Origin of the sequence: Sphingomonas montana, assembly GCF_001956315.1 — a bacterium.
GTDB classification, from domain to species: domain Bacteria; phylum Pseudomonadota; class Alphaproteobacteria; order Sphingomonadales; family Sphingomonadaceae; genus Sphingomonas_R; species Sphingomonas_R montana.
Map to the genome: position 1 here is coordinate 1 of NZ_KV887136.1, position 43,268 is coordinate 43,268.

Annotated in this window: 42 protein-coding genes, 1 tRNA gene and 2 pseudogenes; 11 read left to right on the plus strand and 34 right to left on the minus strand. The window is 65.9% G+C overall.

The window, feature by feature from the left end:
* The 12 genes from BKY59_RS17170 to BKY59_RS00360 form a co-directional block, all read right to left on the minus strand.
* Positions 1-199 (minus strand): hypothetical protein (locus tag BKY59_RS17170; RefSeq protein ID WP_206361991.1); only part of this gene is annotated, 199 nt, incomplete at its 3' end.
* Between the two features lie 55 nt (positions 200-254).
* Entirely contained in the window at positions 255-677 is a 423-nt protein-coding gene (locus BKY59_RS00310) for a 23S rRNA (pseudouridine(1915)-N(3))-methyltransferase RlmH (protein WP_076068115.1), read from the minus strand.
* Positions 678-680: 3 nt separating this feature from the next.
* Positions 681-1,100 (minus strand): ribosome silencing factor, encoded by a 420-nt coding sequence (rsfS, locus tag BKY59_RS00315; RefSeq protein WP_076068116.1) that lies wholly within the window; start codon positions 1,098-1,100, stop codon positions 681-683.
* 8 nt (positions 1,101-1,108) lie between these two features.
* Positions 1,109-1,756, minus strand: a complete 648-nt coding sequence (locus tag BKY59_RS00320; protein ID WP_076068117.1) for a nicotinate-nucleotide adenylyltransferase — start codon at positions 1,754-1,756, stop codon at positions 1,109-1,111.
* 343 nt (positions 1,757-2,099) lie between these two features.
* Positions 2,100-2,261 (minus strand): hypothetical protein, encoded by a 162-nt coding sequence (locus BKY59_RS17535; protein WP_165374770.1) that lies wholly within the window; start codon positions 2,259-2,261, stop codon positions 2,100-2,102.
* 31 nt (positions 2,262-2,292) lie between these two features.
* Positions 2,293-3,552 carry a glutamate-5-semialdehyde dehydrogenase gene (locus BKY59_RS00330; protein ID WP_076068119.1) on the minus strand — a complete coding sequence of 420 codons (1,260 nt, stop codon included), beginning with the start codon at positions 3,550-3,552 and terminating at the stop codon, positions 2,293-2,295.
* A 268-nt stretch (positions 3,553-3,820) separates the two neighbouring features.
* Positions 3,821-5,770, minus strand: coding sequence for an ATP-dependent zinc metalloprotease FtsH (gene ftsH / locus BKY59_RS00335; RefSeq protein WP_076068120.1), 1,950 nt, complete (start codon positions 5,768-5,770; stop codon positions 3,821-3,823).
* Positions 5,771-5,835: 65 nt separating this feature from the next.
* Positions 5,836-6,804, minus strand: a complete 969-nt coding sequence (gene tilS / locus BKY59_RS00340) for a tRNA lysidine(34) synthetase TilS (protein ID WP_076068121.1) — start codon at positions 6,802-6,804, stop codon at positions 5,836-5,838.
* Between the two features lie 107 nt (positions 6,805-6,911).
* Positions 6,912-7,829, minus strand: a complete 918-nt coding sequence (locus BKY59_RS00345; RefSeq protein WP_076068122.1) for a tetratricopeptide repeat protein — start codon at positions 7,827-7,829, stop codon at positions 6,912-6,914.
* Between the two features lie 73 nt (positions 7,830-7,902).
* Positions 7,903-8,784 (minus strand): helix-turn-helix domain-containing protein, encoded by an 882-nt coding sequence (locus BKY59_RS00350; protein ID WP_076068123.1) that lies wholly within the window; start codon positions 8,782-8,784, stop codon positions 7,903-7,905.
* A 90-nt stretch (positions 8,785-8,874) separates the two neighbouring features.
* Positions 8,875-11,151 carry a phosphoenolpyruvate--protein phosphotransferase gene (ptsP, locus tag BKY59_RS00355; RefSeq protein WP_076068124.1) on the minus strand — a complete coding sequence of 759 codons (2,277 nt, stop codon included), beginning with the start codon at positions 11,149-11,151 and terminating at the stop codon, positions 8,875-8,877.
* A 198-nt stretch (positions 11,152-11,349) separates the two neighbouring features.
* Positions 11,350-11,841, minus strand: a complete 492-nt coding sequence (locus BKY59_RS00360) for an outer membrane protein assembly factor BamE (protein WP_076068125.1) — start codon at positions 11,839-11,841, stop codon at positions 11,350-11,352.
* 132 nt (positions 11,842-11,973) lie between these two features.
* Between BKY59_RS00360 and BKY59_RS00365 the strand changes: the two genes are divergently transcribed.
* Positions 11,974-12,513: a ubiquinol-cytochrome C chaperone family protein gene (locus BKY59_RS00365; protein WP_076068126.1), complete on the plus strand. Its 540-nt coding sequence runs from the start codon at positions 11,974-11,976 to the stop codon at positions 12,511-12,513.
* A complete protein-coding gene (locus BKY59_RS00370) occupies positions 12,510-13,043 on the plus strand; it encodes a YceD family protein (RefSeq protein ID WP_076068127.1) in 534 nt (177 codons plus the stop codon). The genes BKY59_RS00365 and BKY59_RS00370 overlap by 4 nt, the downstream gene beginning before the upstream one ends.
* A 339-nt stretch (positions 13,044-13,382) precedes the next feature.
* Here BKY59_RS00370 and BKY59_RS00375 read toward each other — a convergent pair whose 3' ends face one another.
* A complete protein-coding gene (locus BKY59_RS00375) occupies positions 13,383-14,399 on the minus strand; it encodes an NAD(P)H-dependent flavin oxidoreductase (protein ID WP_206361992.1) in 1,017 nt (338 codons plus the stop codon).
* 259 nt (positions 14,400-14,658) lie between these two features.
* On the minus strand, positions 14,659-15,897 hold the full coding sequence (locus BKY59_RS00380; protein ID WP_076068129.1) for an aspartate kinase: 1,239 nt from the start codon (positions 15,895-15,897) through the stop codon (positions 14,659-14,661).
* A 70-nt stretch (positions 15,898-15,967) separates the two neighbouring features.
* On the opposite strand from BKY59_RS00380, the gene ubiG reads away from it, so the two are divergent.
* On the plus strand, positions 15,968-16,711 hold the full coding sequence (gene ubiG, locus BKY59_RS00385) for a bifunctional 2-polyprenyl-6-hydroxyphenol methylase/3-demethylubiquinol 3-O-methyltransferase UbiG (RefSeq protein WP_076068130.1): 744 nt from the start codon (positions 15,968-15,970) through the stop codon (positions 16,709-16,711).
* Between the two features lie 130 nt (positions 16,712-16,841).
* Positions 16,842-18,389 carry an alkaline phosphatase D family protein gene (locus BKY59_RS00390; RefSeq protein ID WP_076068131.1) on the plus strand — a complete coding sequence of 516 codons (1,548 nt, stop codon included), beginning with the start codon at positions 16,842-16,844 and terminating at the stop codon, positions 18,387-18,389.
* A gap of 42 nt (positions 18,390-18,431) precedes the next feature.
* Here BKY59_RS00390 and BKY59_RS17955 read toward each other — a convergent pair.
* From BKY59_RS17955 to BKY59_RS00425, 8 genes and pseudogenes are all read right to left on the minus strand, one after another.
* A pseudogene (locus tag BKY59_RS17955) lies at positions 18,432-18,509 on the minus strand (glutathione S-transferase family protein); the annotation flags it as partial.
* 1 nt (position 18,510) lies between these two features.
* A pseudogene (locus BKY59_RS00395) lies at positions 18,511-19,121 on the minus strand (glutathione S-transferase family protein); the annotation flags it as partial.
* A gap of 289 nt (positions 19,122-19,410) precedes the next feature.
* Positions 19,411-23,937, minus strand: a complete 4,527-nt coding sequence (gltB, locus tag BKY59_RS00400; protein ID WP_076068133.1) for a glutamate synthase large subunit — start codon at positions 23,935-23,937, stop codon at positions 19,411-19,413.
* 47 nt (positions 23,938-23,984) lie between these two features.
* Positions 23,985-24,464: a hypothetical protein gene (locus tag BKY59_RS00405; protein WP_076068134.1), complete on the minus strand. Its 480-nt coding sequence runs from the start codon at positions 24,462-24,464 to the stop codon at positions 23,985-23,987.
* The gene (locus BKY59_RS00410) at positions 24,461-24,757 is read right to left on the minus strand and encodes a nucleotidyltransferase domain-containing protein (RefSeq protein WP_076068135.1); all 297 of its coding nucleotides are present in this window, start codon (positions 24,755-24,757) and stop codon (positions 24,461-24,463) included. Before BKY59_RS00410 ends, BKY59_RS00405 begins: the two co-directional genes overlap by 4 nt.
* Positions 24,754-26,208, minus strand: coding sequence for an NAD(P)-dependent oxidoreductase (locus BKY59_RS00415; RefSeq protein WP_076068136.1), 1,455 nt, complete (start codon positions 26,206-26,208; stop codon positions 24,754-24,756). The genes BKY59_RS00410 and BKY59_RS00415 overlap by 4 nt, the downstream gene beginning before the upstream one ends.
* 157 nt (positions 26,209-26,365) lie before the next feature.
* Complete coding sequence (locus tag BKY59_RS00420) at positions 26,366-27,169, minus strand: undecaprenyl-diphosphate phosphatase (protein ID WP_076068137.1); 804 nt, start codon at positions 27,167-27,169, stop codon at positions 26,366-26,368.
* Entirely contained in the window at positions 27,169-28,110 is a 942-nt protein-coding gene (locus tag BKY59_RS00425; RefSeq protein ID WP_076068150.1) for a complex I NDUFA9 subunit family protein, read from the minus strand. The genes BKY59_RS00420 and BKY59_RS00425 overlap by 1 nt, the downstream gene beginning before the upstream one ends.
* 133 nt (positions 28,111-28,243) lie before the next feature.
* Here BKY59_RS00425 and BKY59_RS00430 point away from each other — a divergent pair.
* Positions 28,244-28,330 (plus strand) — tRNA-Leu (locus tag BKY59_RS00430).
* Between the two features lie 301 nt (positions 28,331-28,631).
* Here BKY59_RS00430 and htpG read toward each other — a convergent pair.
* The 5 genes from htpG to BKY59_RS17540 all read right to left on the minus strand — a co-directional run bounded on the left by htpG (position 28,632) and on the right by BKY59_RS17540 (position 33,190).
* A complete protein-coding gene (htpG, locus tag BKY59_RS00435; protein ID WP_076068138.1) occupies positions 28,632-30,515 on the minus strand; it encodes a molecular chaperone HtpG in 1,884 nt (627 codons plus the stop codon).
* Between the two features lie 129 nt (positions 30,516-30,644).
* The gene (locus tag BKY59_RS00440) at positions 30,645-32,258 is read right to left on the minus strand and encodes a recombinase family protein (RefSeq protein WP_206361993.1); all 1,614 of its coding nucleotides are present in this window, start codon (positions 32,256-32,258) and stop codon (positions 30,645-30,647) included.
* Positions 32,251-32,643, minus strand: coding sequence for a DUF2924 domain-containing protein (locus tag BKY59_RS00445; protein WP_240499892.1), 393 nt, complete (start codon positions 32,641-32,643; stop codon positions 32,251-32,253). Before BKY59_RS00445 ends, BKY59_RS00440 begins: the two co-directional genes overlap by 8 nt.
* Entirely contained in the window at positions 32,643-32,816 is a 174-nt protein-coding gene (locus BKY59_RS17000) for a DUF3489 domain-containing protein (protein ID WP_083671787.1), read from the minus strand. Before BKY59_RS17000 ends, BKY59_RS00445 begins: the two co-directional genes overlap by 1 nt.
* A 230-nt stretch (positions 32,817-33,046) precedes the next feature.
* A complete protein-coding gene (locus tag BKY59_RS17540; RefSeq protein WP_165374771.1) occupies positions 33,047-33,190 on the minus strand; it encodes a hypothetical protein in 144 nt (47 codons plus the stop codon).
* A 285-nt stretch (positions 33,191-33,475) separates the two neighbouring features.
* On the opposite strand from BKY59_RS17540, the gene BKY59_RS00455 reads away from it, so the two are divergent.
* The gene (locus tag BKY59_RS00455) at positions 33,476-33,694 is read left to right on the plus strand and encodes a hypothetical protein (protein ID WP_076068152.1); all 219 of its coding nucleotides are present in this window, start codon (positions 33,476-33,478) and stop codon (positions 33,692-33,694) included.
* Between the two features lie 48 nt (positions 33,695-33,742).
* Here BKY59_RS00455 and BKY59_RS18310 read toward each other — a convergent pair whose 3' ends face one another.
* Together BKY59_RS18310 and BKY59_RS00465 are read right to left on the minus strand one after the other, a co-directional pair.
* Entirely contained in the window at positions 33,743-33,931 is a 189-nt protein-coding gene (locus tag BKY59_RS18310) for a DUF6771 family protein (RefSeq protein WP_076068140.1), read from the minus strand.
* 130 nt (positions 33,932-34,061) lie between these two features.
* A complete protein-coding gene (locus BKY59_RS00465; protein WP_076068141.1) occupies positions 34,062-34,412 on the minus strand; it encodes a MucR family transcriptional regulator in 351 nt (116 codons plus the stop codon).
* 538 nt (positions 34,413-34,950) lie between these two features.
* Between BKY59_RS00465 and BKY59_RS18315 the strand changes: the two genes are divergently transcribed.
* Both BKY59_RS18315 and BKY59_RS00470 read left to right on the plus strand, forming a co-directional pair.
* Positions 34,951-35,088 (plus strand): DUF6894 family protein, encoded by a 138-nt coding sequence (locus tag BKY59_RS18315; RefSeq protein ID WP_420822065.1) that lies wholly within the window; start codon positions 34,951-34,953, stop codon positions 35,086-35,088.
* Between the two features lie 743 nt (positions 35,089-35,831).
* Positions 35,832-36,245 carry a hypothetical protein gene (locus tag BKY59_RS00470; RefSeq protein WP_076068142.1) on the plus strand — a complete coding sequence of 138 codons (414 nt, stop codon included), beginning with the start codon at positions 35,832-35,834 and terminating at the stop codon, positions 36,243-36,245.
* Positions 36,246-36,988: 743 nt separating this feature from the next.
* Here BKY59_RS00470 and BKY59_RS00475 read toward each other — a convergent pair.
* Positions 36,989-37,825: a helix-turn-helix transcriptional regulator gene (locus tag BKY59_RS00475; protein WP_076068143.1), complete on the minus strand. Its 837-nt coding sequence runs from the start codon at positions 37,823-37,825 to the stop codon at positions 36,989-36,991.
* Positions 37,826-37,921: 96 nt separating this feature from the next.
* Between BKY59_RS00475 and BKY59_RS00480 the strand changes: the two genes are divergently transcribed.
* Positions 37,922-38,824 (plus strand): SDR family oxidoreductase, encoded by a 903-nt coding sequence (locus BKY59_RS00480; protein ID WP_076068144.1) that lies wholly within the window; start codon positions 37,922-37,924, stop codon positions 38,822-38,824.
* 243 nt (positions 38,825-39,067) lie between these two features.
* On the opposite strand, the gene arsH is transcribed toward BKY59_RS00480, so the two are convergent.
* From arsH to BKY59_RS00500, 4 genes are read right to left on the minus strand one after another with little or no spacing between them, the layout of a single operon-like run.
* Positions 39,068-39,820, minus strand: coding sequence for an arsenical resistance protein ArsH (gene arsH / locus BKY59_RS00485; protein ID WP_076068145.1), 753 nt, complete (start codon positions 39,818-39,820; stop codon positions 39,068-39,070).
* Positions 39,821-39,860: 40 nt separating this feature from the next.
* Complete coding sequence (locus BKY59_RS00490) at positions 39,861-41,147, minus strand: arsenic transporter (RefSeq protein WP_076068146.1); 1,287 nt, start codon at positions 41,145-41,147, stop codon at positions 39,861-39,863.
* Positions 41,147-41,575, minus strand: coding sequence for an arsenate reductase (glutaredoxin) (gene arsC, locus BKY59_RS00495; RefSeq protein ID WP_076068147.1), 429 nt, complete (start codon positions 41,573-41,575; stop codon positions 41,147-41,149). The genes BKY59_RS00490 and arsC overlap by 1 nt, the downstream gene beginning before the upstream one ends.
* An 11-nt stretch (positions 41,576-41,586) precedes the next feature.
* A complete protein-coding gene (locus BKY59_RS00500; protein ID WP_076068148.1) occupies positions 41,587-41,919 on the minus strand; it encodes an ArsR/SmtB family transcription factor in 333 nt (110 codons plus the stop codon).
* A gap of 465 nt (positions 41,920-42,384) precedes the next feature.
* Here BKY59_RS00500 and BKY59_RS00505 point away from each other — a divergent pair, with 465 nt between their 5' ends.
* Positions 42,385-43,071: an NAD(P)H-dependent oxidoreductase gene (locus BKY59_RS00505; protein WP_076068149.1), complete on the plus strand. Its 687-nt coding sequence runs from the start codon at positions 42,385-42,387 to the stop codon at positions 43,069-43,071.
* A gap of 88 nt (positions 43,072-43,159) precedes the next feature.
* Positions 43,160-43,268 (plus strand): phosphoketolase family protein (locus BKY59_RS17960; RefSeq protein WP_276205468.1); only part of this gene is annotated, 109 nt, incomplete at its 3' end.

Sequence of the window (43,268 nt, forward strand, 5' to 3'; positions counted from 1 at the left end):
CGGTCTCGGCGCGGGTGGCGGCCCGATCATAACGGGCGGCGCGGGCGGTGGCGGTGCGGGCGTCGGCCTGGGCCTGGACCAGCGCGCGGCGCTCCTCCGCCATGGTCTGCGCGGCGAGGGGGGTGGCGAGCGTCAGCAGCAGGGCCGCGATGCTGGCCACGGGGCGGATGCGTGGGTTCGGGGGGAGCGGTTGCGTCAAGGCCCCGGTCTGCGCCGGAGTATGGTTCGTGCGTAGGCGAGGGACCGTCCCATCATCAGCCTTCGCGGTGATAGGGGTGGTTGGCAAGGATCGACATGGCGCGGAACAGCTGTTCCGCCAGCATCGCGCGGGCGAGCAGATGCGGCCAGGTGGCACGGCCGAACGCGATCAATTGGTCCGCTTCGGCCCGCTGTGCATCGTCGAAGCCATCTGCCGCACCGATCAGGAAACGGCATTCGCGTGTGCCCGCGTCACGCCATCTGCCCAGCAGCTGGGCGAAGGCGAGCGAGCCGGTTTGCTCGCCCTTTTCATCCAGCATGACGAGCTTTGTGGCCGGCGCGCGAGGCGGCATGCGGCCGCCGCTATCGGGCAGTTCGGTAACCCGCGTCGGCCCGTTGATGCGGCCGAGATAGCGTTCGACCAGATCGGCCTCCGGCCCGCGCCCGATGCGGCCGCGCGCCACGATATGGAGAAGCAGCCGTCAGTCCTCGAACGGTTCGTGGACGGGGCCGGGCACCGTCGGCGCGTCGCCGAACGCCCACATCCGTTCCAGATTGTAAAAGGAGCGTACCTCCGGCCGGAACAGGTGGACGATGATGTCGCCTGCATCGAGCAGCACCCAGTCCGCGGTCGGCAGGCCTTCGGTACGGACCGGACGGCCGGTTTCGGCCTTGATGCGTTCGGCCAGCTTGGCGGCCATCGACGCGACCTGGCGCGTGGAGCGGCCCGAGGTCACGACCATATAGTCGGCGATCGTGGATTTTCCGCTGAGCGGGATCGAGACGGTCTCGATCGCCTGATCGTCCTCCAGCGAGGCGAGAATGATCCGGTGAAGCGCGTCGATCGATTCGTCCGGGGTGCGGACGGGAGCGGCGCTCTTCGGGGCGGGGGATGCGGGCAAGAAACCTCCTAGGCGTGGTGACGGGGGACGACCAGCGCGCGATGCGTCACGGCATCGCGGGCCTGGCGTCCGGCATGGGCGATATGCCAAAGCGGCGCGGCCGTGCGGACGGCGGTTGCGGAGCGGGGGTCAGGGCGAAAGCGCAACAGCACGAGCGCCGGGAAACTCCAGTCCGTCCACCGATCCGCATGGCCTGCGCGTCGGACGAAACGCCGCAGCCAGCCCATCGCCTGACCGGCCCGGGCAGGCGCGTCATACCCCGGACGGGCGATCACGGCAATGGGCAGGGTGCGGGCGAGCCCACGCCAGTTCCGCCACCGTGCGAACTGCGCGAGATTGTCCGCCCCCATCAACCAGATGAAGCGGTGATCCGGGTAACGCCGGACCAGCGCGCGCAGCGTATCGACGGTGTAGCGCGTGCCGAGATCGCGTTCGATGACGGTCGGGCGAATGCGGCTGCGCCGGGCCTGCGCCTGCGCCGACCGCAGCCGGGCGCCGAGCGGGGCCATGCCGGCCGCGGGTTTCAGCGGGTTGCCCGGCGAAACCAGCCACCAGACCTCGTCCAGCCCCAGTGCCGCCATGGCGAACAGGCTGATCGCGCGGTGCCCGCCATGTGCGGGGTTGAACGAGCCGCCGAGCAGGCCGATGCGTTTCACCGTGCCTGCCAGTTCTCGCGGTCATGGCAGACGCGAACAAACAATATGCCCTCAGACGTTGGACGGCAGATCAGGATGTAGGGAACGTCGTCGACGGCCCACTTTCGCGTGCCGCGCCCGTCAGAGCGCCTGTTCTTGGCAACCGGCCACGGGTCGTCGACGGCCCACTTTAGCGTGCCGCGCCCGTCGAGGGCCGCGCCAGCGTGGCTGGTAGCTGCCAGCAATCGCGCTGCCGACAGGACCACCTGCTCCACGCCCACCACGAAATCAGGCGCGATATTACCGTAATGATCTTCGACAAACGCAAGGTCGCGGAGCGCTAGTGGCGACCAGCATACAGACCTCATTCGGGTGCTGGACGCTGCTGGCGACGGTTAGCGAACCAGGCTTCGACCTCGTCCTGACTCAGCGTGCCTTCATTCTCTGCCGAATCGATCCCAGCCTGGATGAAGGCGGCCATCCTCGTTTCGTCGATGTCCGTGCCGATGTGCATCATCTTCCCCATGGCCGAGAACTATACCCCGACCGCGGCTGCTTCAAGCGCGGACCTGGCCGGAGCCGCGGCCGATCCATTTGTAGGTGGTGAGCCCTTCGAGCGCGACCGGGCCGCGGGCGTGGAGGCGGCCGGTGGCGATGCCGATTTCCGCCCCCAGGCCGAATTCGCCGCCGTCGGCGAACTGGGTAGAGGCGTTGTGCAGGACGATCGCGCTGTCGACGGTGGCGAGGAAGCGTTCGGCGACCGCTTCGTCGTCGGTCAGGATCGCGTCGGTGTGGCCCGAACCATGGGCGGCGATGTGGGCGATGGCGGCGTCCGGCCCGTCGACGATCGCGACCGCGGCAATCGCGTCGAGATATTCGGTGTCCCAGTCGTCCCCGGTGGCCGGCGCGATGCGCGCGTCGATCGCCTGCGCGCGACCGTCGCCGCGCAGCGTGCAGCCGGCGTCGATCAGGGCGGCGACCAGTGTTTCCGCGGCGGGAAAGCCGCTGTCGATCAGCAGCGTTTCCATCGCGCCGCAGACGCCGGTACGGCGCAGCTTGGCATTGACGACAATCGCTTCCGCCATTGCGGGTTCGGCAGCGGAATGGACGTAGATATGGTTATTGCCGTCGAGATGGGCGAGCACGGGAACGCGCGCATCGGCCTGCACGCGTGCGACGAGCGCCTTGCCGCCGCGCGGGATGAGCACGTCGATCAGCCCGGCCGCGGCCAGCATCGCGCCGACGGCGGCACGATCGGTGGTGTCGACCAGCTGGACCGCGTCGGCGGGGAGGTCCGCGGCGAGCAGCCCGGCGGCGAGCGCGGCGTGCAACGCAGCGTTGCTGGCGGTCGCCTCCGACCCGCCACGCAGGATGACGGCGTTGCCGGACATGAGGCAGAGCGCACCGGCATCGACCGTGACGTTGGGGCGGCTTTCGTAGACGATGCCGATCACCCCCAGCGGCACGCGGACCCGCGACAGGGCGATGCCGTTGGCGGGCGTGCGGGTGTCGATGCACTGCCCGACCGGATCGGGGAGCAGCGCCACGGTATCGAGCGCGTCCGCGATGGCGGCGAGGCGGGCGTCGTCCAGCCGGAGCCGATCGAGCAACGCAGGCGCGAGCCCGCCGCTGGTGGCGCGCGCCATATCGGTCGCGTTGGCGGCGAGAATGGCCACGGCTCGGGTGCGCAGTTCGTCCGCCGCGGCGCGGAGGGCCGCACCCTTTTGCGCGGTCGGGGCGGCGGCCATGATCCGCGCCGCGGCCCGCGCGCGGGCGCCCATGTCGGCAATCAGGGCGGTGGCATCGGTGTCCGTCATAGTCATGGGTGCGCGCTAGCAGGGCTGTGGCGGGTTGCGAAGGCGTCTCGACGGACCGTGCCGGATCGGGGGTGGCGCGGCAGTAAAAGAAGTGGTCGATACCTCGGGTGACGACCGGCGCGCTGGTGGTGGCGACACTGAACGCATCGCGAGGGGGCGCAGACCGTGCAGTGGATGCGGCGTGCGCAACCTGCAACCGGCGCTTTGCTTACATGAAAAAGCCCGGCGGTTTGATCCGCCGGGCTTTTTCATGTTCGGGACCGGAAGCTCAGGCCCCCTGCGGAGCCGCGCCACCAAAGCCGCCGGGGCGCTTGCTCTTCGGTATCGACGAGCCGCCCATACCGATCGGAAGGGCGCGGCGCTTGGACGGGTCGTCGCGTTCGATGACTTCGCCGGCCAGTACGCGCTTGATCTCGTCGCCGCTCAGCGTCTCATATTCGAGTAGCGCCGTGGCGAGACCGTGAAGCTGGTCGACATGGTCGGACAGCAACTGTTTGGCACGTTCATAGGCGCCTTCGACGATCGCCCGGATCTCGGTATCGATAAGCTTGGCTGTCTCGTTCGACATGCGGATCGGCTGGCTGGACGAGTAACCCAGGAATGTCTCACCCTGCGGTTCGGCATATTGCAGCGGCCCGAGCTTGTCTGACATGCCCCAGCGGGTAACCATGTCGCGAGCGAGGCCCGAGGCATATTCAATGTCGGACGAGGCACCGGACGATACCTTGTCGTAGCCGAAGATCACTTCCTCCGCGACGCGACCGCCCATGGCGACGGACAGATTCGCGTACATCTTGTCACGGTGATAGCTGTAGCTGTCGCGTTCCGGGAGGCGCATGACCATGCCAAGCGCACGACCGCGCGGGATGATCGTCGCCTTGTGGATCGGATCGGACGCCGCCTCGTGCAGCGCGACGACCGCGTGGCCCGCCTCGTGATAGGCGGTCATGCGCTTCTCTTCCTCGGTCATGACCATCGAGCGCCGCTCAGCACCCATCATGACCTTGTCCTTTGCGGCCTCGAACTCGCTCATCGCGACGAGCCGCTTGCCGATGCGGGCGGCGAACAGCGCGGCTTCGTTGACGAGATTGGCCAAGTCGGCACCCGAGAAGCCGGGCGTACCGCGCGCGATGGTGCGCGGATCCACGTCGGGAGCAAGCGGGACCTTCTTCATGTGGACCGCAAGGATCTTCTCGCGGCCGTCAATATCGGGGCGGGGCACGACGACCTGGCGATCGAAGCGGCCAGGACGCAGAAGCGCGGGATCCAGCACATCGGGGCGGTTGGTGGCCGCGATGATGATGATGCCTTCGTTGGCCTCGAACCCGTCCATCTCGACCAGCAACTGGTTAAGCGTCTGTTCGCGTTCGTCGTTGCCGTTGCCAAGACCGGCACCACGATGCCGACCGACCGCGTCGATCTCGTCGATGAAGACGATACAGGGCGCGTTCTTCTTGGCCTGTTCGAACATGTCGCGGACACGGCTGGCGCCTACGCCAACGAACATCTCGACAAAGTCCGAGCCGGAGATGGTGAAGAACGGGACCCCTGCCTCGCCCGCGATGGCGCGGGCAAGCAAGGTCTTGCCGGTGCCGGGCGAGCCGACGAGAAGCGCACCCTTCGGGATCTTGCCGCCCAGGCGGGCGAACTTGGTCGGATCCTTGAGGAAATCGACGATCTCTTCGAGCTCCTCGCGCGCCTCGTCGATGCCGGCAACGTCACTGAACGTGACCTTGCCCTGCTTCTCGGACAGCAGCTTTGCCTTGGACTTGCCGAAGCCCATCGCACCGGAGCCGGCGTTCTTCTGCATCTGGCGCATCACGAAGAAGGCGATGCCGAGAATGAGGAGGAACGGGAGCGACTGATAGATCAGCAGCATCCAGATGCTGGCCTGCTCCTCCGGCTTGGCACGGAAGACGACATTCTTGTTCTGAAGTCGTTCGACGAGCGTCGGATCGGTTGGCGCATAGGTACGGAACGCTGTGCCGTTGGTCGTCTGGCCGGTGATCTGCTCACCCGCGATCTCGACCGACCTTACGGTACCTTCATCGACGCGGCCGAGAAATTCCGAATAGGCGATATTCTCGCCGGCCGGCCCCCGCGATACGCCGTCGAACACCGATACGAACAGCACCAGCGCAAGCAATATACCTGCCCAGATGCCGATGCTCTTCATCCAGGGATTGCCCTGTGGCCGCGGTTCCTTGTCGTCGTTCATGCCCACTCCGATCCTGTCCGATCAAGATAGGCACAGCAGCGTTAATGGCAATGGAACAGCGGCGATCAAACCGTGTTGCGCGTCGGGCGGCGGGGGGGGGCGGGACGAAATGTCCAGCCGTTGGGCGTGGCGTGCGCAACGGTGACGCCCAGCATGGCGGTTTGGCCGGCATCGAGGCGGGCGATGAAGCGATCGAGCGCGTCACCGCGGGGCGGAGGGCCGGGTTCCAGACAACGCAGGACGAGTCGGCGGCGGAGTTCGTGTGGCAGGTCGGTCGGGTCGAGCCGGCGGTGGTCGGGCGCGAGGCGGCGGATGCGGACGGCGGCTTCGCGGTCGGCGGCCCAGGCGAGGGCGGTTTCGGCTGCGGTCAGGTGGACAGCGGTCGCGGCGAGGCGTGCGGGGTCCAGCCACGGGGTTACCGCGAGGAGCGCGCGGGCGTGGGTTCGGTCGTGGCGGGGGTCCTGGTTGGACGGATCCGCAACGGGGGTCAGGCCGGCTTCGCCGACGATGGCGATCAGGTCCGCCCTGGACGTGTCGAGGAGCGGGCGGACGAGCGTGACGGTGGAGCCGGGGAGGAGTGGGCGGGTGGCGCGAACGCCGGTGAGGCCGGTAAGGCCGGCGCCGCGGGCGAGCCGGAGGAGGAGCGTTTCGGCCTGATCGTCGCGGTGATGCGCGGTGAGAAGGTAGGGGATGGCGTTGGCATGGCAGTAGGCGTCGAGGAGGCGGTAGCGGTGGGCGCGAGCGGCGGCCTGCAGGCCTTGGCGTGAGTCCGAGTGCCAGGAGTCTTTCAGGGTGACGTGGGGGATGCCGTAGGCGGCGCAGATTTTCGCGACGTCGGCGGCTTCTTGCGCCGAGTCCGGGCGGAGGGCGTGGTCGACTGTTGCGGCTTGGATGTGGCCGGGGCGCGCGCGTTGGGCGAGGAGGAGGAGGGCGAGGCTGTCGGGGCCGCCCGAGACTGCGATCGTGAGCGGGGCGGTTAAGCCGGGAATCAGGGCGTTGAGGGCTTGGGTGAAGTGGTCAGGGGTGTTTGGCATCGGCGCGGACCCTTCGACCTTGTTCGCTTCACCTGGAAACGCCCCTATCCTCTACCCTCTCCCGGAAGGGGAGAGGGGGCTGGTTGTGCCTGTCAAAGACGCTGCGCTTAGTTTGCCGACGCCTTGCATTTGGCGTCGGTGCGGGCCTTTGCGACACGGTCCTTGAGGGCCTGGTTGATGGTGTCGCCATATTCGCGGGTGAGCGCGTCATAGGCTTCGCAGGCCTTGGGCAAATTGGGCTTGTCGAGCTTCGTCAGCGCCTGGCCAAGGAAATAGAGGCTGTCGGGCGCGCGTTCGCCGCGCGGGTTCTTGGTGTAGTTGGCGTGGAAGGCGACCGCGGCGGCGGCGGGCTTGCCATTGTCCAGATAGGTGCGGCCGAGCAGGTTCTGCGCGTAGCTGGCGCGGCGCGACTGCGGATATTTCGCGACATAGGCCTTCAACACCGGTTCGGCAGCGGCATAGTCCTTCTGTTCCCACAGACGGTAACCGGCCAGATAGGCCTCTTCGTCGGCGGCCGTGCCGGCGGCGGCCGATGCGGGCCGCGGTTCGGGGCGGGGCGGGCTGGCGTCGGGCGCATCGGCCTCGACCGCATTGGTGGTGGCGGGGCGGATGGCGCGCGACGGAGCCTCGGTCGCGGCGGGCACGCCGCGTTCGAGCGTTTCGAGCCGGGTGCCGGTGTCGGTCTTCAACCGGGCAAGCTGGTCCTCGACCTGTTTCAGGCGGAAACCATTTTGTTCGACCTGGCCCGTCATGCGCGCCAGCTCCTGTTCCAGCGACGCGACGCGCGCCGTCAGGTCCGTGATCGGGGCGGAGGCGTTGCCCGGCTGGGCCTGGGCGACGGGGCCGGTGATCTCGGGTTCGAAATAGCCCGGCTGGCCGCCAGCCCCGCCGGGAAAGACCTTGCGCTGGACCGCGCGCATTTCCTTTTCCAGCCGATCGACGCGGGCGGTGACCGGGGCGTTCGTCTGCGCCACGGCGGGCGCGGCGACGGTCGCCAGCAGGAACAGGATCAGCTTCGGACGCATAGGATGAGCTCCCCCGAGCGTGGTTGCACCGGTATCAACTGTCAGCCTTACCGGCCGGTAGCTGTCCGCAGGCTTAAGCGCCAGGGCCGCCGGACGGTGCGGCACCGCCTTGCGGCACCAGCGGCGTGATGACCTGCGGCACGAGTTCGCCTGGAGCGGCACCGGGTGCGGCATTGGTGACACCGGGGCGGCCGAGCAGGGCCGCGGCCTTCAACGACTGATCGACCAGCAGGCGATCGGGTTCGCCGACCGTTGGGACTGCGGTATTGCCGACGGTGATCGACAGCGCCTGGGGCCGGCTGGTCCGCAGGCGCGGATCGATGGCGGCCGTGGGGACCTGGAACGTCTGTCCGGCCGCCATTTCGCGTTCGAACAGCTTGGGGCCGTTCTTTTCGTAGATGCTGAGCCAGACGGGCGCGGTGGCGGTGAGCGTGACGGGGCCATCGGCCTGGACGGGGGCAGGCGCCGGCGCGGACTGGGCGACCCCGGTCACCGTACCGACCGGCGCGTCGGACGCAGTGGCGGCGATCGTGGTGTCGTCGCTGCGCCCCGAACGCATGAAGCCGTAACCGGCCGCGATCGCGACGGCGAGCAGTAGGGCGAGAAGTGCCAGCCATTTCGGCGGTACGCGGGCCGGATCGGCGGGTTCATAGGGTTCCGGTGTGATCCGGTGCGTGGCCGGCGCGGCGTTGAGATGGGCGCGATAGGCGGCGGCCGCCATCTCCGGATCGATCGCGACCAGCCGGGCATAGCTGCGCACGAAACCGAGCGTGTAGGGGATTGCCGGCAGTCCATCGGTTCCGTCGGCCTCGATCGTTTCGAGGTGGCGGAGCGGGATGCGCGTCGACGCGGCAATATCGTCGAGCGAAAGCCCGCTGGCCACGCGCGCGGCGGCCAGTTGTTCGCCGATGCGCCCCACCGGAGCGTCTGCCTTACCCGTGACGCTGTCTTCCATGCCGCCTCCAGAAAGCCCGTTACATAACCCACATGCCCCGGCGCCTTGTCGTCGCAGGGGCGGTACGAAGTCAAATCGTCGCGGCTCGATTCACCCGATGGCGACTTCGTTCCGTAGCGCCCAGTCGCGGATCGCGGCGCGCAGGTCGGCCGGCGGATGGGCCAGCCACTCGGCCATGCGCACCCGCAATGCGGCGGCGTCGAGCGTGCGGATCATGGCCTTGACCGGTCCGACCGCCGCCGGGGTGATCGACAGCCGTTCGATGCCCAACCCGATCAGCGCCATCGCCTCCAGCGTCCTGCCACCCATTTCGCCGCAGACTGCGATCGGCACGGCGGCCGCGCCGCATTCGCGCGCGACACGCGCCAGGAACCGCAGGATCGCCGGGCTGAGCCAGTCATAGCGTTCCGCCAGTTTCGGATTGGCGCGGTCGGCCGCGAACAGGAACTGGGTCAGGTCGTTGGTGCCGACCGACAGAAAATCGACCTGCGGCAACAGCAGGTCGAGCACCTCCGCCAGCGCCGGCACCTCCAGCATCGTACCGTAGCGGATGGTGGTGGGCAGCGGGCGGCCACGCGCCTGGACCCAGGCACGCTGCCCTTCGAACAGCGTGTGGGCGGCGGTGAATTCCCACGGTTCCGAGATCATCGGGAACATGACGTTGAGCGTGCGACCGGCGGCCGCCTCGATCAGGGCGCGGGCCTGCACCTTCATCAGGGCGCTGCGTTCCAGCGCCAGCCGGATCGCGCGCCAGCCCATGGCGGGGTTTTCCTCGTTTTCCGAGGCATGGGTCATGTAGGGCAGCGCCTTGTCCCCGCCGATATCGACCGTGCGAAAGATGACGGGCCGGTCGCCTGCGCGGTCGAGCACCTCCTTGTACAGCCGTTGCTGGCGGTCGCGCTGCGGCAGGGTCGCGGAGACGAGGAACTGGAATTCGGTGCGGAACAGGCCGATGCCGTCCGCCCCCGTCACGTCGAGCGCGGCGACATCGTCGGCCAGCCCGGCATTGACCATCAGCGCAATCCGCCGGCCGTCGGTGGTGACGGCGGGCAGGTCGCGCATCGCGGCGAATTCGGCGCGGCGCTTCTGCGTGATGAGCAGGCGACCCTCGAACGCCTCCTCCATCGCCGCGGTCGGGCGAACGATGACCTCGTCCTCCTCGGCATCGAGCAGCAGTTCGTCGCCTTCGGAAATGGTGGTGCGGATATCGGCGACGCGACCCAGCACGGGGACGCCCATGGCGCGCGCCACGATGATGACGTGCGCGGTAAGCGACCCTTCGTCCAGCACGACGCCCTTCAACCGGCGGCGGTCATATTCCAGCAGTTCGGCAGGGCCGAGGTTGCGCGCGATCAGGATCGAGTCGCGGCGAAGACCCACCTGCGCCGCGGTGCCGAGCTGGCCCGAGACGATGCGCAGCAGGCGGTTGGAAAGATCCTCCAGATCGTGCATCCGGTCCGCCAGCAACGGATCGCTGATCGACCGCATGCGCGTGCGGGTGCGCTGCTGCACGCGCTCGATCGCCGCCTCCGCGGTCAGCCCGCTGTCGATCGCCTCGTTGATCCGGCGGCTCCAGCCCTCGTCGTAGGCGAACATGCGGTAGGTATCGAGGACGTCCTGATGTTCGCCCGCCACGCCGAATTCGGCCTGGCTCATCATGCGGTCGATCTGTTCGCGCATCTGGCGGAACGCGGAATAGACGCGGTGGCGCTCGGCCTCGGTATCCTCCGCGATGCTGTGTTCGATGATGACGCGCGGCTGGTGGAACACGGCATGACCGCGGCCCATGCCGGACACGAGTTTCAGCCCGGTCAGGCGGACGGGGCCGACATCGCGCGCGCCGCGCCCGGCGGCGGCGGCGTCGTCGATCAGACCGGCACCGGCGATGAGTTCGGCCAGCACCATGGCGACGGTCTGCAACGCCTCGATCTCGACATCGTCGTAGCGGCGCGACGCCTCATGCTGGACGCAGAGCACGCCGACGGCACGTTCGCGCCGCACGATCGGGACGCCGGCGAAGCTGTGATACAGATCCTCGCCCGTTTCCGGCTTGTAGGCGAAGTCCGGATGACTGGTCGCCTCGTCCAGGTTGAGCGTTTCGACCTGGTCCGCGATCGTGCCGACGAGGCCTTCGCCCAGCGCCAGCCTGGTAACGTGGACCGCATCCTGGTTCAGCCCGCGGGTGGCGTAGAGTTCGAGCGCCCCGTCGCGCAGCAGGTAGATCGAGCAGACCTCGCTGGTCAGCGCTTCGCCGATGATGTTGACGACTTGGTTCAACTTTGCCTGCGCGTTGGTGCGCGCCGCCATGACGTCGTGCAGGCGCGTCAGGATTTCGCGGGCGGCAGAGGTGGCGGCGGTGGCTGTCATGGCGACCGTGCTATCAGAGAATAGGGCTGGGGCTAGCTTCGTTTTGTTCGGGCGGGGGTGATCTAAAGCCTAATCCGGCATCGTCATCCCGACAGAGGCAGTGGAAACCCCGTCCGGGCTGGCGAGCAGCCCCTGAACGCTGGCATGGCCGCGGCTTTTGCCGGGATCATGCCATATCGGCGTTCATATGCGCCGAGATCAGTTTCCCGTCGGGTTGTCGGCGGTCTGGCCGGCCTGGCCGCTGGCGCCGCCGACGCTGCCGATGTTGCCGAACAATTCGCTGAAGAAGCTGGTGTTGCGGCCGAGCGTCGGGGTCTTGTCGCCGCTGGGCGAGATCGAGGCGATCTGGTCCGTGCCGGTGCGGGTGGCGGACACGACGTTGCCGGCCGCATCGAACCGGACCGCGAGCAGCATCTGATCGGTGGGCTTCGGCTTGCCGAAGGCCAGCTGGCTGGTGTTGCGCGACAGATAGTACCAGATATTCTGGTCGAACTGGCCCACGAAGCTGGGCCGGCCGAGCGTCCGTTCGACCGACAGGCGATTGTCGACGCCCGGCTGGACCGTCGCGATCAGCGCGTTGTCGGGAACATAGCCCTTGTGGTCGCGGATCCGCGCGCAGCCGGCGGTCAGCATCAACGACGCGACCGCCACGGTGGCGACGGCCCGGAACCGGGGGGTGGATGCCGTCATAGTCGATACTCCCGGGGGTCAAGCGTCTGCGCCGGGGACAAGGCTTGCGATTGCATCCTCGGCGCAGGGCCTCAATATGGCCGGGAGCCCCCGGCCGCAAGCGACCGATCCCTTATCCTCAAGGTGCCGACAGTGTCCTTCCTGAAGACTCTTTTCAAGTCCCGTCGATTCGGTGCGGATGCCGACGCGTTGTATGCCGCGATCGTCGCGGCGGCGCGCCGCCCGGCCTGGTACCGCGAAGGGCGCGTGCCCGACACGATGGACGGGCGGTTCGACATGGTGGCCGCCGTCACCGCGATCGCGCTGATCCGGCTGGAACGCGACCCGGCGGAGGGCAATGCGGCGGCGACCCGGCTGACCGAGGCGTTCGTGGACGACATGGACGGGCAGTTGCGCGAGGCAGGCGTCGGCGACGTCGTGGTGGGCAAGCATATCGGCAAGATGGTGTCCGCGTTGGGCGGCCGGTTGACCGCGTATCGCGCCGCGCTGGCGGAGGATGGCGGGGAAGAAGGCGGAGCGGGCCCCTTCGCGGACGCGCTGCGCCGCAACCTGTACCGCGGCGAGGACCCCGGGGCGGATGCGGTGGCGTTCGTGGCGAGCGGCCTGCGACGGGTCGAGGCAGGCATGGCGGGGCTGTCAGTCACCGCCCTGCTTGAAGGACATATCGCATGAGCACGCCGGAATTCTCGCGCACCGTTCGGATCGATTCGATCGGCGAGACGGGGAAGGTCGTGACGATCGCGGCGACCGCGCCGGAATGTATCGCGCTGGCCGTACGGTTCGAACTGATCGCGATCCGCCGGCTGGAGGCGTCCGTCGAATGTCGCCGCAAGGGCGCGGACGTGACGGTAACGGGAACCCTGTCGGGCACGGCGGTGCAGGCGTGCGTCGCGACGGCAGTGCCGATTCCGGTGCGGATCGAACAGGCGTTCGCGCTGACGTTCGTGCCGGCGCTGGCGGTCGAGGGGGACGAGATGGAGCTGGATGCGGGCGACCTGGACGTGGTCGCCTATGACGGGGCTGCGGTCGACCTGGGCGAGGCGGTGGCCGAGACGTTCGCGCTGGCGCTCGACCCGTTTCCGCGCAGCGCGGACGCCGAGGCGGTGCTGCGCGCGGCCGGCGTGAAGGCGGAGGGCGAGGTGGAAGCGGAGCCGGGCGCGTTCGCGGGGCTGGCGGCACTGCGGGGTAAGCTGGGGGGATAGGCTATCGGTGACCGCTCTACCGTCATCCTGACGAAGGTCAGGATCCATTATCGTTACGGTTCCGGTCGGGTGCTCGGGCGGAGTGATAATGGATCCTGACTTTTGTCAGGATGACGGGGTTGGGGAGCGAGACATTGTAGGATTTGCGGTTCGGGGTGCTAATCCTGTTCCCGGTGAAATGCCGGTAGCGTCAGGCCGCGGCCCCTCTCCCCAGCCCTCTCCCCGGAGGGGAGAGGGAGTTTGGTCGTCTTGCTTGTTGTTGCGACCTGTTTCAGGACTTTGCGCTGCTGGCCCGCCGGTGCAGCGGTCTTCCTGCACAGTTACTGGCGGATGGGACGGTCAGCCGCGGTTTTCCAGGGCGGAGGCGGCTTCCGCGACCAGGGTGCCGAGGATATCGGCGGCGGGTTCTTCCTTCTTCACCATGCCGACCGACTGGCCGGCCATGACCGAGCCGTTCTCGACATCGCCGTCAACGACCGCGCGGCGGAGCGCGCCGGCCCAGTAATGTTCGATCTGGAGCTGCGCCTCGAGCATTTCGAGGCGCTTCTCGTCCAGGTGGCCGGCGACTTCGCGCTGCTTGGCGGTGAACAATTCGGTCGAGGCGTTCTTGAGCGCGCGGACCGGGATGACGGGGAGGCGGGCGTCGAGCTGGACGCTGGCCACCGCGTCGCGCGCCGAGGCGCGGATGAACGCCTTTTTGAAGTTCGGGTGGGCGATCGATTCGGTGGCGCAGACGAAGCGCGTGCCGAGCTGGACCCCGGCGGCACCCATTTCGAGATAGCCGGCGATCGCCTCGCCCCGGCCGATTCCGCCGGCGACGAAGACCGGGATCTGCGGCGCGATGTCGGGCAGGATCTCCTGCGCCAGCACGCTGGTGGTGACGGGGCCGATATGGCCGCCGGCCTCGCTGCCCTCGATCACCAGCGCGTCGATGCCGGAGCGGACGAGCTTCTTCGCCAGCGCGAGCGCGGGGGCGAAGCAGACGAGCTTCGCGCCGGAGCCCTTGATCCGGTCGATCGCGCCCGCAGGCGGCAGGCCGCCGGCCAGCACGACATGGCCGACATTGTGGCGCGCGCAGACATCGATCAGGTCGTTGATCGCCGGGTGCATGGTAATGAGGTTCACGCCGAACGGCTTGTCCGTCATGGCCTTCGTCGCGGCGATTTCCGCGTCGAGCAGTTCGGGCGTCATCGCGCCGCACGCGATGACGCCGAAGCCCCCGGCGTTGGAGATGGCGGAGACGAGGTTGCGTTCGCTGACCCACGACATGGCGCCGGCCATGATGGCGTAGCGCGTGCCGAGAAAATCGGTGCCGCGGTGCATGAGGGCGTCGAGGCGGGTGTGGGATGATGTCATGCGGTGGTTCTGGGCTTCTTACATTGGGCTTTCAAGGGATGGGTGGGGGCTACCGTGCAGACGGGGGCGCTTGAAGCTTGGTTGGAACGGCGAGTCTGCGCTCGCCGACCCACCCCCTACCCAGTTCACCCATCGATCAGGTCAATCATGCCCCCGGCATGATTGAGAAACTGCCGGGGGCAGTTTCGACCTGATCGATGGGTGAACTCTTGAAAGGGAGGGGGGAAGAAGGGCCGGGCACCCCCTGTAAGGGGCTGCGTTACGCCGCGTCTTCGGCGTCCAGGCCATAGGCGGTGTGGAGGACGCGAACGGCGAGTTCGGTATAGTCTTCGTGGATCAGGACGCTGACCTTGATCTCCGACGTGGTGATCGCGAGGATGTTGATGCCGCGGTCGGCGAGCGATTTGAACATCATCGCGGCGACGCCGGCATGGCTGCGCATGCCGACGCCGACGACCGAGATCTTGGTGACCGCGGTATCGTGGACCAGCTTGGTGAAGCCGATTGTTTCGCGCTGGCGTTCCAGCACGTCGATCGCGCGGGTCAGTTCGGCCATCGGCACGGTGAAGGTGACGTCGGTGGAGCCCGTGTCGTGCGCGACGTTCTGGACGATCATGTCGACGTTGATGCTGGCGTCGGCCAATGGCGAGAAGATCGTCGCGACCGCGCCCGGGCGGTCGGGGACGGCGATCAGCGTCACCTTCGCCTCGTTCTTGTCGTGCGCGATGCCGGTGATGTGCTGGCGTTCCACGTCGTCAATCTCCTCTTCCCCGACGATCATCGTGCCGGGGGTTTCGTTGGGGCCGGGTTCGTCGAAGGAGGACAGGACCTGGACGCGGACCCCTTCCTTCATCGCCAGGCCGACCGAGCGGGTCTGCAGGACCTTCGCGCCGACCGAGGCGAGTTCGAGCATCTCCTCGTACGTCACCTTCTTCAGCTTGCGCGCGCGCGGCACGATGCGCGGGTCGGTGGTGTAGACGCCGTCGACGTCGGTGTAGATGTCGCAGCGGTCGGCCTTGATCGCGGCGGCCACCGCGACCGCCGACGTGTCGGATCCGCCGCGGCCAAGCGTTGAGATGCGGTTGTCCTCGGTCAGGCCCTGGAAACCGGGGATTACCGCGACCTCGCCGTCCTTGAGCCAGGCGGTCTCGATCTCGCCGATCCGGGCCGACGCATGCGCGTCCGACGTGTGGATCGGCAGTTGCCAGCCGAGCCACGAGCGGGCCGGCACGCCGATCGCCTGGAGCGCGATGGCGAGCAGGCCGGAGGTCACCTGTTCACCGGACGCGACCACGACGTCATATTCGCGCGGGTCGTAGAGCGGCGAGGCCTCCCGACAGAAATTGACGAGCCGGTCGGTTTCGCCGGACATGGCGGAGACCACGACGGCGACCTGGTGGCCGGCGTCGACCTCATGCTTGATACGGCGGGCCACGTTGCGGATGCGTTCGATCCCGGCCATCGACGTTCCACCGAACTTCATCACGATACGTGCCATGGCTGCGGCGCAAATCCTTCGCTAAACCCGTCAGGAACGCGGGGCCGGGACCTGATAGGGAACGCAAGATATGAACGCAACCACGACGCTGCCCGCAACGATCGATCCGAAGGGGGCCGCGCATTTCGGCGCGATGGCGGCGGAATGGTGGGATCCGAACGGATCGTCGAAGATGCTGCACCGGCTGAACCCCGTGCGGCTGGGCTATGTCCGCGCGGCGATCGACCGGCATTGGGGCACCGATCCGACCGCGCTGCGCCCGCTGTCGGGCAGGCGGGCGCTGGACGTGGGGTGCGGCGCGGGGCTGCTGACCGAACCGCTGGCGCGGATGGGGGCGGAGGCGACCGGCATCGACGGGGCGGCCGAGACGATCGCGGCGGCGCGGGGCCATGCGGCCGGGCAAGGGTTGACGATCGATTACCGTGCCGGGGGCATCGAAGGGGTGGGCGCGGACGAGCGGTTCGACCTGGTGTGTTCGATGGAGGTGATCGAGCATGTGACGGACCAGCCGGCGTTCGTGCGCGGGCTGGCGGGGGCGCTTGCCGATGGTGGCGTCCTGCTGATGTCGACGCCGAACCGGACCGCGCTGTCGAAGCTGGCGCTGATCACGGTCGGCGAGGATATCGGCCGGCTGATCCCGAAGGGGACGCATGACTGGGACCGGTTCCTGACGCCGGACGAACTGACCGCGATGCTGGCGGCCGCGGGGATGCGGGTGACCGATGTCACGGGCCTGTCATTGTCCGCGACCAAGGGCTTCACGCTGAGCGACGACGTGCGGATGAACTATCTGCTGACGGCTGTCCGGGGGTAGCGTCTGCTCCCCCTCCCTTTCGAGGGAGGGGTTGGGGGGTGGGTGCTACCCCTTCGCAGGCGGCCGATGTGACGGCGTAGCACCCACCCCCGGCTCCTCCCTTGAAGGGGAGGGAGGAAAAAGGCTTGGCATGACCCTTGAAATTACCCGCCGCACGCTGATCGGCGGGCTGGGGGCGGCGGCACTGGCCGCGCCGGCGATCCTGCATGGGCAGATGCTGTTCAACGCATATCCGTTCCGGCTGGGCGTGGCGTCGGGTGATCCGACACCGGACGGGTTCGTGCTCTGGACGCGGCTGGCGCCCGATCCGCTGGCGGACGGCGGCGGTGTGCCGATGGCACCGATCGGGGTCGACTGGGCCGTGGCGAGCGACCCGGGATTCAAGGCCGTCGTGCAGAAGGGGACGGCGATCGCGCGCCCCGAACTGGCGCATTCGGTGCACGTCGAGGTGACGGGGCTGCTGCCCGACCGGCCTTATTGGTATCGGTTCATGGTCGGGCGCGACCGGACGCTGCTGGGGCGGACGCGGACGCTGCCGTTACCGGGCGCGAATGTGCGCGCGCTGAAATTCGCGGTCGCCGGGTGCCAGAATTACGAGGATGGGCTGTTCACCGCGTTCCGCCACATGGCGGCGGAGGACGTCGATTTCGTGTTCCATTATGGCGACTACATCTACGAGGATCGGTGGCGGCCGAAGGACCCCGGCCATGACGGGCGGCCGCGCCCGACCGTGCGCCCGCACATCGGCGACAAGCCGTTCAGCACCGACGATTACCGGCGGCGCTATGCCCAGTACAAGCTGGACGGCGACCTGCAGGCCGCGCATGCGGCAGCACCTTGGTGGACGACGTTCGACGACCATGAGGTGGAGGACAACTGGGTCGGGCTGGAAGACAAATATGATACGCCGGCGGCCGTGTTCCGGCTGCGCCGCGCAGCCGCGTTCCAGGCCTGGTACGAACATAGCCCGGTGCGGGCGGGGATGATCCCGGGGCCGACGGGGATCGCGATGCACCGGCGGGCCCGCTACGGGACGCTGCTCGACGCGCATTTCCTGGATACGCGGCAATATCGCACCAACCAGCCGTGCGACGACGATTTCAAGCCGGATTGCCCCGCGGTGACCGATCCGAAGGCGCAGGTGCTGGGAACGGAACAGGAGGCCTGGCTGGCCAGGTCGCTCGGCGGGAAGCGTGCGCGCTGGAACTGCCTGGCGCAGCAGGTGATGATGATGCGGCTGGACCGACGGACGGGCGATACGGTCGTGCCGATCCGCAACATGGACAGCTGGGCCGGGTACATGACCCCGCGCGAGCGGCTGCTGGAACGCTGTCGCGGGCTGGGCAACGTCGTGGTGCTGACCGGTGACGAGCATCAGAACTTCGCAGGGGAACTGGCGACCGCGAAGGGCGAGACGGTGGCCGTGGAGTTCGTCGGCACGTCGATCAGCGCGGGCGGCGACGGCGGCGACGTGCGGCGCGATGCGGCCGAGGTGCGGTCGCATAACCCCCAGCTGAAGTTCAGCAACGACCAGCGCGGTTACCTGATCTGTTCGGTGACGCCGGACCGGTGGGAGACGCGGTTCAGAGTGATGGACCGGGTGACGGTGGCGGGAGAGGTTTCGACGCGCGCGGTGGCGACCGTCGAGCATGGGGTGGCGGGGGTGGTGATGGGGTAGCTTCCAAGCCCCTCCCCTTCAGGGGGGGGGGCTTAGTCAGGCCTAGAAATCCACCTTGTCGTAGTGCGGCGGGGGGGTGACGATTTCCATGCGTTCGCTCAGCAGCGGGCGGAAGCTGGGNAGCGGGCGGAAGCTGGGGCGGCTTTTGAGGGCGGCGTACCATTCCTTGGTGCGGTCGTGGCCGCGCCAGTCGATGCCGCCCAGATAGTCGGCGACCGACAGATGCGCGGCGGCCGCCAGGTCGGCAAGGCTCAAAACGGGGCCGCCGATCCAGCGGCGATGATCGAGCAGCCAGTCGACATAGTCGAGATGGCTGTTGGCGACCTTCATCGCCTCGCGCAGCACCTTGGCATCGGGCGCGGCGCGGTGGACGATGCGTTTCAGCATCCGTTCGTGCATCAGCGGGGCGACGACCTCGTGATAGACCTTCTCGTCGAACCAGGCGACGAGGCGGCGGATCTCGGCGCGGTTGGCGGCCGGGCCGTTGAGCATCGGCGCCTTGTCGATCGTCTCCTCGAGATATTCGCAGATCGCGGTCGAATCGATCAGCGTGAGGCCGGCGACGGCGTCGGTCATGACGGGCGTCTGGCCGGCGGGGTTCATGTCGAGAAACTCGTCGCGCCGCGCCCAGGGCGATTCGCGGATGAGTTCGTAGCCGATTCCCTTCTCGCCGAGGAGGAGCCGGACCTTGCGTGAGAAGGGGCAGAGCGGGAATTGATGGAGTTGCCACATGATAGGCCGGTCATAGCGGGGCACGCGGGGGGCGCCAGTCGGTTCTTTTGCAGGTTCTGTCGTGCGGCAGTTGGTCGGGTTTCGTGTGGAGCGACGTTTGGTCGAGCCACGCCCCCCACCCAACCGGGGGGGGGAGGGTTGGGGTAGGGGGCGTGGCTTGGGGTGTTTGGGTCGCGGGGATGAGTTGGTGTTTTGCGAAACGCAGGGTTCGGATTGTGCTGCAGTTGGCCGCTGCCACTCCCCCTCTCCCAACCCTCCCCCCGGTGGAGGGAGGGCTTTTCTGGTGCGCTTACTCGGCCGCTTGCACTTCCGGGGTGTCGTCGAGGGGATGGTCGAGGCGGGTCAGCATTTCCTTGGGGCAGACCTGCCAGAAATGGCCGGCGTAGCGGTCCCAGTCGTCGAGGATGGTGTTGGCCCAGCGGCTGTCGGTGGCGACCGCATGTTCGGCGATCATGGCTTTCAGGCGGGCCTCCCAATGCGCGGACGCCAGGCGTTGCCAGACGATGCTTTCGGGGTTGGCGCGGGCGGGGAAGGCGCCGTCCTCGTCCAGCACGAAGGCCATGCCGCCGGTCATGCCCGCGCCGAAGTTCGCGCCCGTGTCGCCAAGGATCACCGCGGTGCCGCCGGTCATGTATTCGCAGCCATTGGCGCCGCAGCCTTCGACGACGACGTTCGCACCGGAGTTGCGGACCGCGAAACGCTCGCCCGCCTGGCCCGCGGCGAACAGCTTGCCGCTGGTTGCGCCGTACAGGACGGTGTTGCCGAGGATGGTGTTGCTGCGCGTGTCGAGCGGCGAGGAGACCATCGGGCGGACCGAGATGACGCCGCCGGACAGACCCTTGCCGACATAGTCGTTGGCGTCGCCGAACACCTCCAGCTTGATCCCCTTGCAGAGGAACGCGCCGAGCGACTGCCCAGCGGAGCCACGCAGGCGGATCGTGACGTGGCCGTCGGCAAGTGCGGACATGCCGTATTTCGCAGTGATCTCCGCCGACAGCCGTGTGCCGACCGCGCGATGCGTGTTGCGGACGGTGTAGGTCAGCTGCATCTTTTCGCGGCGTTCGAACACGGCGCGTGCGTCGAGGATCATCTGCGCATCGAGGCTGTCGGGCACGTCGTTGCGGAAGGTGGCGATGGAAAAGCGGCGCTTGCTGTCGTCCGCGTCGACCTTGGCCAGGATCGGGTTCAGGTCGAGATCGTCGAGATGCTCGTGCCCACGGCTGACCTGGCGGAGCAGTTCGGTGCGGCCGATGATGTCGTCGAGCGAGCGGACGCCGAGCTTGGCGAGGATCTCGCGCACCTCCTCCGCCATGAAGGTCATCAGGTTGATGACTTTTTCCGGCGTGCCGACGAACTTGCCGCGCAGCGCATCGTCCTGCGTGCAGACGCCGACCGGGCAGGTGTTGCTGTGGCACTGGCGGACCATGATGCAGCCCATCGCGACGAGCGAGAGCGTCCCGATGCCGAATTCCTCCGCGCCCAGGATCGCGGCGATGACGATGTCACGCCCTGTCTTGAGGCCGCCGTCGGTGCGCAGCTTCACGCGGTGGCGCAGGCCGTTGAGCGTCAGGACCTGATTGGTTTCAGACAGCCCCATCTCCCAGGGCGTGCCGGCATATTTGATCGAGGTCTGGGGCGATGCCGCGGTGCCGCCGACATGGCCGGAGACGAGGATGACGTCGGCATGCGCCTTTGCTACGCCCGCCGCGACGGTGCCGATGCCGGCGGAGGAGACGAGCTTCACGCAGACGCGGGCGCGCGGGTTGATCTGCTTCAGGTCGTAGATGAGCTGCGCCAGATCCTCGATCGAATAGATGTCGTGATGCGGCGGCGGCGAGATGAGCGTGACGCCGGGCGTGGAGTGCCGCAGGCGGGCGATCATCTCGGTCACCTTGAAGCCGGGCAGCTGGCCGCCCTCGCCGGGCTTGGCGCCCTGCGCGACCTTGATCTCCAGTTCCTCCGCGGCGCCGAGATATTCGGCGGTGACGCCGAACCGGCCCGAGGCGACCTGCTTGATCGCGCTGTTCGCGTTGTCGCCGTTTTCGTAGGGCGTGTAGCGCTTGCGGTCCTCGCCGCCCTCGCCCGACACGGCCTTTGCACCGATCCGGTTCATGGCGATGGCGAGCGTTTCGTGGGCCTCCGGCGACAGCGCGCCGAGCGACATGCCGGGGGTGAGGAAGCGCTTGCGGATCTCGGTGATCGCCTCGACGCTGTCGATCGCGATCGGCTCCTTGGCCCAGTTGAACTCCATGAGATCGCGGAGATAGATCGGCGGCAGGTCCTTCACCCCGCGCGCGAATTGCAGGTAGGTCGAGTAGCTGTCGGTGCCGACCGCGGTCTGGAGCAGGTGCATCAGCTGCGCGGAATAGGCATGCGCTTCGCCGCCCGCGCGCTGGCGGTAGAAGCCGCCGACGGGAAGTGCCACGACCGTGTCGTCCCACGCCAGTTCGTGGCGCATGATGGCGCTCAGTTGCAGCGAGGCATAGCCTTCGCCGGAGATCTTGGCGGGCATGCCGGGGAACAGGTCGTTCACCAGCGCGCGGCTTAGGCCCACCGCCTCGAAATTATAGCCGCCGCGGTAGCTGCTGATGACCGCGATGCCCATCTTCGACATGATCTTGAGCAGGCCCTCGTCGATCGCCTTGCGGTGACGCGCGAGGCACTGGTCAAGCGAGAGGTCGCCGAACAGGCCGCGCGCCTGGCGGTCGGCGATCGCCGCCTCCGCCAGATAGGCGTTCACGGTGGTGGCGCCGACGCCGATCAGCACCGCAAAATAATGGGTGTCGAGGCATTCGGCCGACCGCACGTTGATCGACGCGTAGGAGCGCAGCCCGCGGCGGACGAGGTGGGTGTGGACCGCGGCGGCGGCGAGCACCATGGCGATCGCGACCCGATCCGGCCCGACGCCCTCGTCGGTCAGGAACAGTTCGGTATGGCCCTCGCGCACCGCCTGTTCGGCGTCGCGGCGGATGCGGGCGATCGCCTGGCGCAATGCATCGGGGCCGTCATCCTGCCCGAAGGTGCAGTCGATCGTCGCGGACGAGGCGCCGAAATGGGCCTTCAGCGTCGCCCATTCGCGCGAGGTGAGGACGGGGGAGGGCAGGACGAGGACGTTCGACTGCTGCGCGTCGGTATCGAGGATGTTGGCCAGATTGCCGAAGCGGGTCTGGAGGCTCATCACATGGCGTTCGCGCAACGGATCGATCGGCGGGTTCGTGACCTGGCTGAAATTCTGGCGGAAGAACTGGCTGACCAGCCGCGGCTTGTCGGAAATGACGGCCAGCGGCGTGTCGTCGCCCATCGAGCCGATCGCTTCCTTCGCTTCCTCGACCTGGACGCTCAGGATCAGCTCCATGTCCTCCATCGACTGCCCGGCCGCAACCTGGCGGCGGAGCAGATCGGGGCGGGCATATCGTGGGCTGTCGTCCTCGGCCGGCGGCGTAAGATCGGTCAGCGTGCGGAAATCCGCGACCCAGTCGGCATAGGGGTGTTCGCTGGCGATCCGAGCCTTGATGTCGGCATCCATGAACAACGTGCCGGTGTCGAGATCGACCGCGATCATCTGGCCCGGGCCCATGCGGCCCTTGGCGGCGATGGTCGCCTCCGGCACCAGCACCATGCCGGTTTCGGACCCGACGATCAGCAGGTGATCGGCGGTCAGCGTGGTGCGCAGCGGCCGCAGCGCGTTGCGATCGACGCCGGCCACGGCCCAGCGGCCGTCGGTCATGGCGAGGGCGGCGGGACCGTCCCATGGTTCCATGACCGAGCCGAAATAGCGGTACATCGCGGCGACCTGCGGATCGAGCGCGGGATCGTTCTGCCACGCCTCGGGGACGAGCATCAGCTTTGCGGTGGGCGCGTCGCGGCCGGAGCGGCAGATCGCCTCGAACACCGCGTCGAGCGCCGCGGTATCGGACGCGCCGGCCGGGATCAGCGGCTTGATCTCCTCCGAATGCTCGCCGAACGCGAGCGACGCCATCTTGATCTCGTGGCTCTTCATCCAGTTCTTGTTGCCGCGGATCGTGTTGATTTCACCGTTGTGGGCGAGCGTGCGGAACGGTTGCGCCAGCCACCACTGGGGGAAGGTGTTGGTCGAGTAGCGCTGGTGGAAGATGGCGACGCGACTGACGAACCGTTCGTCCTGCAGGTCGGGGTAGAAGATCGACAGTTCCTCCGCGAGGAACAGCCCCTTGTAGACGATCGACCGGCACGACAATGAACAGATGTAGAAGCCCTGGATCTGCGCCTCGATCACCTTGCGCTCGATCCGGCGGCGGACGAGGTACAGCTTCTTCTCGAACTCGGCGGCGTCCTCGGCATCGGGCAGCGGGCCGGCGATCATGATCTGTTCGATTTCGGGGCGGGTCAGCAGCGCCTTTTCGCCGATGCAGGACACGTCGACGGGCACCTGGCGCCAGCCATAGATGCTGTAGCCGAAATCGATGATCTCGGATTCGACGATGGTGCGGCAGGCCTCCTGCGCGGCAAGATCGGTGCGCGGGAGGAAGATCATGCCGACCGCGAGCCGGTTGGGGAGCGTTTCGTGGCCCGAATATTCGATCGCGTCGTCGAAGAAGCGGACGGGCAGGTCGACATGGATTCCCGCGCCGTCGCCGGTCTTGCCGTCCGCGTCGACCGCGCCGCGGTGCCAGACCGCCTTCAGCGCCTCGATCGCGGCAGCCACGACGCGGCGCGAGGCGCGGCCGTCGATGGCGGCGACGAGGCCGACGCCGCATGCGTCGGATTCGAGTTCGGGGCGGTACATGCCGACTTCGGCGATGCGGGCGCGTTCGGCGGGGGAGGCGGTGTCGGTCATGGTGGCATTCCCGTCGCGGGATGAGGGGGGCAGGGTGGGATCAACGATCATGACGACAGCCCTTCGGTACGGACGAAGATCTCGATCTGCGCGAGCGTGGTGTTCAGCGTGTCGTGCGCGCGCCAGGCGGCGTTGATCTGTTCCGCCTGTTTGTCGGGGCGGAGCGGATATTCGTGCGCCAAGGCGTTGCGCGTGCGGATCGCCTCGGACCATAGGTCTGCATCGGTGATGCCGAACTTGTCCGCCCGGTTGGCAATGTCGCGCGCGGTGAGGCGTTCGACACGGCCGAGTTCCATAATCTGAGCGATCGTCTTGAGCGTGCGGTTCAGCGTGTCGGCATATTGCTCGAACCGCTTGAGGAAGGACAGGACATGGTCTTCGCGCTCCGCCGGGAGTGCGGCGATCGCGTCGGCGGACATCGGCATGAGTGGCGCGACCTGATCGCAGGAGCGCCGGAACCCGGCGTCGAGACGGCGGCAGGTTTCGACATAGTCAGCGAGCAGCCGCCGTTCCTGATCCTGCGTCACAGGACGATCCCGTCGCGCAGCGCGATCGCGACGATCGGCGTCGGTTCGCAACCGCGGACGGCATGGACGATGTCCACCCGCTGCTCGTCAATATGCTCGAAGAGTTTCGCGAGGAACCTTCCGTCAGCGCGCGCGGCAGTGCTGTCGTCGTCGACCTCGACCAGCAGGTCGATGTCGCCGCCGCGGAGATGGTCGTGCACGCGACTGCCGAAGAGGCGGACGACCACATCCTTGCCAAACGCGTCGACGGCGGCCGTCTTGATGGCGTTGACCTCGTGCGGCTTGAGCCTCATGCCGGCACCAGTTCCTTCGCCAGCGCGGCCTTTGCCTTGGCGCGGAGGTAGGCGTGCATCTTGTCGGCAACGTCACGGCCGTCGCGGATCGCCCAGACGACGAGCGAGGCGCCGCGGACGATGTCGCCGGCCGCGAAGACGCCGTCGATCGAGGTCTGCATCGACTTGTGATCGATCCGGACGGTGCCCCAGCGCGTGACCGACAGTTCGTTCGAGCCGAACAGCGTCGGTAGATCCTCCGCGTCGAAGCCGAGCGCCTTGATCACCAGGTCGGCATCGAGCCGGAAGCCGCCGGCGGGGTCGGGTTCGGGCGCGCGGCGGCCGGAGGCGTCGGCGGCGCCGAGCCGCATGCGCGTGGCGGCGACGCCGGTCACCTGCGCGTCCCCGTGGAATGCCTCGGGCCCGGAGAGCCAGACAAATTCGACGCCTTCCTCCTCGGCATTCTTCACCTCGCGCTGCGACCCCGGCATGTTGGCGCGGTCGCGGCGGTAGAGGCATTTCACCGACTTTGCGCCCTGGCGGACGGCGGTGCGGACGCAATCCATCGCGGTGTCGCCGCCGCCGATCACGACGACGTCCTTGCCCGCCGCGTTGAGCGCGCCATCGTCATAGGCCGGGACCGCGTCGCCGAAGCCCTTGCGGTTCGAGGCAGTGAGATAGTCGAGCGATTCGACAATGCCGGACGCGCCAACGCCGGGTGCCTTGATGGCGCGGGGGCGGTAGACGCCGGTCGCGATCAGGACGGCGTCGTGGCGGCCGCGCAGGTCGGCAAGCGTCGCGTCGCGCCCCACCGCGAAGTCGTGGTGGAACACGATGCCGGCGTCGCGCAGCCGCTCGACACGGCGCATGACGACGTCCTTCTCCAGCTTGAAGCCGGGAATGCCGTAGGTCAGCAGCCCGCCAGCGCGGTCGTGGCGGTCGTAGACATGGACCTCGTACCCGCGCGCGCGCATCAGTTCGGCAGTGGTGAGCCCGGCGGGGCCGGCACCGACGACGCCGATCGACTGGCCGCGGTCCGGCCCGACGTGGACCGGTTCGACCCAGCCCTCCGCCCAGGCGGTGTCGGTGATGTATTTTTCGACCGAGCCGATCGTGACCGCGCCGTGGCCGGAAAATTCGATGACGCAATTGCCCTCGCACAGCCGGTCCTGCGGACAGATGCGGCCGCAAATCTCCGGCATGGTGGAGGTGGCATTGCTGAGTTCATATGCCTCGCGCAGCCGACCCTCGGCGGTCAGGCGCAGCCAGTCGGGGATGTGATTGTGGAGCGGGCAGTGCGTCGAGCAATAGGGAACGCCGCATTGCGAGCAGCGCGACGATTGCCGTTCGGCATCGTCGCGGGCGTAGCGATCGGCGATCTCGGCGAAATCCTCCGCGCGGACGGCCGCCGGGCGCTTTGCGGGATAATGCTGGTCGAGCCGAACGAAGCTCAACATCGGATTGTCTGCCATCGTGCGCTCCTCTTCCGGCGCACGAATGTCGCAGCCGGCGGGCTATGTCACGACCAAAATACACGACAGGTCAGGAGTGCTGTCCCGTTTGGCTAGCTTGGCAGCCGTTTAGATTGCGACGGCTTGCAGACGCGTATGAGTTGCGGCCGTTTCGGTCCTAACGCAGGGATAGCCAGAGGATTGCCGCCGTCCCGACGATGATCCGATACCAGGCGAACGGCGCGAACCCATGGCGCGAAACGACGGCCAGAAAGCCGCGGATGACGATCAAGGCGACGACGAACGACACGACGAAGCCAACCGCAATCCCGGTCCAGTCCGTATCGCCGAGCGTCGCGCGGGTCTCCCACAGTTCCTTCGCGGTGGCGGCCAGCATGACCGGAATGGCGAGGAAGAAGCTGTATTCCGCGGCGGTCCGGCGATCGACCCCCAGGCTGAGCGCGCCCATGATGGTGGCACCGGAGCGCGACACGCCGGGGATCATCGACAGGCACTGGACGATGCCGACGCCCAGCGCGGTGCGGAGCGGCATGTCCTCGACCGAATGAACCGCGCCACGCATGACGCGCCGTTCGATCACAAGGATGGCGATGCCGCCCAAGACGAGTGCCACGGCGACGACCATCGGCGTCTGCATCAGCGCCTTGATCGATCCATAGGCGACCGCACCGATCAGCAGCGCGGGCAGGAAGCCGAGCACGACGTTGCGCGTGAAGCGGATCGATTGCGGATCGCGGCGCGCCAGCCCCGCGCCGACCGCGATGAACCGGCCGGCATACAGCACCACGACCGCCAGGATCGCGCCCAGCTGGATCACGATGTCGAACGTCGCCGACGACGCGGAGTTGAAGCCGAGCAGCTCGCCCGCCAGCAACAGATGGCCGGTCGAGGACACCGGGATGAATTCGGTCAGTCCTTCGACAATGCCAAGCAGGACGATGACGAGCAGCGAATGGTCCATCAGGCGTTGGTCCCGCCGACCGTGGCGAAGCGGCCGTGGCGGCGATAGCGGACGAGCCAGCCGGGCGCGACCGCGGCAAGCGGAACGGGATCGATACCGAACGCCGCGAACCCTTCGGCACCGGGCGCCACGACATTGTCGGATTGCAGCATGAGCCACTGGTCCCAGGTGATCGGCGCGCCGGGGATGAAGCGGCCGGCCTTCGCCATGAGCGCGCCGACCTGATCCGGGATCGCGACGATGGCGGGGGACCGGCCGATCGCGCCCGCGATCCAGCGATTGAGCCCTTCCATGCTGATCCGGTCCGGCCCGCCCAGTTCGAACGTGCGACCGCCATAGGTCAGCGGATCGAGCGCGGCGCGGGCGATGGCCCTGGCCGCATCGGCGACGAATGCCGGCTGGAACAGCGCCGGGGCGCGCAGGACGGGCAGGATCGGCAGCATTCGCGCCATCTGCGCGAACTTGTTCACGAACATGTCCTCCGGCCCGAACAGGATCGACGGGCGGACGATGGTGGCGTTGGGGAATGCGGCGCGGACGGCGGCCTCGCCTTCGCCCTTGCTGCGCGCATAGGCGCTGGCGGCGGCGGGATCGGCACCGATCGCCGAGACCTGCACCAGCGCGCCGGCACCGGCGGCCTGTGCGGCCTCCGCCAAGTTGCGCGCGCCGCCGACATGGACCGCATCGAACCGCCCGGCGAGCAGGCCGACGAGGTTGATGACCGCGGTCGACCCCTGGACCGCCCGCGCAACGCTGTCCGCGCGGGTGATGTCGACCGCGACGAACTGAGTCTGGCCAACGCCGCCCAGCGGTTTGAGGAACCACGCATTCTTCGGATCGCGCCCGGCGACGCGGACGCGTGCCCCGGCCTTCAGCAATTCCTGTACGACGTAGCGGCCCAGAAAGCCCCCGCCGCCGAAGATCGTCACCAACCCTGCCATCGATCGATTCCCGTCCGTCCGGATGATATGCTGCCGAGATTCCATCAAGAAAATCCGGTGCCGACCCATTGCCCGTGCAAGAAGCCGTTGACAAGGTTCATGCCGCCCCCCTAGAGGCTCCCTCCTACCCCGTGCCCAGATGGCGGAATTGGTAGACGCACCAGCTTCAGGTGCTGGCGATCGCAAGGTCGTGGAGGTTCGAGTCCTCTTCTGGGCACCAATATTTTTGTTATGCTGAATCATTGACTTAGCCTTCGGGCAACCCCGAAAATCTCCCCGCTTTTCCGGGGCTTTGGCGGCCTCCACATGTGCGTGTGGAGACGTGAGACCGACACGAACGCGGTTTCAGGCGCAGAAACGGTGCGCGGTCTGCAGTGGCCGAATTCCAAACTCCACATTGTCTAGGCGTCCGACAGCCGGCGCAGTCGACCGGATAGCTACTGAACGAAAACGGAGCGGCCATTCGGCCGCCCCGCTGGTTCGTCGTATTGGGGGTTAACGAACCGGATTGCCCTGGCGAGTCATGGCAGCGCGCGCGTGATGACTCGCGCGAGGCGCGCCGCGAAACCACGTGGATCTACCGGTTGCTCGCCGTCGGCAATCTGCGCTTCGTCGAACAACAACCGTGCAACATCCGCCCGGAAGTCCGCATCCGCGTCACCAAGGCCGGCAAGCCTTATGATCAGCTCGTGGCGAGGGTTGATCTCCAGTACAGGCTTGGCTGCCTCCGGCGCGCGTCCTGACGCCGCAAGCAGTCGTTCGAGTTCGCGGTCCATCCCGCTTTCCGACGCGACCAGGCAGACAGCGCTATCGGTCAGCCGGTCCGAAGTTCGAACGTCTGAAACTGCATCGTCGAGGGTGGCCTTGACGAAGCTAAGAAACGACGTGACCTGCTCGCTTGCTTCAGCGGTCGGCGCGGAGCTTCCCTCGGGCAGCGGGATCAGCCCGAGATCCGCTGCGCCCTGGGTCACCGATTTGAACGGCTTGCCCTTGTAATCGATGCCGGACGTCACCCAAAAACTGTCGACCTGGTCGGGAAGCAGCAGGACCTCGACACCCCGTGCGCGGAAGCCCTCAAGCTGAGGGGAGGTTGCGAGACGATCCAGATCGTTGCCGGTGGCATAGAAGATGGCCGTCTGGTTCTCCTTGATGGACGACTCATAGTCCGCAAGCGATCGCCAGCCGCCTTCTGAAGCGGTCGTCTTGAAGCGCGCGAGGTTGAGCAGTGTCGCGCGGCGCTCGTAATCTTCGTACAAACCTTCCTTCAGTACCGCGCCGAAGGTCTCCCAGATCTTGAGGTAGGCATCGCTGTCCGCCGTGGCGCGCTTCTCCAGTTCGGAGAGAATCTTTCCGGTAACGCCTTTCTTGATCGTCGCGAGGATCGGGCTTTCCTGGATCATCTCGCGCGACATGTTGAGCGGCAGGTCGGACGAGTCCACCAGCCCGCGTACGAAACGCATATAGCGCGGCAGCAACTCGGCTTCATCGGTGATGAAGACGCGATTGACGTAGAGCTTCATGCGGCCCGAACGATCGGGATCGAACAGGTCGAACGGTTTCGTCGAGGGCACGAAGGCGAGCACCGAATATTCGTGACGGCCCTCGGCGCGGTAATGCAGCGTCAGCGCCGGATCATCGAACTGACCCGAAACGCTGCGGTAAAAATCAGCATAGTCAGCTTCCGAGACCGCAGAACGGGACTTGGTCCACAGCGCAGCGCCATCGGCGATCTTAACCGGCTCGGCATCGGGCTTCTCGCGCAAGGAAATCGGAACCGGGACATGGCCGGACTGCGACTTGATCGTCTGCTCAATCCGGTATCGCTCGGCATACTCCTTGGCATCCTCCATCAGATGTAGGACGACGCGCGTGCCACGGGCAGGTGCTTCCTGCACATCGATGGGAGCGATCGTGTAGCTGCCGAGGCCATCGGACGACCAGATCGCCGCTTCTGCCTCACCTGCCTTGCGCGAGATCACGTCGACCTTCTCGGCAACCATGAACGCCGAATAAAAGCCGACACCGAACTGGCCGATCAGCTGCGTTCCCTCGCTGCCTCCGGCACTCGCGATCCGTTCCATGAAGCTCTTGGTGCCCGACCGTGCGATCGTGCCAAGCGCATCGGCGAGATCGGCAGTGTTCATGCCGATTCCATTGTCTTCGATCATGAGGCGGCTGTTATCTGAATCCAGCGTGACCGTGATCCGCGGTGCCGGATCTTCGCCAAGCAGTGCCGGGTTCGCGATGCCTTCGTAGCGAAGCTTCTCGCAGGCGTCGGCCGCGTTGGAGACCAGCTCGCGCAAAAACACATTCTTGTCGGAATAGACCGAGTGCACCATCAGGTGGAGCAGCTTGGCAACGTCGGCTTCGAATGCGTGGCTTACGGGTGCGGTGATCGTCGTCATGATGTGTTTGGGACTTCCCTGTTGATGCCGCAGCGGAGTTGGGACTGTCATCGCTGCCGGTCAAGATTGGCAAATGTGGTCGCGGGCGCGGGACAACATGACCTGCATCGATCCTGCCCGGGAATTGCGTTAGATCCCGAGCAAGGTCTTCTGCTGGGTCCAGCAGGCAGGCAGCTCCATCGCCAGCAGCCTGGCCGGGGTCAGCGTCGGAGGATGCCGACCTTCACTGATGGTACGGACGATCTCGGGCGCCAGCCAGGAGAGCCGGACCAGCCGGGACATACGTGTACTGCACTGGCCGCTAATGCTCGCCAGCATCTTGATAGATGTCTCGGGCGCTGCGGTGACAGCCGCGCGTGCGGCAGCAGCATCTGCCAGCAATGTGACGAGCGTCTCATCTCGGCGTGCGACAGTTCCATCCCCGTTGGTCATCACCAGCTTGACGTCCTTGCCATGCCGGATACGGACGGTTGGAACGGTAAGCTCGACCGGTTCGTCGCTGTCATTGTCTTCGATGCCGAGCGCTCCCAGCAGAGCGGGACGTGCGATGGTGATGCGGACGCGTTCGTCATCCAGCGTGACACGCTGGACTAGCGCGCCGACAAGGGTGTGACGTCCATAGTGCCCGGCGAGCTTGTCGGCTATATCAGCCGCGATCTCGATAACGCTCGCGATGGTCTGCGCAGGCAGCTGGGTCGGTAAGATGCGACGATGCTGGTGGGATGATGCAAGCAGTGCGCGCAACCGTTCGACAACGACCGCCTCAATGTCGCCAGCGGGCAAGCGCGCCTCGGCAGGGCCGTGCTCGATCAGTTCGGATGCGGGCGTGATGTAGTAGCGGTAGCGCTTGCCGGACTTACGCTTGACCTGGCCGGCCGCGAGTGTGTGCTGCACCTGGTCCCACAGTTCGGGTAAGATGATTGGCAGATGCGCCCCGTTCACTGCGACCCCCTTGTGGACGATCTCGCCAAGGTAGATCCGGTTGCCGAGCATGTTGAACAGCATGCCTCGCCCGAAGGGCACGCCACCGAGCGCTGGCCTGTTCGCTTGCTGACGGACCTTGGTGCGGTACCCGTCGCTGCGCAGCTCGTCGATAAGCGCCCTGCCGGAGCCGAGTGCCACGTAGCGTTCAAAAATGTGACGGACGGTGCGAGCGTCATCCTCGTCAACGACGAGCAACCGGTCCTCGACGCGGTAGCTGAGCGGTACAGGGCCCCCCATCCACATGCCCTTGGCCTTGGACTGCGCAATCTTGTCGCGGATCCGTTCGCCGGTGACCTCACGCTCGAACTGGGCAAAGGACAGCAGCACGTTCAAGGTCAGCCGCCCCATGCTGGTGGTTGTGTTGAACGCCTGCGTCACCGAGACGAATGAGGCACCGCGGGCATCCAGCACCTCAACGATCTTCGCGAAGTCGGACAGGGCTCGGGTCAGTCGGTCGACCTTGTACACGACAATGACGTCGACCTTGCCGGCTTCGACATCCGCCATCAGCCGCTTCAGTCCCGGCCGCTCGAGATTGCCGCCGGAGAAGCCGCCATCGTCATACGGGTCTCTAATCAGCACCCAACCCTCGTGGCGCTGGCTCAGCACATAGGCCTCGCACGCTTCACGTTGCGCATCGAGGCTGTTGAACGCCTGGTCGAGCCCTTCCTCGGTCGACTTGCGCGTATAGACCGCGCAGCGGATCGTGCGCGGTCCCGTTGCGATGCTACTGGTCGGGCGACGCGCAGCCTTAGCCACCGGCGTTCAGCCCGAAGAAGCGCGGCCCCGACCAAGCTGTGCCGGTGACGTGGCGGGCAATGGCGGACAGCGAGCGGTAGCGTTCTCCGTCGAGCAGGAAGCCGTCTTCCGTTGCCAGCACGTCGAGCGTGCGCCCGTTCCAGCTGCGCACGAGCTGAGTGCCGGGCTTGACCGTGCGGGCAGCGGCGGCAGGCCGGGTCAACGAGCGTGCGACCCGTGTCGGCAACTTGCCGTACGCCTTCTCCTGCAGACGGAAGGCGATGCCCAGTCGCAGCAGGTCCGGCGAGAGCCTGGGGGCAGGGACCTTGTAGGCGTGCATCCATTCGGCACGCAGATCGGCTGGCGACAATGTCGTCAGCCGGGCAAGCTTCTCCTCGATCCGCATCAGGCTGCCAAATGGTAGCGGGTGGCGCCGGTCTCGCCGCTGCGGATGATCGCATGACCCTTCTTGCGCAGGCCGGTCAGTGCCGCGCGGGTGGTATGCGGCAGCCAGCCGGTGACGTGGACCAGCTCGTCCAGGCTGGCACCGTCGTCACGTCGGAGTAGCTGCGCAACCATGTCGATCTTGCTGCCGGGCTGGGTAGCCGGGAGGGTGGTCTCAACTACGGCGGCTTCGGCGCTAGCCGGCACGTCCGTTACGACCGGAGTTTGGGGCGCGGTCTCCGTTTCATCGGCGGCGATCTTTGCCCGTCCCGCATTCGTGATGAGCAGCCCAAGGCAGGTTTTGCCATTCTGCCGCCAGCTGCAGTTCGGGTCCGTTACCGACGTCTCTTCGACCAGCGCGTGCTTCAGCAGCGGCGGGATGGCCTTGCGGATACGGCACCCTGGTCGCTGACCTGTTCTGGCGGGGGCAGGATGCTGCCGTCGCTACGCTGGGCGGCTGCCGCCAGCAGGATGAGCTGAAGGTCGGTAAGCTTGAAGGGACGGGCCATGAGATGTCTCTTTCGGTCTGCGACCGCGGCGGGATGCCGCTGCCACTGACCTGAGCCCCGTCGAGGCAAGGCTCGCGGGGCAGTCCCGGTGGGTGGCGCCCGCTGAGGCAGGTTCCGTCGAGCGGCCTGGCACCGACAGCAATGCTCGAACATCTCCCCAAGTCGAGTGGAATGTCGCTTCATACGAAGACTTTAGGCAGTTCTGCGGGTCGTGGCGGAATGCGCGAAAGCTGCGTCTGGACTATCGCAGCCGGTCTTGTCCTGGTGCGCGGGCAGGAGGATGCCGTGGACCGCGAACCGAATGAGACGAACGAGCTAATTGCGAAGCTCTTCTACCTGATGACCGCGCGGCTTGAGGATGCCGCCGGGGCAGCCGCAGAGGGGCAGGGCGCCCGGCTCGACATCAGCGCGCGGGCAGCAATGGCGGAACGTTTGCGTGAGACTGGGCAGGAGGTTGCCATCGTCGCCGAAGCGGTCAGTCAGCTTCTTGGACGTACCAGCTGAGCCTTGCGTAGACAGAACTAAATTATCGATCCGGCTTTTCGCCGATCGTCAGCTCATCGGCAGGACCATCTGCCGGACATCCGGCGCATCCGGTCGCGCCAATTCTTCGGCAAGATACTCGGCTAGCCGATCCGCGGCCCGTGCACGAAGTCTGGGGTCTGGCGCAGTCAAGCCGAGCCTTGTCCAGATGGGGGAGTCGCAAAGGATCTCAGCGAGGCGGCGGGTTTCGATGTCCATGTACAAAACAAGAACAAGCGAAACCCTACAGGTCAACCCTCAGAAACAATCGCGAACTGACGCCGAAGGGAACGACCCGCTGGAGCGCAGCATGCCACGCCCTCCGCCTTGCATTCGTAAAGGGCGCCGCTCAGTCCTGAGACATTGGCGAACTGGCCTTAGCGTCCCGCAACCGCTCGACCGCGGATTTCCGGCCCGGCTTTTTCACCGCAGGCTTTGCGGCCGCGACCGGCTCGGTCTTCTTGCGCCCCAAACCGGCCTCCAACGATATCGCCCGCCGTCGCTCGCTGTAACCCGGCGCAACAGACGGGTAATTCGCGGGCAAACCATACTGCTCCTTGTATTGGGTCAAGGTCAGGCCGTGCGTCGACAAATGGCGTTTCAACGACGAATAGCCTCTGCCGTCGATCATTGAAATTATGCGGTTTGGGTTCGCCAACGACTTTTTAATCGAAACCGCCGCCTCATAGGTTGGTTCCACAACCGGTTCAGATTTACCCAAATCAGCCTAAGCGGCATGGACTGACTGCACAAGGCCGGGGACATCACCCGTCGAAACATTACTGTTCCCTACGACGGAAATTACAATCTGCGTGGTCAGGCCCAGTAAGTTAGAATTGTCGTCGATCACGTAAATTCTCCGAGGTGTGCCGACCATCTAGCAGCTCGAACAGGACTCGTCATCCATCGCGTCGACAACGGGAAGGGAGCCGTTGCAGTGCAAGCCAGTACCGGCGCAGGCAGCGGGCTGAACGTCTGAAGCGGGCGTTGAAGCGTCGGCCGATCCGTAGCGTCCGCTCCGACGATCATGAATGTCGCATTGCGGCGGAAAGCGGGCGTAGGTGTTTGTCGCGTCCGCCAACCATATGAGTAGCCTCAATCAAAAAACCACTGGAAATGCGTCTGTGTTAAGATTCGGATGCGCTAGACCTTGTAACGTTTGCAGATTGCCGCCGCTGTACTGGCTCACGGTAATTGAGAGACCACAGTGTGCTCCCGTCAAAAGCAAGGGTGCGCGCATGCCCCAGTACCATTTTCATATTAACGGCGAGAATGATTCTGAAGGATACGAGTTTTCGAACATCCGCGTAGCGCAGCGCGAGGTACTAGCCTTGGCAGGAACAATCATCAGCGAGCATGACTCCGTCGAGTTCTAGAACTCTGCGAAATGGAAAATGAAAGTAACAAACTCGGATGGGGTGACATTGTTTGATCTATGCCTCGTTGGTGCCAAGGTTCCATCGAATGAATTAGCATCCGATCATGAGCCGGTTTAGTTGGGTAGAAGCTTAAAATGTGCCATGCGACCACATCGCCATCACCCATGCCGCGAGCACGGTGACGACAGAGGGTGAGCGTATGCCCCCCGCCCGCAGTGCCGAGTGCCTGCCATGTTTGAGACAGACCAGTACGACCTCGCCTATAACAAAATGCGCGAAGCTGCGGAGCGACAGGCTTCGGTTCTCGCAACCGATACTTCCGCGAAATTAGCACACAAGACGCTTGCGCATCTGTACGGCGACAGGGTGGTTAGCGCGCGACGGAAGATCAACGCTGATAGATGCAGCTGATGCGGGCGGGTGCGGGTTACCGGACCATCGATTCCTAGATCGATGGTGCCGAACACTGACGCTGGCGCGTTGATCCGGACTCTTTCGTAGAGTCGGAAAAATCTTTGGGCCAATTTCGTTTCGCGCGCTCTACCTTCGCAGGGTAGGCCCCATAATGTACCGATGGACAGTTCGTCCGGCTCATGTCACCAACCGCCCCCAGGCGATCCGGGTCAAGCCATCACGGCGACGACCACGCTCCTGAAACGGAGCAGCGGCATGACCCACCCCCGATCCCGCGGGCCACAGCGCCATCACGGGCTGCGTCAAGGTCGATCGGGGGCCGTGCTATGCTGACCAAGATCATTTCCTCGGGCCGCCTCATCCAGCGTCACCAGCTTTTTGAAGACATCGTCGTTGCCTTACAGGCCTGCAAGGTCATTGTATCAATGCGCGACGATGCGGACCTGCGCGGCACCGTGGTGAACATGACGGCCGCCCGCCTGTCCGCCATGGTGATCTTCGAGCAGGCGCACGGCACGGACCCTGCTTCAATCCACTGGCATGGTCCGCAGGAGCTCCCTCAGCCCTCCCAGGCCGCATGGGGCGCTCAGATCGACCGGGCGCACGGCCATAGGGCAACCTCGCTCACTCGGACCTATTCTGAGATGCTGCATCGCCTCGTCGACGGCTTCACAGCGTCCATGAACGGATCAACCTTCGCGGCCTGCACAGCCTACCAAATGCCCCCGACCGAATATTGAGCTGGCCAGTAGCGAACCTGATGCTGGTCGAGATCGAGGTGCGTCTGGGTGTCTGACATCAATCCGATATGAGCGAAATACAACTTTACGTTTTCATAATTACAAAATAATTTAACGTTTAAAATCGCATAGTAGTTATCAAACTCTGCTTTACACGCGTGAAGATTAGTCTAGAAATCACGAATTGCAGGTCAACTAAGGACGCCCGCAACTGAGGGCAGGTAAAGTGCTCCCGTCCGATGGCTGGGAGGGTGCTATGCCGGATTACCGTCTATACCGTTTAAATGAACAAGACCGGATCATGAGCGTCGAGTTTTTCGATGGTCCCGACGATGAAGCGGCGGTGGCAGAGGCGATTCGCATTGATCATGCCGCGATCATCGAAATATGGTGCGGGTCACGACGGGTTGCCCGAGTGGATCCCAACCCAAAGTAGCGCGTCTGGCGCGTCAGCCGTAGCACAAGCTTCCCTCTGATTACGTGCCTACCGTCCGCTGATGGCGCAAGCTGAGTGAAGGGGATTGTCCGCTAATGGGCGTTAGTGGACATTCGTGGGTCGAAGGTGCCGAATGTCTGGGTTTGGTGGTGAGCGGTCCGTCCGCTTTCGGGCGCTGCCGCAGGTAGGAAACCCGCTTAGCGCCTTGGAAACCGGCAAGTTGGCCTGGACCAACGTCCGCTTTTACATCCCGCTTAACCTTTCACGAACGGCCGACTTATGGGTCATCACGAAGACCTGGGGACCATTAGCCTTCGTGTCCATCCAGCAGCATGCGCAGCCGCTGAGCATCGTCTGGTGAGGCGGGGTTGTAGATAATCATTCCGAGTTCAGGGCGTCCTTCAATGGCGAACGATGAGAACTCCATCGCCAGCAGCCCCGCTTCCGGATGGTGGATGCGCTTCAACCCGTCGCTATGGGCAACCACGTCGTTGTCCTCCCACAGCGCCGCGAACTCGGAGCTGAGCCGGGATAGTTCGGTGACCAGCTTCGTGACTTCGACGCTGGTGCTGGAGCCCGCGCGCGCCACATCGGCGCGAAAGGCACCCACCACGAAACGGGCGATGCTGTCGAAGTCGGCGTTACGGGCACGGACATGGTCGCTGGCAAACATCAGCCGAAGGATGTTGCGCCCCTCTCGCGGCAGCTTGCCATAGTCGGTCAGCAGTACCGCCGCTGCTCGATTCCAGCCCACCACATCCCACATCGCTGTCTTGATGATCGCAGGGCTCAGAACCATTCCGTCGAGTACGCGCTGAAGCCGCGGCGTGATCCCCTCGACAGGCTGGTAGCGTGCCTCTGGCGGACGTCCGAGACCGAGCATGTAGATGTGCTCGCGTTCCGGTTCGGTGAGCATCAAACCTTTCGCGATGCGATCAAGGACGTCGGCCGATGGCGCACCGCCTCGGCCCTGCTCGAGCCAGGTGTACCAGGTCGGGCTGATGTTCGCGCGGTTCGCCACCTCCTCGCGACGCAAACCGGGTGTGCGGCGCCGTCCGCCGACAAACCCAAATGCCGCAGGGTCGAGCCGGGTGCGGCGATCCCGCAGATAGGTGCCGAGCGGATTGGTGACGTCGCCGGTCACGGACGATCCTATTAATGCTTATACCACGATAATATCACTACTTTAACACGGAAGCGGGTGGGCGAATATGGTCGCCATGCAACCAAGAGATCACCCATGCGCGTTTTTTTGACCGGTGCGACCGGCTTTATCGGCTCTCACGTCATCCCAGAGCTTCTCGGTCGCGGCCACCACGTGCTCGGGCTTACTCGCTCCGATGCTGGCGCTATGCAGCTCGAGGCGGTCGGTGTCGAAGTTCATCGTGGTGATCTGGAACAGCCTGAGACACTCGCCAGCGGCGTGGCTGCGGCAGACGCGGTCATCCATTGCGCGTTCGACCACAACTTCGAGGCCTTCCTCGCAAATACCGCGAAGGACGAACGCAACATCACGGCGATGGGCGATGCGCTGATGGGGACGGACAAGCCGATCCTGATCACCTCAGGGATTGGCATCGGCACGCCGCGCAACGGCGGTCCTGCGACTGAGGACATACTCAACCCGCTCCACGCCAATCCGCGCATCGTCACCGAGCTCGCCGCCGCAGCGCTGATCGCCCGTCGCATCGATGTACGCACTATCCGGCTGCCACAGGTGCACGACACCAACAAGGCGGGGTTGATCACGCCGCTAGTTGCGGAGGCGCGCCGTGCCGGAGCGATGGCGTATGTACGTGAGGGCACCACGCGCTGGGCTGCCGCACACGTCGGCGACGTCGCCAAGCTCTACGTTCTGGCTCTCGAACGTGGCGAACCAGGAGCGAGATACCACGCTTCGGCAGAAGAGGGCGTCGAAGCGCGCACCATCGCCGAAGCGATCGGCCAAGGTACCGGACTGCCGGTCCGCTCGGTTGGAGACGACGACATCGAGCATTACTTCGGCTGGATGGCGCCCTTTGCCGCACTCGAAATGACCGCATCGAGTACTTGGACGCAGGCGCGGTTGGGATGGAAGCCTACCGGTCCCGATCTGCTCAGCGATCTTGCCAAGATGGACTATTCCGTTCCGGTAGCCGTGTGACCGACCGCCCGTTGTCCGCCGCTGGTAGTAGCATCGGCTGGTGCATAACGGGCTTGCCTGCCGTCCCAAGTCAATCGCATCATCTTTGGCAGGCGACTTGAACAAACGTCCGGTTTCAGGTGCCGCCTGCGTGGCCTTAAATGACCGCTTATATGGGTCCTGGCGGCCAAGGATACGGGTGCCCGTCGATGCTCACGGGCAATCGTCCGAATTATGACAGCTGAGCCAAGAGATGCCATTCAGTCAGCCAGGTTTCTGCGGTGCCGTCGCTATGTTCGACAGGTCGGTCGCCACGTTGATCGGGACGCCGGCGTCCTTCCGCTCTGAATACCGGTCGACCAGTTGGGCGGCGTGCGGTCGCAGCAAGATCGTGAAGCGGACCAGCTCCTCCATCACGTCGACGATGCGATCGTAGTAGCTGGACGGCTTCATGCGTCCCGCTTCGTTGAACTCCTCGAACGCCTTGGCGACGCTCGACTGGTTCGGAATGGTCACCATTCGCATCCAGCGGCCGAGGACGCGCAGTGTGTTCACGCTGTTAAACGACTGTGATCCGGCTGACACCTGCATGACGGCGAGGGTTCGGCCCTGCGTCGGGCGCATCCCGCCCATTGAAAGCGGCAGGTGGTCGACCTGCAGCTTCATGATGGCGGTGATCTGACCGTGCCGCTCGGGGCTGCACCACACATGCCCCTCCGACCACATCGACAGCTCGCGCAGTTCGTGGACGGCCGGATGGTCGTCGCCGGCCACCTGGTCGGGCAGAGGCAGGGTCAAGGGGTCGAAAATGCGCGTTTCGGCACCGAAGAACCGCAGCAGGCGCGCCGCTTCCTCGACGCACAGCCGGGAATACGACCGCTCCCGCAGGGAGCCGTAGAGCAGCAGGATGCGCGGGCGCGGGTCCCCCGCACCCAGTCCGATTGCTGGCCGGTCGAGCGCGTACCGGCGATCGAGCGCGGGCAGGTGGTCGGGGTCGGAGAGCGTGCGTAAGGGCATCAGGGGGTGTGTCCTGTAGGGTTGGTCCGATGCCGCTGCATCAGGCGGCACCGAGCCGCAGCGCCAGCGCGGCGAGCGTCACGAGCAGCACCGGGACGGTCAGGGTCGCGCCGATCCTGAAATAGTAGCCCCAGCCGATGCGGATGCCCTTCTGCCCGAGGACGTGCAGCCACAACAGCGTCGCGAGCGAACCGATCGGCGTGATCTTGGGGCCAAGGTCGCAGCCGATCACGTTGGCGTAGATCATCGCCTCGCGGACGGCGCCCGTGGCGTGGGTGGCGTTTATCGACAGGGCACCGACCAGGACCGTCGGCATGTTGTTCATCACCGACGACAGCAGCGCAGCGATGATGCCGGTGCCGAACGCCGCGCCCCACACGCCGCCCTGGGCGGCACGGTCGAGGAGACCGGCGAGGTGGTCGGTCAGGCCTGCGTTGCGCAGCCCGTACACGACCAGATACATGCCGAGCGAGAAGATGACGACCTGCCAGGGTGCGCCGCGCAGCACCTCGCGGGTCTCGATGACGTGGCCGCGTGCTGCGACGACGAGTAGCAGGACCGCGCCGGCAGCGGCGACCGCGCTGACCGGGACGCCGATGGGTTCGAGCAGGAAGAAGCCGGCCAGGAGGGCGGCGAGGACGATCCACCCCGCCTTGAACGTGGCAGGATCTCGGATCGCGTCGGCCGGTGTGCGAAGCTGCGCGACGTCGTAACTGGTCGGCACGTCGCGGCGGAAGAACAGCAGCAGCACAACCAGCGTCGCGGCGATCGACGCGAGGTCCACCGGCACCATCACCGAGGCGTAGTCGGCAAAGCCGATGCGGAAGATGTCGGCCGACACGATGTTGACCAGGTTGGAGACGATCAGGGGCAGGCTGGCCGTGTCGGCCACGAAGCCCGCCGCCATGACGAACGCCAGCGTGGCCCTGTCGCGGTAGCCGAGCGCCCGCAGCATCGCGATGACGATCGGCGTCAGGATCAGCGCCGCGCCGTCGTTGGCGAACAGCGCCGAGACGGCTGCGCCGAGGAGGACGATCAGGATGAACAGCCGTCGGCCGTGCCCGCCGCCCCAGCGCGCGACGTGGAGCGCCGCCCATTCGAAAAAACCTGCCTCATCGAGCAGTAGGCTGACGATGATGATCGCGACGAACGTTGCCGTCGCGTTCCAGACAATGCCCCACACCACCGGGACGTCGGAGAGCGAGACCACCCCGGCGAGCAGCGCCACGGCCGCGCCGCCCACTGCGCTCCACCCGATGCCGAGGCCGCGGGGCTGCCAGATGACCAGCACGATCGTGACGACGAAGATGGCGAGGGCGAGGATCATCAGTCGATGCGCTGTCCGCAGGCGTCCACCACCTGTTCCCCGTCCTCCTTGGCGAACGCGCCCCGCTGAGGCTCAGGCAACAGGTCGAGGACGGCCTCCGATGGGCGGCAGAGCCTGACGCCGAGCGGCGAGACGACCAACGGCCGGTTGATGAGGACTGGGTGCGCCATCATGGCGTCGAGCAGAGCGTCGTCGGTTAGCGAGGCGTCGCCGAGGCCGAGCTCGGCGTAGGGCGTGCCCTTCTCGCGCAGCAGATCGCGGGGCGTCATGCCGGCGCGGTTTATCAGTTCGACCAGCAGGGCGCGGGAGGGCGGGGTCTTCAGATATTCCACGACGTGCGGCTCGATGCCGGCGTTGCGGATCATTGCCAGCGTGTTGCGCGACGTGCCGCAAGCGGGGTTGTGGTAGATGACGACGTCGACGGCCATGGCGCGTCCCTTCAGCAGCAGGGGGTGAGTTCGGCGAGGAGGGGCGCGCACAGCTCGGGCGAGCCGGCACAGCAGTCCTTGACCAGGAACAGCGTCAGTGCCCGCAGGCCGTCGAGGTCGGCGCGGTAGATGATCGACCGGCTGTGCCGTTCGGATCGGACGATACCGGCGCGCGCAAGAATCCCAAGATGCGCGGACATGGTGTTCTGCGGCACGTCGAGCTGACGGGCGATCTCGCCCGCCGCCATGCCAGTCGGCTCGTGCCGGACCAGGAGGCGAAACACGTCGAGGCGGGTACCCTGCGCGAGCGCGCCGAGGGCGACGATGGCCGAATCATTATCCATGTATCCAGCATAGCGGATATATTTGGCTTGGCCAGTGGATCGTTGAAGCACGCCCTGCGGCTCTGCCGTCAGTCCGCTGTCCACCAGATTGCGACAACCGCGAATAGAAGCCGGGAGGGAAACCTGGCGCATCAAGACGATGAACGGGCGTCCGAAATTAGGGAGCGGGAAAGGGCGCGCGAACGTCCGGCTGTGGGTCGGTGCGGACCGGCTGGCGCAATCAGAATGCGACCCGCATTGGGTTCACATTTCGGCCACTGAAACGAAGTAATTTGATACTCGGATCGGGTGACGACCGGGCTGGCGAAACCATCAGAACCATTAAACGGTCGGACCACGTAGTTTCCGAGGGTCATCCGTAGCGACGCTTTCGCGTAGCACTAAGTTTCCTCGCAGTGGCGCTTGATAGGGACGGTGCGACATGCGCCGCCGCCAGCCGTGCCGCGCCGAAGATCGAGACGTCAAATGACCTTGCAGGCAACGGTAGAGGCACGGAACGGGCAGCATGCCGTCATCCTGTGTCATCCCGATCCGGGCAGCTTCGATCACGCGATCGCAAACACTTATCGTGACGCCGTCCTCGCAGCAGGCCAGACGGTGGTTTTCCGGGATCTCTACGCACTCGGCTTCGATCCCGTTCTCAGAAAGACCGAGCGGGCTGCGCTTGGTAATTGGGCGCTGTCGCGCGACGTTGCTGTCGAACTTGGTGCCCTCGCGGGCAGCGACGTCTTCGTTCTGATCTATCCGATCTGGTTCGGGTCGGCGCCGGCGATGATGAAGGGCTATGTCGAGCGGGTGCTCGGTGCCGGTATGGTGCCTGAAGGTGTTCTGCACCCGGAGTTCGGCGTCCTGCTCGCCAACCGGCGACTGCTCAGCTTCACCACCTCCGCCATGACGAATGTATGGCTTGCGCGAGAAGGGCAGGAGCGCGGGCTCGACAGCGTATTCGACAACTACATCGTCCGCGCCTTTGGAATGCTTTCCAACGAGCACAAGCGCTTCGGCCAGATCGCAGCCGACCTCGATAAGCGTTCGGCGGACGTGCATCTTCGCGAAGTGTCCCGGCAGGCGCAACGCACCTGCGCGCAGATCGCCTTCGGCGAAGCTGCGATGATGCGCGATCCGACGCTGGCACGTCAGTTTTCCCGGTGATGCCGCCATCCACCGTGCGGTCGAATCGGCAAACCCTTCGAAGGATATGATCATGGCATTTACGATGCAGGCCGCCTCGGCAGATGCCATGGAAAGCCCCCTCGATGCTGAGAGGTTGCGGCGGATGAACGGGTATTGGCGGGCCGCCAACTACCTGTCCGTCGGCCAGATCTATCTGCGCGACAATGCGATGCTGG

Bases quoted from the DNA above. Each gene is read 5' to 3' on its own strand.
- BKY59_RS17535 (WP_165374770.1), bottom strand. From the start codon at position 2,261: ATGGGGAAGATGATGCACATCGGCACGGACATCGACGAAACGAGGATG.
- BKY59_RS00330 (WP_076068119.1), bottom strand. From the start codon at position 3,552: ATGACGGACACCGATGCCACCGCCCTGATTGCCGACATGGGCGCCCGC.
- ftsH (WP_076068120.1), bottom strand. From the start codon at position 5,770: ATGAACGACGACAAGGAACCGCGGCCACAGGGCAATCCCTGGATGAAG.
- tilS (WP_076068121.1), bottom strand. From the start codon at position 6,804: ATGCCAAACACCCCTGACCACTTCACCCAAGCCCTCAACGCCCTGATT.
- BKY59_RS00345 (WP_076068122.1), bottom strand. From the start codon at position 7,829: ATGCGTCCGAAGCTGATCCTGTTCCTGCTGGCGACCGTCGCCGCGCCC.
- BKY59_RS00350 (WP_076068123.1), bottom strand. From the start codon at position 8,784: ATGGAAGACAGCGTCACGGGTAAGGCAGACGCTCCGGTGGGGCGCATC.
- ptsP (WP_076068124.1), bottom strand. From the start codon at position 11,151: ATGACAGCCACCGCCGCCACCTCTGCCGCCCGCGAAATCCTGACGCGC.
- BKY59_RS00360 (WP_076068125.1), bottom strand. From the start codon at position 11,841: ATGACGGCATCCACCCCCCGGTTCCGGGCCGTCGCCACCGTGGCGGTC.
- BKY59_RS00370 (WP_076068127.1), top strand. From the start codon at position 12,510: ATGAGCACGCCGGAATTCTCGCGCACCGTTCGGATCGATTCGATCGGC.
- BKY59_RS00375 (WP_206361992.1), bottom strand. From the start codon at position 14,399: ATGACATCATCCCACACCCGCCTCGACGCCCTCATGCACCGCGGCACC.
- BKY59_RS00380 (WP_076068129.1), bottom strand. From the start codon at position 15,897: ATGGCACGTATCGTGATGAAGTTCGGTGGAACGTCGATGGCCGGGATC.
- ubiG (WP_076068130.1), top strand. From the start codon at position 15,968: ATGAACGCAACCACGACGCTGCCCGCAACGATCGATCCGAAGGGGGCC.
- BKY59_RS00390 (WP_076068131.1), top strand. From the start codon at position 16,842: ATGACCCTTGAAATTACCCGCCGCACGCTGATCGGCGGGCTGGGGGCG.
- gltB (WP_076068133.1), bottom strand. From the start codon at position 23,937: ATGACCGACACCGCCTCCCCCGCCGAACGCGCCCGCATCGCCGAAGTC.
- BKY59_RS00410 (WP_076068135.1), bottom strand. From the start codon at position 24,757: ATGAGGCTCAAGCCGCACGAGGTCAACGCCATCAAGACGGCCGCCGTC.
- BKY59_RS00415 (WP_076068136.1), bottom strand. From the start codon at position 26,208: ATGGCAGACAATCCGATGTTGAGCTTCGTTCGGCTCGACCAGCATTAT.
- BKY59_RS00420 (WP_076068137.1), bottom strand. From the start codon at position 27,169: ATGGACCATTCGCTGCTCGTCATCGTCCTGCTTGGCATTGTCGAAGGA.
- BKY59_RS00425 (WP_076068150.1), bottom strand. From the start codon at position 28,110: ATGGCAGGGTTGGTGACGATCTTCGGCGGCGGGGGCTTTCTGGGCCGC.
- htpG (WP_076068138.1), bottom strand. From the start codon at position 30,515: ATGACGACGATCACCGCACCCGTAAGCCACGCATTCGAAGCCGACGTT.
- BKY59_RS00445 (WP_240499892.1), bottom strand. From the start codon at position 32,643: ATGCGGATCGAGGAGAAGCTTGCCCGGCTGACGACATTGTCGCCAGCC.
- BKY59_RS17000 (WP_083671787.1), bottom strand. From the start codon at position 32,816: ATGGTTGCGCAGCTACTCCGACGTGACGACGGTGCCAGCCTGGACGAG.
- BKY59_RS17540 (WP_165374771.1), bottom strand. From the start codon at position 33,190: ATGGCCCGTCCCTTCAAGCTTACCGACCTTCAGCTCATCCTGCTGGCG.
- BKY59_RS18310 (WP_076068140.1), bottom strand. From the start codon at position 33,931: ATGGACATCGAAACCCGCCGCCTCGCTGAGATCCTTTGCGACTCCCCC.
- BKY59_RS18315 (WP_420822065.1), top strand. From the start codon at position 34,951: ATGCCCCAGTACCATTTTCATATTAACGGCGAGAATGATTCTGAAGGA.
- BKY59_RS00470 (WP_076068142.1), top strand. From the start codon at position 35,832: ATGCTGACCAAGATCATTTCCTCGGGCCGCCTCATCCAGCGTCACCAG.
- BKY59_RS00480 (WP_076068144.1), top strand. From the start codon at position 37,922: ATGCGCGTTTTTTTGACCGGTGCGACCGGCTTTATCGGCTCTCACGTC.
- arsH (WP_076068145.1), bottom strand. From the start codon at position 39,820: ATGCCCTTACGCACGCTCTCCGACCCCGACCACCTGCCCGCGCTCGAT.
- BKY59_RS00490 (WP_076068146.1), bottom strand. From the start codon at position 41,147: ATGATCCTCGCCCTCGCCATCTTCGTCGTCACGATCGTGCTGGTCATC.
- arsC (WP_076068147.1), bottom strand. From the start codon at position 41,575: ATGGCCGTCGACGTCGTCATCTACCACAACCCCGCTTGCGGCACGTCG.
- BKY59_RS00500 (WP_076068148.1), bottom strand. From the start codon at position 41,919: ATGGATAATGATTCGGCCATCGTCGCCCTCGGCGCGCTCGCGCAGGGT.
- BKY59_RS00505 (WP_076068149.1), top strand. From the start codon at position 42,385: ATGACCTTGCAGGCAACGGTAGAGGCACGGAACGGGCAGCATGCCGTC.